The 56025-nt window shown below is 68.6% G+C and carries 52 protein-coding genes and 3 tRNA genes (1 of these 55 only partly in view); 16 read left to right on the top strand and 39 right to left on the bottom strand.

Features of this window, described 5'->3' with window-relative positions:
* Positions 1 to 141, bottom strand: the 5' portion of a protein-coding gene (locus Q1B08_RS03935; protein ID WP_299815080.1) for an ATP-binding protein. Its footprint begins 1152 nt before the window's first position; 141 of the gene's 1293 nt are visible here — the first part of the coding sequence; the start codon lies at positions 139 to 141; the stop codon falls past the left edge of the window.
* Here Q1B08_RS03935 and Q1B08_RS03930 point away from each other — a divergent pair.
* Positions 140 to 1066: an MBL fold metallo-hydrolase gene (locus Q1B08_RS03930; RefSeq protein WP_299815078.1), complete on the top strand. Its 927-nt coding sequence runs from the start codon at positions 140 to 142 to the stop codon at positions 1064 to 1066. The two genes, Q1B08_RS03935 and Q1B08_RS03930, sit on opposite strands and share 2 nt — an antisense overlap.
* Before the next feature lie 15 nt (positions 1067 to 1081).
* Positions 1082 to 1156, top strand: a tRNA-Asn gene (locus Q1B08_RS03925).
* Positions 1157 to 1701: 545 nt separating this feature from the next.
* Here the strand turns inward: Q1B08_RS03925 and Q1B08_RS21995 are convergent.
* The 8 genes from Q1B08_RS21995 to Q1B08_RS03895 all read right to left on the bottom strand — a co-directional run bounded on the left by Q1B08_RS21995 (position 1702) and on the right by Q1B08_RS03895 (position 12224).
* On the bottom strand, positions 1702 to 1947 hold the full coding sequence (locus tag Q1B08_RS21995) for a hypothetical protein (RefSeq protein ID WP_366139976.1): 246 nt from the start codon (positions 1945 to 1947) through the stop codon (positions 1702 to 1704).
* Positions 1944 to 2123, bottom strand: a complete 180-nt coding sequence (locus Q1B08_RS21990) for a hypothetical protein (RefSeq protein WP_366139966.1) — start codon at positions 2121 to 2123, stop codon at positions 1944 to 1946. The genes Q1B08_RS21995 and Q1B08_RS21990 overlap by 4 nt, the downstream gene beginning before the upstream one ends.
* Positions 2124 to 2314: 191 nt before the next feature.
* Positions 2315 to 3106, bottom strand: a complete 792-nt coding sequence (locus Q1B08_RS03920) for a crotonase/enoyl-CoA hydratase family protein (RefSeq protein ID WP_299815075.1) — start codon at positions 3104 to 3106, stop codon at positions 2315 to 2317.
* The gene (locus Q1B08_RS03915) at positions 3103 to 3972 is read right to left on the bottom strand and encodes a hydroxymethylglutaryl-CoA lyase (protein WP_299815072.1); all 870 of its coding nucleotides are present in this window, start codon (positions 3970 to 3972) and stop codon (positions 3103 to 3105) included. Before Q1B08_RS03915 ends, Q1B08_RS03920 begins: the two co-directional genes overlap by 4 nt.
* Positions 3965 to 5965 carry an acetyl/propionyl/methylcrotonyl-CoA carboxylase subunit alpha gene (locus tag Q1B08_RS03910; protein WP_299815069.1) on the bottom strand — a complete coding sequence of 667 codons (2001 nt, stop codon included), beginning with the start codon at positions 5963 to 5965 and terminating at the stop codon, positions 3965 to 3967. Before Q1B08_RS03910 ends, Q1B08_RS03915 begins: the two co-directional genes overlap by 8 nt.
* Positions 5966 to 5976: 11 nt before the next feature.
* Positions 5977 to 7584, bottom strand: coding sequence for a carboxyl transferase domain-containing protein (locus Q1B08_RS03905; RefSeq protein ID WP_299815066.1), 1608 nt, complete (start codon positions 7582 to 7584; stop codon positions 5977 to 5979).
* Positions 7584 to 8750 carry an acyl-CoA dehydrogenase family protein gene (locus Q1B08_RS03900; protein ID WP_299815063.1) on the bottom strand — a complete coding sequence of 389 codons (1167 nt, stop codon included), beginning with the start codon at positions 8748 to 8750 and terminating at the stop codon, positions 7584 to 7586. The genes Q1B08_RS03905 and Q1B08_RS03900 overlap by 1 nt, the downstream gene beginning before the upstream one ends.
* 12 nt (positions 8751 to 8762) lie before the next feature.
* Positions 8763 to 12224: an indolepyruvate ferredoxin oxidoreductase family protein gene (locus tag Q1B08_RS03895; RefSeq protein ID WP_299815060.1), complete on the bottom strand. Its 3462-nt coding sequence runs from the start codon at positions 12222 to 12224 to the stop codon at positions 8763 to 8765.
* A gap of 147 nt (positions 12225 to 12371) precedes the next feature.
* Between Q1B08_RS03895 and Q1B08_RS03890 the strand changes: the two genes are divergently transcribed.
* From Q1B08_RS03890 to Q1B08_RS03875, 4 genes are all read left to right on the top strand, one after another.
* Positions 12372 to 12851: an Lrp/AsnC family transcriptional regulator gene (locus Q1B08_RS03890; protein WP_299815057.1), complete on the top strand. Its 480-nt coding sequence runs from the start codon at positions 12372 to 12374 to the stop codon at positions 12849 to 12851.
* Positions 12852 to 13530: 679 nt separating this feature from the next.
* A complete protein-coding gene (locus Q1B08_RS03885; RefSeq protein WP_299815054.1) occupies positions 13531 to 13722 on the top strand; it encodes a hypothetical protein in 192 nt (63 codons plus the stop codon).
* A gap of 197 nt (positions 13723 to 13919) precedes the next feature.
* Positions 13920 to 13993: transfer RNA gene (locus tag Q1B08_RS03880), tRNA-Gly, on the top strand.
* A gap of 70 nt (positions 13994 to 14063) precedes the next feature.
* Positions 14064 to 14534, top strand: a complete 471-nt coding sequence (locus tag Q1B08_RS03875; protein WP_299815051.1) for a thioesterase family protein — start codon at positions 14064 to 14066, stop codon at positions 14532 to 14534.
* Positions 14535 to 14542: 8 nt separating this feature from the next.
* Here the strand turns inward: Q1B08_RS03875 and pgi are convergent, their stop codons facing one another.
* From pgi to Q1B08_RS03855, 4 genes are read right to left on the bottom strand one after another with little or no spacing between them, the layout of a single operon-like run.
* A complete protein-coding gene (pgi, locus tag Q1B08_RS03870; protein WP_299815048.1) occupies positions 14543 to 16132 on the bottom strand; it encodes a glucose-6-phosphate isomerase in 1590 nt (529 codons plus the stop codon).
* A 30-nt stretch (positions 16133 to 16162) separates the two neighbouring features.
* Positions 16163 to 16834 carry a 6-phosphogluconolactonase gene (pgl, locus tag Q1B08_RS03865; RefSeq protein WP_299815046.1) on the bottom strand — a complete coding sequence of 224 codons (672 nt, stop codon included), beginning with the start codon at positions 16832 to 16834 and terminating at the stop codon, positions 16163 to 16165.
* Positions 16835 to 18292: a glucose-6-phosphate dehydrogenase gene (gene zwf / locus Q1B08_RS03860; RefSeq protein WP_299815043.1), complete on the bottom strand. Its 1458-nt coding sequence runs from the start codon at positions 18290 to 18292 to the stop codon at positions 16835 to 16837.
* Between the two features lie 37 nt (positions 18293 to 18329).
* The gene (locus tag Q1B08_RS03855) at positions 18330 to 19478 is read right to left on the bottom strand and encodes an anhydro-N-acetylmuramic acid kinase (RefSeq protein WP_299815040.1); all 1149 of its coding nucleotides are present in this window, start codon (positions 19476 to 19478) and stop codon (positions 18330 to 18332) included.
* 63 nt (positions 19479 to 19541) lie between these two features.
* Here Q1B08_RS03855 and tyrS point away from each other — a divergent pair, with 63 nt between their 5' ends.
* Together tyrS and Q1B08_RS03845 are read left to right on the top strand one after the other, a co-directional pair.
* Positions 19542 to 20795 carry a tyrosine--tRNA ligase gene (gene tyrS, locus Q1B08_RS03850; RefSeq protein ID WP_299815037.1) on the top strand — a complete coding sequence of 418 codons (1254 nt, stop codon included), beginning with the start codon at positions 19542 to 19544 and terminating at the stop codon, positions 20793 to 20795.
* 69 nt (positions 20796 to 20864) lie between these two features.
* A complete protein-coding gene (locus Q1B08_RS03845) occupies positions 20865 to 21119 on the top strand; it encodes a hypothetical protein (RefSeq protein WP_299815034.1) in 255 nt (84 codons plus the stop codon).
* Positions 21120 to 21197: 78 nt separating this feature from the next.
* Here the strand turns inward: Q1B08_RS03845 and Q1B08_RS03840 are convergent, their stop codons facing one another.
* From Q1B08_RS03840 to Q1B08_RS03810, 7 genes are all read right to left on the bottom strand, one after another.
* Positions 21198 to 21749: a peptidylprolyl isomerase gene (locus Q1B08_RS03840; protein ID WP_299815031.1), complete on the bottom strand. Its 552-nt coding sequence runs from the start codon at positions 21747 to 21749 to the stop codon at positions 21198 to 21200.
* Positions 21742 to 22242 carry a peptidylprolyl isomerase gene (locus tag Q1B08_RS03835; protein ID WP_299815028.1) on the bottom strand — a complete coding sequence of 167 codons (501 nt, stop codon included), beginning with the start codon at positions 22240 to 22242 and terminating at the stop codon, positions 21742 to 21744. The genes Q1B08_RS03840 and Q1B08_RS03835 overlap by 8 nt, the downstream gene beginning before the upstream one ends.
* A 117-nt stretch (positions 22243 to 22359) precedes the next feature.
* Entirely contained in the window at positions 22360 to 23082 is a 723-nt protein-coding gene (locus Q1B08_RS03830; RefSeq protein ID WP_299815025.1) for a DUF533 domain-containing protein, read from the bottom strand.
* Positions 23083 to 23164: 82 nt separating this feature from the next.
* Positions 23165 to 25522 carry a TRAP transporter large permease subunit gene (locus Q1B08_RS03825; protein WP_299815022.1) on the bottom strand — a complete coding sequence of 786 codons (2358 nt, stop codon included), beginning with the start codon at positions 25520 to 25522 and terminating at the stop codon, positions 23165 to 23167.
* Positions 25523 to 25570: 48 nt separating this feature from the next.
* Positions 25571 to 26509 (bottom strand): TRAP transporter small permease subunit, encoded by a 939-nt coding sequence (locus tag Q1B08_RS03820; RefSeq protein WP_299815020.1) that lies wholly within the window; start codon positions 26507 to 26509, stop codon positions 25571 to 25573.
* 168 nt (positions 26510 to 26677) lie between these two features.
* Entirely contained in the window at positions 26678 to 27763 is a 1086-nt protein-coding gene (locus Q1B08_RS03815; RefSeq protein WP_299815017.1) for a TRAP transporter substrate-binding protein, read from the bottom strand.
* Positions 27764 to 28023: 260 nt separating this feature from the next.
* On the bottom strand, positions 28024 to 28614 hold the full coding sequence (locus tag Q1B08_RS03810; protein WP_299815014.1) for a lytic transglycosylase domain-containing protein: 591 nt from the start codon (positions 28612 to 28614) through the stop codon (positions 28024 to 28026).
* A 212-nt stretch (positions 28615 to 28826) separates the two neighbouring features.
* Between Q1B08_RS03810 and ssb the strand changes: the two genes are divergently transcribed.
* The 4 genes from ssb to trpE all read left to right on the top strand — a co-directional run bounded on the left by ssb (position 28827) and on the right by trpE (position 33972).
* Positions 28827 to 29327, top strand: coding sequence for a single-stranded DNA-binding protein (gene ssb, locus Q1B08_RS03805; RefSeq protein ID WP_299815008.1), 501 nt, complete (start codon positions 28827 to 28829; stop codon positions 29325 to 29327).
* A gap of 23 nt (positions 29328 to 29350) precedes the next feature.
* Entirely contained in the window at positions 29351 to 30550 is a 1200-nt protein-coding gene (locus Q1B08_RS03800) for an aminotransferase (protein ID WP_299815005.1), read from the top strand.
* Between the two features lie 67 nt (positions 30551 to 30617).
* Positions 30618 to 32468, top strand: coding sequence for a SurA N-terminal domain-containing protein (locus Q1B08_RS03795; protein ID WP_299815002.1), 1851 nt, complete (start codon positions 30618 to 30620; stop codon positions 32466 to 32468).
* A gap of 1 nt (position 32469) precedes the next feature.
* Positions 32470 to 33972, top strand: coding sequence for an anthranilate synthase component I (trpE, locus tag Q1B08_RS03790; RefSeq protein ID WP_299814999.1), 1503 nt, complete (start codon positions 32470 to 32472; stop codon positions 33970 to 33972).
* Positions 33973 to 34029: 57 nt separating this feature from the next.
* Here the strand turns inward: trpE and Q1B08_RS03785 are convergent, their stop codons facing one another.
* Genes Q1B08_RS03785 through Q1B08_RS03775 form a run of 3 tightly spaced genes read right to left on the bottom strand, consistent with a single transcriptional unit; the run spans position 34030 to position 36175 of the window.
* Positions 34030 to 34488, bottom strand: a complete 459-nt coding sequence (locus Q1B08_RS03785; RefSeq protein ID WP_299814996.1) for a YaiI/YqxD family protein — start codon at positions 34486 to 34488, stop codon at positions 34030 to 34032.
* A complete protein-coding gene (locus Q1B08_RS03780; protein ID WP_299814993.1) occupies positions 34485 to 35468 on the bottom strand; it encodes a hypothetical protein in 984 nt (327 codons plus the stop codon). The genes Q1B08_RS03785 and Q1B08_RS03780 overlap by 4 nt, the downstream gene beginning before the upstream one ends.
* The gene (locus Q1B08_RS03775) at positions 35465 to 36175 is read right to left on the bottom strand and encodes an aldolase/citrate lyase family protein (protein WP_299814989.1); all 711 of its coding nucleotides are present in this window, start codon (positions 36173 to 36175) and stop codon (positions 35465 to 35467) included. The genes Q1B08_RS03780 and Q1B08_RS03775 overlap by 4 nt, the downstream gene beginning before the upstream one ends.
* Before the next feature lie 298 nt (positions 36176 to 36473).
* Between Q1B08_RS03775 and Q1B08_RS03770 the strand changes: the two genes are divergently transcribed.
* Both Q1B08_RS03770 and ilvN read left to right on the top strand, forming a co-directional pair.
* Complete coding sequence (locus Q1B08_RS03770) at positions 36474 to 38243, top strand: acetolactate synthase 3 large subunit (protein ID WP_299814986.1); 1770 nt, start codon at positions 36474 to 36476, stop codon at positions 38241 to 38243.
* Between the two features lie 71 nt (positions 38244 to 38314).
* Positions 38315 to 38881, top strand: a complete 567-nt coding sequence (gene ilvN / locus Q1B08_RS03765) for an acetolactate synthase small subunit (RefSeq protein ID WP_299814984.1) — start codon at positions 38315 to 38317, stop codon at positions 38879 to 38881.
* A 91-nt stretch (positions 38882 to 38972) separates the two neighbouring features.
* Here ilvN and coaD read toward each other — a convergent pair whose 3' ends face one another.
* The 3 genes from coaD to Q1B08_RS03750 form a co-directional block, all read right to left on the bottom strand.
* On the bottom strand, positions 38973 to 39464 hold the full coding sequence (coaD, locus tag Q1B08_RS03760) for a pantetheine-phosphate adenylyltransferase (protein WP_299814982.1): 492 nt from the start codon (positions 39462 to 39464) through the stop codon (positions 38973 to 38975).
* 336 nt (positions 39465 to 39800) lie between these two features.
* The gene (locus Q1B08_RS03755; protein ID WP_299814980.1) at positions 39801 to 40235 is read right to left on the bottom strand and encodes a CBS domain-containing protein; all 435 of its coding nucleotides are present in this window, start codon (positions 40233 to 40235) and stop codon (positions 39801 to 39803) included.
* 73 nt (positions 40236 to 40308) lie between these two features.
* Complete coding sequence (locus Q1B08_RS03750; RefSeq protein WP_299814978.1) at positions 40309 to 40656, bottom strand: hypothetical protein; 348 nt, start codon at positions 40654 to 40656, stop codon at positions 40309 to 40311.
* Between the two features lie 245 nt (positions 40657 to 40901).
* Between Q1B08_RS03750 and Q1B08_RS03745 the strand changes: the two genes are divergently transcribed.
* Together Q1B08_RS03745 and Q1B08_RS03740 are read left to right on the top strand one after the other, a co-directional pair.
* Entirely contained in the window at positions 40902 to 42038 is a 1137-nt protein-coding gene (locus Q1B08_RS03745) for a glycosyltransferase family 1 protein (protein WP_299814976.1), read from the top strand.
* Positions 42039 to 42209: 171 nt separating this feature from the next.
* Positions 42210 to 42791, top strand: a complete 582-nt coding sequence (locus tag Q1B08_RS03740) for a L,D-transpeptidase (protein WP_299814974.1) — start codon at positions 42210 to 42212, stop codon at positions 42789 to 42791.
* A gap of 75 nt (positions 42792 to 42866) precedes the next feature.
* On the opposite strand, the gene Q1B08_RS03735 is transcribed toward Q1B08_RS03740, so the two are convergent.
* From Q1B08_RS03735 to frr, 13 genes are all read right to left on the bottom strand, one after another.
* A complete protein-coding gene (locus tag Q1B08_RS03735) occupies positions 42867 to 43505 on the bottom strand; it encodes a VPLPA-CTERM sorting domain-containing protein (RefSeq protein ID WP_299814972.1) in 639 nt (212 codons plus the stop codon).
* 295 nt (positions 43506 to 43800) lie between these two features.
* A tRNA-Arg gene (locus Q1B08_RS03730) sits at positions 43801 to 43877 on the bottom strand.
* Positions 43878 to 43917: 40 nt separating this feature from the next.
* Positions 43918 to 45048: a lipid-A-disaccharide synthase gene (lpxB, locus tag Q1B08_RS03725; RefSeq protein WP_299814970.1), complete on the bottom strand. Its 1131-nt coding sequence runs from the start codon at positions 45046 to 45048 to the stop codon at positions 43918 to 43920.
* Positions 45045 to 45824: a UDP-2,3-diacylglucosamine diphosphatase LpxI gene (lpxI, locus tag Q1B08_RS03720; protein ID WP_299814968.1), complete on the bottom strand. Its 780-nt coding sequence runs from the start codon at positions 45822 to 45824 to the stop codon at positions 45045 to 45047. Before lpxI ends, lpxB begins: the two co-directional genes overlap by 4 nt.
* Positions 45821 to 46618, bottom strand: coding sequence for an acyl-ACP--UDP-N-acetylglucosamine O-acyltransferase (gene lpxA, locus Q1B08_RS03715; RefSeq protein WP_299814966.1), 798 nt, complete (start codon positions 46616 to 46618; stop codon positions 45821 to 45823). The genes lpxI and lpxA overlap by 4 nt, the downstream gene beginning before the upstream one ends.
* Complete coding sequence (fabZ, locus tag Q1B08_RS03710) at positions 46615 to 47088, bottom strand: 3-hydroxyacyl-ACP dehydratase FabZ (protein ID WP_299814964.1); 474 nt, start codon at positions 47086 to 47088, stop codon at positions 46615 to 46617. Before fabZ ends, lpxA begins: the two co-directional genes overlap by 4 nt.
* Positions 47089 to 47116: 28 nt before the next feature.
* On the bottom strand, positions 47117 to 47749 hold the full coding sequence (locus Q1B08_RS03705; protein ID WP_299814962.1) for an OmpH family outer membrane protein: 633 nt from the start codon (positions 47747 to 47749) through the stop codon (positions 47117 to 47119).
* Positions 47749 to 50097 carry an outer membrane protein assembly factor BamA gene (gene bamA, locus Q1B08_RS03700; RefSeq protein WP_299814960.1) on the bottom strand — a complete coding sequence of 783 codons (2349 nt, stop codon included), beginning with the start codon at positions 50095 to 50097 and terminating at the stop codon, positions 47749 to 47751. The genes Q1B08_RS03705 and bamA overlap by 1 nt, the downstream gene beginning before the upstream one ends.
* 309 nt (positions 50098 to 50406) lie before the next feature.
* Entirely contained in the window at positions 50407 to 51750 is a 1344-nt protein-coding gene (gene rseP / locus Q1B08_RS03695; RefSeq protein WP_299814959.1) for an RIP metalloprotease RseP, read from the bottom strand.
* Positions 51747 to 52961, bottom strand: coding sequence for a 1-deoxy-D-xylulose-5-phosphate reductoisomerase (gene dxr / locus Q1B08_RS03690; RefSeq protein WP_299814958.1), 1215 nt, complete (start codon positions 52959 to 52961; stop codon positions 51747 to 51749). The genes rseP and dxr overlap by 4 nt, the downstream gene beginning before the upstream one ends.
* 2 nt (positions 52962 to 52963) lie before the next feature.
* A complete protein-coding gene (locus Q1B08_RS03685; protein ID WP_299814957.1) occupies positions 52964 to 53839 on the bottom strand; it encodes a phosphatidate cytidylyltransferase in 876 nt (291 codons plus the stop codon).
* A complete protein-coding gene (gene uppS / locus Q1B08_RS03680; protein WP_299814956.1) occupies positions 53836 to 54591 on the bottom strand; it encodes a polyprenyl diphosphate synthase in 756 nt (251 codons plus the stop codon). The genes Q1B08_RS03685 and uppS overlap by 4 nt, the downstream gene beginning before the upstream one ends.
* A 411-nt stretch (positions 54592 to 55002) precedes the next feature.
* On the bottom strand, positions 55003 to 55560 hold the full coding sequence (frr, locus tag Q1B08_RS03675; RefSeq protein ID WP_299814955.1) for a ribosome recycling factor: 558 nt from the start codon (positions 55558 to 55560) through the stop codon (positions 55003 to 55005).
* Positions 55561 to 56025: the final 465 nt, after the last annotated feature.

Raw genomic sequence — 56025 nt, 5'->3', positions numbered from 1 at the left:
CTGGATGGTGACGATCGGAACGATCAGGATCAGCGCCGCGCGCGCGTAGAAGCTGCGCGGCAACCACCGCAGGATCGCGGGGCGGCGGGACGGCTCGCTCGCACGAGGGGCACCGGTACCGGGGGACGAGGACGCGAACATGGCGGAAACCTATCCACCCGGACCGGCGATTGACAGCAGGCTACAGCGCCTCGTCGCACCGAACCCCTCGCCGATGACGGCGGAGGGCACCAATACCTACATTCTCGGGAAAAGCGAGGTCGCGATCATCGATCCCGGCCCGATGCTCGACAGCCATCTTGCCGCCATCGTGGACGCGGTTGCCGGACGGCGCGTGGTCGGCATTCTCGTCACTCACGCCCACCGCGACCATTCGCCCGCTGCCGCCCCCCTCGCTCGACGCGTCGGCGCACCCGTCATGGCCTTCGGGACGGCGGCAGCGGGACGCTCGGAGGCCATGCGCGCCCTGCCCGCGACGGGCGGCGAAGGGGTGGACACCACGTTCGCCCCCGATGTCGCGCTCCCCGACGGGGCGGAGGTAGCGGGCGACGGCTGGCGGCTCCGCGCGATCTGGACGCCCGGGCACATGGCGAACCACCTCAGCTTTCACTGGATCGAGGGCCGTGCGGTCTTCACCGGCGACACGGTGATGGGCTGGGCCAGCACGTTGATTTCGCCGCCGGACGGCGATGTCGGACAATACATGACGTCGCTCGACCGCCTGGAGGCCACCGACGCCCGACGCTTCCATCCCGGCCACGGCGACCCGGTCGCGGCACCGGCCGCCCGCTGCCGGGAGCTTCGGACGCATCGCCGAACCCGAGAGGCGGAAATCCTTGCCGCGCTCGACGAATCCGACCGCATCCCGGACATCGTCGCGCGCGTCTATGCCGACACGCCCCCCACGCTCCACGTGGCGGCGGCGCGCAACGTCCTAGCCCACCTCATCCATTTGGCGGAGCAGGGACGTGCCGCATCCGACGGACCGCCCGGTCCGGACGCCCTTTGGCGACGATTCCCAGAAAATCCTCAAGTTCCTCTTGCGCAGACCGGCCGCCTTGGCTAACTCCGCCCTCGTTGTTCCGGCGTAGCTCAGCGGTAGAGCAGTTGACTGTTAATCAATTGGTCGTAGGTTCGATCCCTACCGCCGGAGCCAACTATAACTTTAAGCCCTCGCCTTACTTGGCCTTTTCCTTTTAAGTTTATGTCGATCCACCTAAAAGCCCGGCCAAAAATTACTTTAGATTTATGGGCAAAAAGGCGCGGTCCCTTCTCCTTCTCCTTCTCCTTCTCCTTCTCCGCTTGAAGTGCTGACACTCATCACTCGATCCGAGTGTCCCATCCCTCGTTGAGCGCCATGACCGAGAGGCTGGTTTCGAGAACGCGCGCAACTTCGTCGTTATGGGAAAATTTCCCCAAGCGACTCTGCTATCTGCCTCTTTTCCCCGAATCCCGGCTTCATACACGCACGCCTTAGAATTTCCCAGAGACCGATGACTTGCCGTTGCTCGCAGGTAAGCCGGCACGGTGGTTCATCGTGAAATTCCCAGTCAGATGGCAATTTCCGATCAAGCTCGCGCGCACATGAGAAATAATAGAAAACAGGGCTTTAGATCAAGGGCAACAATCCGGAGAACATCCGCGTCGGTTCGACCCTCTCCACCGATGAACTCTCGGCCCATCGCTAAGATTTCATGCTGTCTAAGCCGCCATAAGGCAAGAATCGGAACAGCGAAGAATAGAGCAACCCAAGGTCAGGGACAATGAAGTGCCCACACCGTAGGATAGGCAGTCGGATATCCCAAAGAACTGGATCAACCAGAGAGCGCGCAGAAGCTGAAGAACGACCTCGCCGGCGAGCATCGCGACTCCGACGCGCAGTTGGTTGTCACACCGGCCCCGATCCGAAGCCCATCCAACAATCGCCGCGATGGCGACAAATCCTATGAGATAGCCGCCGATGCTCTAAACATGTAAGCAAGGCCAATCCCGCGCTCGGGCGTGTTTGAAAAACAGGCAGACCCAACTGCGCCCTTTGCAAAAAATAGGGCAATTGTAGCGAATCCGAGCCGGCGCCCGAAAGCTGCGAAAATTATGTGAGCCCCAATTGTCTGCAGTGACATGTCAACAGGTCCGACGGGCACGCGAACCTTTGCGGAGATCGCGGTCAACAAGCTGCCTAAAATCGCGAGTAACTAGAAACGCAGAACGCCGCGTCGCGACACATAATGCCAAGCGCGGCTTTTCAGTGAGAAGTCGGGCACCATCGTAGGACCGCCAAGAGCTTGGACGATCTTTTCCAAGATCTCGGACCTCAGGATGTGAGCGCCCACCGCGGCGTTGTCTTACCGAGGAAAGAGTCGATGCCATGCGCCGCCTCGTCGGTCTCCCAGGTGTCGGCGAGCCGCGCGATGGTGGCGTCGATCACGGCGGCATCGATGCGCGGCCCGAGGCTGCGGGCCAGCGCCTTGGCGCGCCCCACCGCGCCGGGCGCCACCGACAGGTAGGGCGCGACCTCGGCCTCGACCGCGGCGTCGAGGTCCGCCTCCGGCGCCGCGCGGGCGACGAGGCCCAGCTCCGCCGCCTCGGCGGCCTCGAAAAGCCGCGCCGACATGAAGACGCGCCGCGCCACGCCTTCGCCCATGCGGGCGATCACGTAGGGGCCGATGGTCGCCGGGATTAGCCCCAGCCGGGTTTCGGTCAGCCCAAACTTGGTGCCCTCCGCCGCCAGCGCCACGTCGCAGACGCAGGCTAGGCCGACGCCGCCACCGAAAGCGCCGCCGTGCAGTCGGCCGATCAGCGGCGTCGGCATCTCGTTCAACGCGTTCAGCATCATCGCGAGCTTGCGGGCCTCGCGCATCCGGGTCTCGCGGTCTGCCTCGATCTGCGCCTTCATCCATGTGAGGTCGCCGCCGGCACAGAAAACTTTCCCGGCGCCCGCGAGCACGATGGCGCGGGTGTGCTCTGCCGCGCCGAGCGTGCCGGCCATGTCGGTCAGCTCGGCGATCATCGTGGCGGAGAGCACGTTGCGCTTGTCCGGCACGTTCAACGTGACATAGGCCACGCCGCGATCATCGGTGCGGATGTCGAGGGTCTGATAGCTCATGCCGTGCTCCTGAGGCCTTGGGCGAACCACGCGGCCTCGGCCAGTTTCACGGCGTCGAGGCCGGTGGGATGCCCCAGTCGCGCCATCTCGGCCGCCACCTTCTCGGTCGCGACATTGCCCTTGGCCCCGGGCGCGTAGGGGCAGCCGCCGAGGCCGCCGACCGCGGCGTCGAAGGTCCGGAGACCTCGGGCGAGGCTTGCCGCGATATTGTCGAGAGCCCGCCCGCCGGTGTCGTGGAAATGCCCGGCAAGCCGCTCCGCCGGCAGGTGTTCCAGTACCGCCGCCAGCATCGCGTCGACCCGCTCTGGCACCGCGACGCCGATCGTGTCGGCGAGCGAGACCTCGTAGCAACCCATGTCCCACAGCCGCCGCGCCACCCGGACCACCGCCTCCGGCGCGATCTCGCCGTCATAGGGACAGTCGGTGACGCAGGAGACGTAGCCGCGCACCGGCATCCCGGACGCGCGGGCGGCCTCCATGATCGGCGCGAAGCGGTCGAGGCTCTCCTCCACCGAGCAGTTGATATTGGCGCGGCTGAACCCTTCCGAGGCCGAGGCGAAGACCGCGACCTCCGAGGCGCCCGCCGCCTGCGCCGCCTCGAAGCCCTTGAGGTTCGGCGTCAGCACCGCGTAGGCGATGCCGGGGCGGCGGTCGATGCCGGACATGACCTCCGCGGCATCGGACATCTGCGGCACCCATTTCGGGCTGACGAAGCTCGTCACCTCGATCTTGGCGAAGCCGCAGCCCGAGAGCATATCGACCAGCCGGATCTTGTCTGCCGTGGCGATCTGCGCCTTCTCGTTCTGCAACCCGTCGCGCGGACCCATCTCGAAGATGGTGACGGGATCGCGTGCCGGCTCAGGCATCCTCGGCCTCCAATTTCAGAAGTATCGTGCCATCACTGACCTGGTCGCCCTGCGTCGCCAAGACTTCAGCGACGATCCCGTCCCGCGGGGCACGGAGCGTGTGCTCCATCTTCATGGCTTCCAGCACCACCAGGGCGTCTCCTTTCGCGACACTCTGGCCCGCTGCCGCTATCATGATGACAAGACCCGGCATTGGCGCGACGAGGCTGTCGCTGCCCGCCTCGTCGCCCTCGACGTGGGCCAAAAGGTCGGGAAGCTCGAAGGACGCGCCAGTGCTTCCGTCGAAGACCGTGACGCGTGCGCCGTCCTGGACCACTTCCACCCGCGACCGGGTGTTGCCGATGTCGAGCGTGTAGACGGTGCCGCCGGCCGCGGCGATGGTGAAGGACAAGCTCCCCTTTGGCCCGTCGATCGTGAAGCGGCCGCGCCCGTGCTGGGTGACCGCGCGTTCGATGCGCGCACCATCGCGCTCCAGCAATGCGTGATGGGTGTCCTCGGTCCAGTGCCGCCATCCGGCCAGCCGCTCCCACGGATCGGCCGCGGTGCGCGGGCGCAGCAGCCCCAGCGCGGCCACCGCGGCGACGGCGGTCGACGTCTCCGGCACCGCGACGTCGGGCAGCAGCGTGCCGAGATCGCGGGCGATGAGGCCGGTATCCACCTCGCCGCGCCGGAACCCGTCGTGCCGCGACAGCGCGGCGAGAAATGCAGCGTTGGTCACAGATCCCGTAACGCGGCATGCCTCCAGCGCCGTGGTCAGCCGATTGAGCGCCGCCGACCGTGTCGGCCCGTGCACAATGACCTTGGCGATCATCGGGTCGTAGAACGGGCTGATCTCGTCGCCTTGCCGCACGCCGCTGTCGATGCGGACCGGACCGCGATCGAACTCCGTGCCTTCGGGAAAGGCGAGATAGTCGAGCCGTCCCGTGGCGGGCAGGAAGCCCTTGGCCACGTCCTCGGCATAAAGCCGCGCCTCGAAGGCCCAGCCGTCGATCTTCAGGTCGTCCTGTGCCACCGGCAGCGGCTCACCGGCCGCGACGCGCAGTTGCAGCTCGACGAAGTCGAGCCCGGTGATCGCCTCGGAAACAGGGTGTTCGACCTGCAACCGGGTGTTCATCTCCATGAACCAGAAGCCGTCGGTCCGAAGCGGGCCGGAGCCGTCGACGATGAACTCCACCGTGCCGGCGCCGCGGTAGCCGATGGCCCTCGCGGCATCGACCGCCGCCCGCCCCATCGCCGCGCGCACTTCTTCGGGCATGTCCGGAGCGGGCGCCTCCTCGATCACCTTCTGGTGACGGCGCTGGAGAGAGCAGTCGCGCTCGAAGAGATGGATGACGTTGCCGCAGGCGTCGCCGAAGACCTGGATCTCGATGTGTCGCGGCTGCGGCACGAACTTCTCGATCAGGCAGGCGGGGTCGCCGAAGGCGGTCTTCGCCTCGCGCTGCGCCGAAGCAAGCGCATCGGCGAATTCCCCTGCCCGCTCGACCAGCCGCATCCCCTTGCCGCCGCCGCCGGCGCGCGCCTTGATCAGAACCGGGTAGCCGATCTCCTCGGCCCGCTCGGCCAGGAACTCCGCCTCCTGCCGGCTGCCGTGATAGCCTGGCACCACGGGGACGCCGGCCTTGTCCATCAGCGCCTTGGCCGCGTCCTTGAGGCCCATGGCACGGATCGCCTGCGCCGACGGGCCGACGAAGACAAGGCCCGCCGCCTCGACGGCCGCGACGAAATCGGGGTTCTCGGACAGGAAACCGTATCCCGGGTGGATCGCCTCGGCCCCCGTTGCGCGGGCGGCATCGATGATGCGCCCGGCCTGCAGATAGCTTTCGGCCACCGGCGCGGGCCCCACATGCACCGCCTCGTCGGCCAGCGCGACGTGTTTGGCCGACGCGTCGGCGTCGGAATAGACCGCCACGGTCCGGATGCCGAGCCGGCGGGCGGTGGCGATCACCCGGCAGGCGATCTCGCCCCGGTTCGCGATAAGGATCTTCTGGAACATCGCGTCCCCCCTCACATCCGGAACACGCCGAAGCGCGTATCCTCGATCGGTGCGTTGAGCGCGGCGGCGAGGCTTAGCGCCAGCACCTCGCGGCTCTTGCGCGGGTCGACGATGCCGTCGTCCCAGAGCCGCGACGCGGCGTAGAGCGGGTGCGACTGGCGCTCGAACATCTCGATCGTCGGTCGCTTGAACTCGGTCTCCTCCTCGGCCGACCAACTGCCGCCCTTGCGCTCGACCGCGTCGCGGCGGACGGTGGCCAGCACGCCCGCCGCCTGCGCGCCGCCCATCACGGAGATGCGGCTGTTCGGCCAGGTCCAGAGAAAACGGGGCGAATAGGCCCGGCCGCACATGCCGTAATTGCCCGCGCCGAACGAACCGCCAACGAGCATCGTGATCTTCGGCACGGAGGTGGTCGCCACCGCGGTCACAAGCTTGGCGCCGTCCTTGGCGATCCCGGCGCTCTCGTAGGCGCGGCCGACCATGAAGCCGGTGATGTTCTGAAGGAACACCAGCGGGATTTTGCGCTGCGAACAGAGCTCGACGAAATGCGCGCCTTTCATCGCGGCTTCCGAGAACAGCACGCCGTTATTGGCGACGATGCCAACGGGCATGCCCATGACATGGGCAAAGCCGCAGACCAGCGTCGTGCCGTAGCGCGCCTTGAACTCGTCGAAGCGCGAGCCGTCGACCACGCGGGCAATGACCTCGCGGATGTCGTAGGGCGTCTTCAAGTCGGCCGGGACCACGCCGAGGATCTCGTCCGGATCGTAGGCCGGCGGCTCCGGTGTCCGGAGCTCCACCGTCGCGGGCTTCGTGAGGTTCAGGTTGGCCACCGCTTGCCGCGCCAGCGCCAGCGCGTGTGCGTCGTCGTTGGCGAGGTAATCGGCCACGCCCGAGAGACGCGTGTGCACGTCGCCGCCGCCGAGATCCTCGGCGGTCACCACCTCGCCTGTCGCGGCCTTCACTAAGGGCGGGCCGGCGAGGAATATGGTGCCCTGCTCGCGCACGATGATGGTGACGTCCGACATCGCCGGCACGTAGGCCCCGCCCGCGGTGCAGGAGCCCATGACGACAGCGATCTGCGGAATCCCCTTGGCCGACATGTTGGCCTGGTTGAAGAAAATCCGTCCGAAATGGTCGCGGTCGGGAAAGACCTCGTCTTGGTTCCGCAGGTTGGCGCCCCCGGAATCCACAAGGTAGACGCAGGGCAGCCGGTTGGTCTCGGCGATCTCCTGCGCGCGCAGATGTTTCTTGACCGTCATCGGGTAGTAGGTGCCGCCCTTCACGGTAGCGTCGTTGCAGACGACCATGACCTCGCGGCCCGAGACTCGGCCGATACCGGTTACGACGCCGGCCGAGGGGCTGGCGCCCTCGTAGAGTCCGTGCGCGGCGAACATGCCGACCTCGAGGAACGGCGAGCCGGGATCAAGCAGCCGCGCCACCCGCTCGCGCGGCAGGATCTTGCCGCGGCCCACGTGTCGTTCGCGCGCCGCCGGACCGCCGCCGGCAAGCGCGACCTCGGCAGCCGCACGCACTGGGGCGAGCGCCGCTTCGTGCGCCACCCGGTTTGCAGCAAAGACCTCGGACCGCGGCGACAGGGAGGACTGGAGAACGGCCATCAGGACATCGTCCCCATCAGTTCGCGGCCGATCAGCATGCGCCGGATCTCCGAGGTGCCGGCGCCGATTTCCATCAGCTTGGCATCACGGAAGATGCGGCTGACAGGCGTCTCGTTCATGAAGCCCGCGCCGCCTATCGCCTGCACCGCCTGATGCGCGACGACCATCGCCTCCTCGGAGGCGTAGAGCACGCAGGCCGCGGCGTCCTGCCGGGTCACCCGACCGCCATCGCACGCCTTCGCCACCTCGTAGACGTAGGCGCGGGCCGAGTTCATCTTGGTGTAGATGTCGGCGATCTTGCCCTGCATCAGCTGGAACGAACCGATCGGCTGGCCAAACTGCTTGCGCTCGAGAAGATACGGCATGATCTCGTCCATGCAGGCCGCCATGATGCCGAGGCCGATGCCCGAGAGCACCACTCGCTCGTAATCGAGACCCGACATCAGGACGCGCGTGCCGCGGCCCTCCTGCCCGAGGATGTTCTCGGCCGGCACATCGACGTCCTCGAACACCAGTTCCACGGTGTTCGACCCGCGCATCCCGAGCTTGTCGAAATGCGGCGACTGCGAGAAGCCGGGCATCGTCTTTTCGATCAGGAAGGCCGTGATGCCTTTCGACCCCGCGCTTGGGTCGGTCTTGGCGTAGACCACCAGGGTCGAGGCCTCGCCACCATTGGTGATCCAGAACTTGCTGCCGTTCAGAACGTAGGAGGAATTGCCCGTCTTCTCGGCCCGAAGCGACATCGACACCACGTCCGAGCCGGCGCCGGCCTCGGACATCGCCAGCGCGCCGACGGCGCGGCCGGAGATCAGGTCGGGCAGGTATTTCGCCTTCTGCTCGGCCGTGCCGTTCAGCTTGATCTGGTTTACGCAGAGGTTGGAATGCGCGCCGTAGCTCTGCGACACGCTGGCCGAGGCGCGGGCGATCTCTTCTACCGCAACCACGTGGGCAAGATATCCCATGCCCGTGCCGCCATCCTCATCGGGCACAGTGATGCCGAGCAAGCCGAGATCGCCCATCTCTTCCCAAAGCTCTTCCGGGAACTCGTTTGTCTGGTCGATCCGGCCGGCAAGCGGCTTGACCCGCTCCTGCGCCCAGCGGTGCACCGTGTCTCGCAAGGCGTTAACCTCGTCGCCGAGGTCGAAGGTCATGGATGCGTTAAACATTTCTATCCTTCCTCACTCCGCCGCGATGGCGGCGGTCGTCTTCTTCCGTAGCGCGGCGCGCAGCGCGTCCCGGCGCGCGAGCTGTGTCTGCATGGCGGCTTCCTTGACCGGGCCGAAACCGCGGATCTCGCCCGGCAGGGCCAGAAGCGACCGCACCTGCGGCAGGGCCTCGGAACACAAGACCTCCTCGGCAAAGTCGAGATCGGCTTCGACAAGGCGGATCAGCGCGCGTTCGCTCCGCCGTTCCGCGGTCCGGCCGAACGGGTCGGCCCAAGTGCCACGCAGCCCCTTCATCCGGGCCAGGACTCCGAAGAGCGGAAGAATCCACAACCCGAAGGCGCGTTTCTTCGGTCGGCCGGAAGAATCCGTCCCGGACAGCATCGGCGGCGCGAGATTGAAGGAGATCTTGAGGTCGCCGTCGAAACTCGCGGCCAGCCCGCGCCGGAAGGCGGGATCGGCATAGAGCCGGGCGACCTCGTATTCGTCCTTGTAGGCCAGAACGCGGGCATAGGAGATCGCCGCCAGCCGCAGCAACCCGCTGTCAGCCAGCCCCTTCGCCTCGAGTGCCTCGGCGAAGCGGTCAAGCCGCGCGCCGTAGTGCTCCGCCAACCGAGCGTTCTGGTAGGCGCGCAGGTGGTCCTTGCGGTGGGCGATGATCTCCTCGGTCGACATCTCGGCCAGCGGCGTCGCGCCCTTCCGGTCCGGTCCCGCCGCCCGTGCCACCGCGTCCGCGTCATGCGCCAGAAGCCGGCCCCAGTCGAAGGCCGCGAGGTTCGCGGCCACAGCCACGCCGTTCAGCTCCACGGCCCGGGCAATGGCGTCGCGCCCCAGCGGGATCAGCCCGCGCTGCCAGGCATAGCCCAGCATCATCATGTTGGCGCCGATCTCGTCGCCGGTCAGCGCCACCGCGAAGTCGGAGAAGTTGTGGAAGTGGTCGCGCGAGCGCACCGCCTTCTCCACGGTGCGTTCGACCGATGCCGCACGGAAGTCGAAGTCGCGCAGGCGCACGAAGTCGGACGTCGGCGTCACCCGCACGTTCAGCACGGCCGCGGTGCGCGCCGGATCGCAAAGCAGGATCGCCTCTTTCGACGCCGCGACGACCGCATCGGCGGCAAGCAGCAGATCCGCTCCGCCCGCAGCGATGCGCGGTGCGGCGGTCGGCCGGTCGGGGCGCGAGATCCGGACATGGCTCAGCACCGCGCCGCCCTTCTGCGCCAGCCCCGCCATGTCGAGGATCATCGGCACCTTGCCCTCGACATGCGCCGCCATCCCCAGAAGCGCGCCGATGGTCAGCACGCCGGTGCCGCCCACTCCGGTCACCGCGAGGTTCCAGGCCCGGTCGATCTCGGGCAACGTCGGCTCGGGCAGCGCGCCGACGTCCGGCCCGTCCTGCGCCACGGCCTTCTTCGGCATGGCGCCCCGGACGCTGACGAAGGAGGGGCAGAAGCCCTTCAGGCAGGAATAATCCTTGTTGCACATCGACTGGTTGATACGCCGCTTGCGGCCCATCTCGGTCTCTTCCGGCTCCACCGCGATGCAGTTCGACTTTTCCGAACAATCGCCGCAGCCCTCGCAGACCGCCGGGTTGATCCAGAGCCGCAGGTCCGGCTCCTCCATGAGCCCGCGCTTGCGGCGACGGCGCTTTTCTGCCGCGCAGGTTTGCTCGAAGACGATTACGGTCGTGCCGGGCACCTCGCGCAGCGCCAGCATTACCGCGTCGATGTCGTCGCGGTGGCGGATCTCGGTGCCGGGGGCGAGGTCGGCCGCGCTGTAGAGGTCGGGACGGTCCGACATCAGCACGATTCGGGCGACGCCCTCGTGGAACATCTGGTGGGTGATCTGCTGCGGAGTCAGCACGCCGTCGACCGGCTGGCCGCCGGTCATCGCTACGGCGTCGTTGTAGAGGATCTTGTAGGTGATGTCGGCACCCGCTGCGACCGACTGGCGGATCGCGAGATGGCCGGAATGGAAATAGGTGCCGTCGCCGAGGTTGACGAAGCGGTGCGCCTCGTCGGTGAAGTGCGAGATTGCGGTCCAGGGCACCCCTTCGGCTCCCATATGGGTGAAGGTCTCGGTGTTGCGATCCATCCACTGCGCCATGAAGTGGCAACCGATGCCGGCCATCGCCTTCGACCCTTCGGGCACGCGGGTCGAGGTGTTGTGCGGGCAGCCGGCGCAGTAATGCGGCAGACGAGTGATCGGCGCGGCATGGTCGGCGACCCGCGCCTCCGCGGCCTTCAGAACCCCGGCGCGGCGGGCGACATGCGCGGCCAGCCCCTCGGGCAGGTCGAGCTTCAGCAGACGCTCGGCCAGCGCCTCCGCGACGCGAGCCACGGTCAGCCCGGCCGAGAGCGAGAGGACCGGCCGGTCTGCCTCGTCGAACTTGCCGACGATGCGCGGCCGCACGTCGGCGCGCCAGTTGAAGAGCTGCTGCTTGATCTGGTTCTCGATGATCTCGCGCCGTTCCTCGACCACCAGCACCTCATCGAGCCCTTCCGAGAAGGCGCGGATGCCCTGCGGCTCCAGCGGCCACGGCATCCGCACCTTGTAGAGGCGGAGGCCGATGATGCGCTGTTCCTCGGGGCCCAGCTCCAGCTCGGCCAGCGCCTGCCGCACATCCTCGAAGGCCTTGCCGGAGGCGACGATGCCGAAACGCGCGCGATCGTTGGGGATCGCCGCGAAATCGACGCCGTTGGCGCGGGCGAAGGCGATGGCCGCGTAGCCCTTGATCTCCTGCAGGCGCGCGTCCTGCGCCAGCGGCGCGTCGGGCCAGCGAAGGTTCAGCCCGCCCTCGGGCAGAGCGATGTCCTCGGGCAGGACGAAGCGGCGCGCTTCCTGCGCGAGGTCGACCACGGTCGTCGTCTCGACGGTCTCGGAGATCACCTTGTAGCCGACCCAGCAGCCCGAGAACCGCGACATCGCCACGCCAAGCAGCCCCATCTCGAGGAACTCGTGCACCGAGGACGGATAGAGCATCGGCATCAGCGCCGACATGAAGGCGTGGTCGGACTGGTGCGGGATCGACGACGACTTGCAGGTGTGATCGTCCCCGGCGATCGCCAACACGCCACCATGGGCCGCGCTGCCGGCGGCATTGCCGTGCTTGAAGACGTCGCCGGACCGGTCGACACCCGGCCCCTTGCCATACCAGATGCCCAGCACGCCGTCCTTGCGCGCGCCCTCCGACAGGTGCAGCTGCTGGCTGCCCCAGACCGCGGTGGCCGCGAGGTCCTCGTTCAGCCCCGGCTGGAACACCACGTCGTGCCGGTCGAGATGCTTGCGCGCCTTCATCAGCTGCTGGTCGTAGCTGCCCAGCGGCGATCCGCGGTAGCCCGAGATGAACGTGCCGGTGTTCAGCCCCGCCGCGCGGTCGCGCCGCATCTGCGTCATCGGCAGCCGGACCAGCGCCTGCGTTCCGGTCATGAAGACCGGCCCGGTCTCGGCAGTGTATTTGTCGTCGAGCGAAATCGTCACTGGGCACCTCCTGACGCGAAGCATGCACCGGCAGACGGGAAACAAGGTCTCTAATTGTGACCGTTTCACAGTTCCGGGTGCAACAGGAGCCTTGCAATCGCCCTGCTCAGGTTACACCGTCCCTCGGCATCTATTCAAGATACGACCATGTCCCGCGACGACGATTCCCTGACCCTCGACGCCGCCGACCGGCGCATCCTGCGCATCATCCAGGACGAGCCCGACATCACGATGCGTGATCTCGGCGAGCGCACCGGGCTCAGCCACTCGCCGTGCTGGCGGCGGCTCGGCCGGCTGCGCGAAGCCGGAGTCGTCAGCGACCGGCGCTACATCGTCGACGCGGAGACGGTCGGCTTCGACATCCTCGTGCTGTGCTTCGTCAAGAATGCGGAACACAAACGCGAGCGACTGCGCGCCTTCGAGGAGGCGGTACAGAACGTGCCGGAAATCATGCAATGTTACTCGCTCAGCGGCGATCATGACTATGTTCTACAGGTGATCGCGAAAAGCGTGCGCGACTACGAGGGAACGGTGAAGAACGCCATCGTCGAGTTGCCGAACGTTCAGTCGATCAGCACCTCTTTCACCTTGAAACGCGTGAAGCACTCTTTGATCGTGCCAGTCTGATCCGACGCCGCGACGCAACTCCATCCCGCTATAGCATGTGTCGCTCGGACATATTTCCCGCAGCATAATATGCCGCACCGTGCATCGCGCGACGCGTGTTCTGCCGCGACGAAGCTTCGTTTCACCGCAATATGTCGGATACACGGCCTCACCATATTACAGACCGTCCGGAGTGTTTATAGGGACGCAAGATTGTAGACGATTACCGATCCAGATTCATCGCGTTGCAGTCGGCGCCCGACGCCAGCGGTGGCGATGGACCCGAAGCTCATGGCGATCTCGAATGGGGTCTTGCCTGATCGGTCTTCTAAATAGCAGTCCCGGCGCTTGTCTTCCGGTTAGACATGAAAAAGTCGCCCTACCCGCGTCCCCCTTCAGCGGCGATCACGGCAAAGCGCCGGATGGCACCCGCGTCGGCGTCGGTATCGTCTTCCCGTTCTGACAGGCGCATGTCGCACAACGCCGTCGGGGGGCGGGGCAATCATGCCGAACGTCAGAGGTCTGCAACGCCGCCTCGCTCAAGGGGTCGCTTGGAACCCCTGATGGACCTCGGCCCATTCCTCGTCAAGAAATGGCCCGACGGTTCCGACAGTTCGTTGACCCGCGCCGAACACTGAACGGACGGGCAAGTCCATCCTTCGGTTTTCTTCTCCAGAGCCTGATACAGCGAAAGCGGCTCATGACATCCCAGGCCCTCTGGCCGATGGGCGACACACGCGAAGACCTCGCAGGTCTCAGGAAGGAACTCGGATCGAAGCAGAGCCAGGAGCCGGGCGAGGACATCCTTGGGGCGACAAAGCGAGCGCTCTTCGATCGGGACGGGCCGCCCTCGGCAGCATTCGAAGCACCCGGCGCGATCGGGATCGACTGATGCGATCCCGGATCGCGACGAGGACTTGTGTCGTGGCACAGGGTATGGCACTTCTGCTGGCACATCGCGGCGTCGGACAGGAGTCGATCCCGGAAAGGTTAGTCGTTACAGTATCTTGAGGTCTACGCTCCGGTCGCGACCGCCGGAGCCAATCTTCCCCAACATTCGCATCGTCAAGGGATGTTCGGGGCGACGCGGCGGGTATGGTGAAAAGGTATCACGAAAGCTTCCCAAGCTTCAGTTACGGGTTCGATTCCCGTTACCCGCTCCAATGATCTGCACGGCCCAGACGACGAGGTTCGCCCGCTTGCATGGACCGGTCGTCGCGCTAGAAGGCGGTCATGACCCTGCCCTTTCTCGTTCCGCTCGACCGCGCCACGCTGCGCGCGGAGGGTGTTCCGGAGCGCTTCGTTTTCGGTCAGGCCGACCGCGTGCGCTTTCAGGAGCTCGACGTGCATGACCACGTCAACAATGCCCGCTACCTGAGCTGGTTCGAAACGTGCCGCACGGCCTGGCTGGGTGCCCACGGGCTTGACCGGGGGGGCCGGCCGACGCTGGTCCTGAAGGCCGTCTCCGTTGACTACCGCGCGCCGTTGCACCTTGATGAGACCTATATCGTCGCGGGTCGGGCCAAGGCCTATCGCCGGACGTCGTGGACGATGGAATATGCGGTCGTCGCGCGCGGTCGCGTCTGCGCCGCCAGCGAGGCGGTCATTGTCCTGATGGAGCGGGATCGCACGACCCGCCGCCCCCTGCCCGATCATTTCCTTGACGTGTTCCGGACCCGCGACGGCGCCACGCCGGAGACGTGACCGGCGGCTCAGTGCCGCCAGTCGAGGAGCTGCGCCAGAAGCGCCCGGGTGGACGCGTCCTTGCCCGACGGATCCCCGCCATCGACCAGCGGTCCGAGCGAGGTCGCGAGTTCCTTGCCAAGCTCGACGCCCCATTGGTCGAAGCTGTTGATGCCGAGCAGCACGCCTTCGACGAAAACCCGGTGCTCATAGAGCGCGACGATGCCGCCCAGCACGGCCGGAGTGAGCTGCGGGTAAAGCAACGTGGTGGACGGGCGATTGCCCTCGAACACGCGATGCGCCGCCTGCCGCTCGAGCTCGTCTCCATCGTACTTGCCCTCCACCTTGGTGCGCGCCTCGGCGTGGCTGCGCCCCTTCAGGAGCGCCTCGGATTGCGCGAGGCAGTTCGCGATCAACAGGCGGTGGTGATGGTCGAGCGCGGGCTCGTGCCCCTGTGCGGCGACCATGAACTCGCAGGGGACCGGCGTGCGCCCCTGATGGATCAGCTGATAAAAGGCATGCTGGCCGTTCGTGCCGGGCTCCCCCCAGACGACCGGGCCGGCCGGGCCGGGTAGCGGGTCGCCGCCCATGGTCACGCCCTTGCCGTTCGATTCCATCTCCAGCTGCTGGAGGTAGGCCGGCAGGCGGGCGAGCCGGTTGTCGTAGGGCAGCACCGCGCGCGTGGGATAGCCGCAGACCTGATGGTTCCAGAGCCCCACGAGCGCCAGCAGAACCGGCAGGTTGTCGGCGAGATCGGCCTCGCGGAAATGGTCGTCCATCTCCCGCGCGCCGCGCAGGAAGGCGTCGAAATTGCCCGAGCCGATCGCGATCATCAGCGACAGGCCGATCGGCCCCCACATCGAATAGCGCCCGCCGACCCAATCCGCGAAACCGAAGACGCGAGAGGGGTCGATCCCGAACTCCGAGGTCTTGTCGAGCGCCGACGACAGGGCTGCGAATTGCGCGGCGGGCTCGGACACCTCCTCGCCCATCCAGTCGCGCACGGTCCTGGCGTTGGTCAGTGTCTCGATCGTGGTGAATGTCTTGGAGGCCACGACCACGAGCGTGGTGCCGGGATCGAGGTCCTTGACGGTCTCGGCCCAGTCGGCGCCGTCCACGTTCGACACGAAATGGCAGCGCGGCCCGTCGTGGTAGGGCGCGAGCGCCAGCGTCGCCATCGCGGGGCCGAGATCAGAGCCGCCGATGCCGATGTTCACCACGTCGGTGATGCGCCCGCCCTGCCCCTGGAACGTGCCGTCGCGCACGTCGCCGGCGAAGTCGCGCATCCGGGCCAGCGTGCCGTGGACCTCGCCCAGGACGTTGACGCCGTCGACGGTGACAGGACGCCCGCCGCGCAGCGCCGTGTGAAGGACGGCGCGGCCCTCGGTCTCGTTGATGCGCGCGCCCTCGAACATCGCGTCCCGGCGCGCGGGCACGTCCGCGGCCGCCGCGAGCAGGCGGTCGAGCGCCGGGCCGGTGATCGCGGTCTTCGAGAAGTCGAACAGGAACGGCCCGGTGCGGCGGATCATCCGTCCGGTCCGGGCCTCGTCGGCCAGAAGGTCGGTGATGCGCGCGCCGCTCATGGCACGAAGGTCGTCGAGGGCGGTCCAGATGCTCATGTCGATCTCGCTCGTTGTCGTCGGGGGCCGTCAGGGGGCCCAGTGCACGCAGGCTTCGCGCAGGAACGCGGCCACGGGGGCCTCCATCGGATCGAGGCCCTGCGCCCGCTCCAGCGCCGCGCGTTTGGCGTCGCCCATGATCAGGATATGCGTCTCCATCGCGTCGGCCAGCACGCGGCGGGACAGCGTCACGCGCGGCTCCTCCGCGCCCTCGGCCCGCATCGGCACAAGGATCGGCGCGTCCTCGGCCATCGCCTCGGTCAGCCGGTCGGCCCCGGGGAACAAGCTCGCCGTGTGCATGTCCTCGCCCATGCCGAGCAGCAGCACGGAGATCGGCAGAGCGTCCCCGAGCGCGGGGACGAGATCGGGGATGCCGTCCTCGGGCACGGCGGCGGCGTTGACCATCGGCACGAGCCGCGCCGCGGCGGCCCGGTCGGTCAGCAGCGTGCGCTTCAGGAGGCCGGTATTCGAGCGTTCGCTGTCCTCGCGCACCCAGCGTTCGTCGCCCAGAAAAACGTCCACCGACTTCCAGTCGAGCGCCACGCCCGACAGGGTACGGAACGTCTCGTCCGGCGACGTGCCGCCCGGCACGCAAAAGCTCGCCCGGTCGTTGGCGCGCAGCGCCGTGCGCAGGCAGGAGGCCAAGCGGTCGGCGAGCCCTATCGCCAGCATCTCGCGGTCCGGATAGGTGATCATCTCCATCTATTCCTCCTCGAGGTCACGCCAGCGACGATTGTCGCGGTGCATCAGGGCCAGCGCCTCCTCCGGACCGCTCGTCCCCTGACCGTAGGGGGCCGGCCGGTCGCCGCGCTTCTCCCAGCCCTCGATGATCGGATCGGTCCAGGCCCAGGCGGCCTCCACCTCGTCGCCGCGCATGAAGAGCGTCTGGTTGCCCCGGATCACGTCCATGATCAGCCGTTCGTAGGCATCGGGGATATCCTCCCCGTCGGGGCCGAGCGCGTCCGCGAAGGTCATGTCGAGCGGCACGTTGACGAGGCGCATGCCGCCGGGCCCCGGCTCCTTGATGGTGACCGAAAGGTCCATGCCCTCGTCGGGCTGGAGCCGGATCGTCAGCGCGTTGGCCTTGCTCAGCCCGTCGCGCTCGAAGATGGAATGCGACGTCTCCTTGAACTGGATGACGATCTCCGAGAGGCGCCGCGACATCCGCTTGCCGGTCCGAAGGTAGAAGGGGACATGCTTCCAGCGCCAGTTCGAGATTCCGACCTTGAGGGCGACGAAGCTCTCGGTGCGCGAATCCGGGTTCTCCGCGTCCTCCACATAGGAGGGCCGGTCGCCGCTGGCCTTGTACTGGCCGCGCACGACGTCCTCCTTGGCCACGGGATCGAGCGCGCGGATCACCTTCCGCTTCTCGTCGCGCAGCATGTCCGGGTCGTAGTGGTTCGGCGGCTCCATCGCGGTCAGGCAGAGAAGCTGCATCAGGTGGTTCTGCACCATGTCCCGCATCGCTCCGGACCGGTCGTAATAGGCGCCCCGCCCGCCGACGCCCATCGTCTCGGAGACGGTGATTTGCACGTGGTCGATATAGCGCTCGTTCCACAGCGGCTCGAACAGGACATTGGCGAAGCGCACCGCCATCAGGTTCTGCACCGTCTCCTTCCCGAGGAAGTGGTCGATGCGGTAGATCTGCGCCTCGTCGAAGCTCGCGGCAAGGTCCTCGTTGAGCTTGCGCGCGGTTTCGAGATCCGTGCCGAAGGGCTTCTCGACGACCAGCCGGCATTTCGGCCCGGCGATGCCGTGCGCACGAAGGCGCTCCGCCAGCGCCCCGAAAAGGCTGGGTCCGACCGAGAAGTAGAACGCCTTGATCGCGTCGTCGCGGATCATTTCCTTCAGCGCGTCCCAGCCGTCGTCCTCCTTGGCGTCGATCGGGATGTAGCTGCATTGCGCGACGAAGGCGTCGATCGTGTCGGCGTCGCGCTTGCCCTTGCTCACGAACTCGTCGAGCGCCGCGCGCACGGTGTCACGGAACCCTTCATCGTCGAGCTCGGACCGGGCGGCGCCGATCACACGGGCGTCGGGCGGCATCTGGCCAGCCAGGAAGCGGCGATAGAGCGACGGCAGGATCTTGCGGGCGGCGAGGTCGCCCGTGGCGCCGAAAAGGACGAGGTCGAAGGTATCGACGGGGATCGTGCGGGAGACCATTCGGCTGCTCCTGTTGTTGCTGCGCGGGTCCGCGGCGTTATCGCGAGCCTTCGCCGGCTATGCGTCGTTCGCCGCCTTGTCTAGCACCCGGACCCGGATCGTAAAGCACCCCGGCCCCGCCCGAGACCCGGCCGCCGCAAAGGGGCATCGCCACCCCGGTCGTGCCGGGAAAGCTCGTCGGCAGGCGGCGCAGGACGCGCACGGCAAGGAACGCGAAGGCCTGCGCCTCCAGCATGTCGCCGTCGAGGCCCGCCGCCTCCACCGACGCGACGGCCAGCGGGAGCGCGTCGAGCGCCGCCATGATCGCCGGGTTCCGCCGCCCGCCGCCGGCGATCAGGAGCCGCTCCGGCGGCGCGGGACATCGCGCGAGCGCCCGCTCCACCGTGGCGGCGATCACCGCGACCCAGGTGGCCGCCGCGTCGGCGGGCGGCAGCGCGTCGATCGGCGTTCCCGCCCAGGCGTCGCGGTCGAGCGACTTGGGCGGCGGGCGCTCGAAATACGGATGTCGCAGCAGCGTGTCCACGAGGTCCGTCCGCGCCGTTCCCTCCCGCGCCAACGCGCCGTCGCGGTCGAAGCGCCCCCCCGTGTGACGCTGGCAAAGATCGTCGATCGGCGCGTTCGCGGGCCCGGTGTCGAAGGCAAGAAGCGCGCCCGCCGCCATCATCGGCCGGGCGGGATCGATCCAGGTAAGGTTGCCGACCCCGCCGAGATTGAGGAACGCCACCGGACGCTCGGCGCCCACATGACGCGCGCAGGCGTGGTGAAAGGCCGGGGCGAGCGGCGCCCCCTCGCCGCCCGCGGCGACATCGGCGCTGCGGAAGTCCCAGACCACGGGCGCGCCGAGCGCCTGCGCCAGCCGCGCGCCGTCGCCGGCCTGATGCGTCCGGCCGCCCGCGGGATCGTGCGCCAGCGTCTGCCCGTGGAAGCCGACCGCGCCGGGTCGCGCGAAGCCGTCAAGCAGACGCAGATGCACGTCCTCGACCACGCGCGCGGCCTCCGCCACGCCGTCCTCCCCGGGCCAGTGCCCGAGGGCGGCGCGAAGGACGTCCCGCTCCGCGCTCGTATATTCGACGTAACCCGTGTCCCCGAAGGCCACGATCGTCTCGCCGTCCGTGACGAGCTCTGCCGCGTCCACCCCGTCGAGCGAGGTGCCGGACATCGCGCCGAGCGCACGGATCGCGTCCATCGGCTTTTCCTCCCGTCGTCCCCGCGCTAGAGCGGGCCTGCCTCCAGCGATAGCGGAACGATCATGACCTACCACCCCAAATCGGATTTCATGCGCGTGATGATGGAGCGCGGCTTCCTGGCCGACTGCACCGATTATCAGGGGCTCGACGAGGCGTTCGTCGCCGGGACCGTGCCGGGCTATATCGGCTTCGACGCCACGGCCCGGTCGCTGCATGTCGGCTCTCTGATCCAGATCATGATGCTGCGCTGGCTCCAGAAGACCGGCGGCAAGCCGATCGTGCTGATGGGCGGCGGCACGACCAAGGTGGGCGATCCGAGCTTCCGCGCCGACGAGCGTCCGCTGCTCGGCCCCGAGCAGATCGACGCGAACATCGCCGGCATCCGCGAGGCGTTCGCGCATTACGTGACCTTCGGGGACGGGCCGACGGACGCGATCATGGCGAACAACGCCGACTGGCTCGACGGGCTGAACTACCTCGATTTCCTGCGCGACGTCGGCCGGCACTTCTCGGTCAACCGGATGCTGGCCTTCGAGAGCGTGAAGTCGCGGCTCGACCGGGAGCAGTCGCTCTCCTTTCTCGAGTTCAACTACATGATCCTGCAGGCCTACGACTTCCTCGAGCTGCACCGCCGCCATGGCTGCCTGCTGCAGATGGGCGGGTCGGACCAGTGGGGCAACATCGTGGGCGGCATCGACCTGACGCGCCGCATGCTCGACGATCAGGTGTTCGGCCTGACCTCGCCGCTCCTGACGACGTCGGACGGACGCAAGATGGGCAAGTCGCAGGGGGGCGCGATCTGGCTCAACGCCGAGCTGCTCTCGCCCTACGAGTTCTGGCAATTCTGGCGCAACACGACGGATGCCGATGTGGGGCGGTTCCTGAAGCTCTACACCGAGCTGCCGGTCGAGGAATGCGACCGGCTGGGCGCGCTCGAAGGGTCGGAGATCAACGCGGCCAAGATCAGTCTCGCGAACGAGGTCACCGCCCTCCTCCACGGTTCCGACGCCGCCGCCGCGGCCGAGGCCACCGCCCGCGAGGTGTTCGAGCGCGGCGGCACGGGCGAGGATCTGCCGACGGTCGAGCTCGGCGCGCACGAGGTCGTGGACGGCATCTCCGTCGTGCAGCTCATCGTCCGCACGGGCCTGGCGAAGTCGGGCAAGGAGGCCAAGCGTCTGATCGCGGACGGCGGCGCGCGTATGAACGACGCGGCGCTGACCGATCCGGGGCTGGTGCTCGACGCCGGTGCGCTGGCCGTGCCGCTCAAGCTTTCGGCCGGGCGCAAACGGCATGCGCTGGTCCGCCTCGGCGATTGATGCGAAGGGAACCGGCCCCGCGCCGGGGGGTTGGTCAAGACAACCGCCGCAACCGCAACGAGGTCCGCCATGAGCGCCCCGAACACCAATGTCGAAAAGCAGTCCCGCCGTCATGCCGGTCCGATCATCGGCATGGCCGCGGGACTGGCCTTTGTCGCGATCATCCTGGTCGGGTATTTCTTCTGGGTCGCCAGTCCGAGCACCGAGGAAGCGGACACGATCGACGGCAACGACGCGCAGATCGTCGATCCGCAAACGGTCGGAGACGAGCCCACCGTCGATCCGACCGCGCCCGTCTCGACCGAAACCGTCGACGGCAACTGATCGGCGCTTCGCCGGACCGGACGAAGAAAGGGCCGCCCATCTGGGCGGCCCTTCGCGTTCAGGCGTCGCGCGGTCGGGTCACTCGGTGACGCGCACCGCTTCCATGATGTCGGGGCTGTCGGACACGGCGCCGCTTCCCCCCTCGCCCCGCTTGATCGCGTCGATCACGTCCATGCCATCGGTCACCTCGCCGATCACGGTGTATTGCCCGTCCAGATGCGGCGCGGGGGCGAACATGATGAAGAACTGGCTGTTGGCAGAGTTCGGATCGGCGGCGCGCGCCATGCCGACGGTGCCACGCCCGAACGGGCGGTCGGAGAACTCCGCCGGCAGGTCCGCGCGATCGCTGCCCCCGGTCCCGGCGAGGCTCAGGTCGCCGCCCGCGCGCCCGTACTGGACGTCGCCGGTCTGCGCCATGAAGCCGTCGATCACGCGGTGGAACACGACGCCGTTATAGGCGCCGGATTCGGCCAGCGCCGCGACCTGTTCCACATGCTCGGGCGCGGCATCCTCGAACAGGTCGATGACGACCGTGCCGGACGCCCCTCCCGCCACGTCGATCTCCAGCCCGGTCGCGAGCGCCGGGCCCGCGCCGGCGATCAGGGCGAGACCACAGATCAGATTACGCATCGGCGGCCACCTTCACGCTGATCATCTTGTCGGGATCCGCGGGCGGCTCGCCACGAGTGATCTTGTCGACATGCTCCATCCCCGCGATCACGCGGCCGTAAACCGTGTATTGCCGGTTCAGGAAATGATTGTCGGCGAAGTTGATGAAGAACTGGCTGTTGGCGGAATCCGGGTTCTGGCTGCGCGCCGCGCCCAGCGTGCCGCGGTCATGCGGGATGCCGGAGAACTCCGCCTTCAGGTCGGGCTTGTCGCTGCCGCCGGTGCCGGCGCGGGCGGCGTTGCCGCCCTCCTTCCCGTGCTCCACGTCGCCCGTCTGGGCCATGAAGCCCTCGATCACGCGGTGGAACAGGACGCCGTCATAAGCGCCTTCGCGGGCCAGTTCCTTCATCCGGGCGACATGGCCCGGCGCCACGTCGGGGAGAAGCTCCACATGCACCGGCCCGTCCTTGAGCTCGATGACGATGGTGTTCTCGGGGTCCTTGATCTCGGCCATTGGGGCCTCCTCTCTGGGTCGTTCGCAGCAGCTAGGGCATCGGGCCGGCGAGGGAAAGGCGCCGCGGCCCGAGGGCGGCGCCTGGCCGGTTTCGGGCCCCGACGGGTCGGTCAATCCTCAGACGGGCTTGCCGGCCGCCTGATGGAGCGAGGCGACCTCGTTCGCGTCGAGCGACAGGGCGGTCGCGAAGCGCTGCAGGAAGTCGCGCTCCGAAGGCCGGTCCGGGTCGATGGCCGTGAGGGCCGCCGAATAGACCTGCGCCTCGCCGCCATGGGGCACGTCGCGGGCCAACCGCTCCGGGTCGACCGGTTCGCTCAGGGCGGCGTTGAGCGCGGCGCGGTCGGCCTCCGTCTCCGCATCGCCCAGGATGTCGTCGAGCACCCTGCGCTCCTCCGGGTCGATCTCCCCGTCGGCGCGTACCGCCTGGCCGATGGCGCGGACCATCGCCGCCGCGGTCGCCTCGTCCTCGGGCCCCTCTTCGACGCGGCGCATCGTGTCGGCCTCGCTCTCGCCCTGCCCCATCGCGGCACCGCCGCCCGCCATCGCGGCCAACCCGCCGAGCAGGCCACCGAGCCCGCCGGACGTGCCCGACATGCCGGCCCCGCCGGTCGTCGCGGAGGTGCCCATGCCGCCGGAGCCGCCGAGCATTCCCAGAATCCCGCCGAGACCGCCGGTCCCGCCGGAACTTGCCGGGCGCTGCATCGTGCCGGCCTGCCCGGTCTGCCCGCCGGACAGCATGTCGCGTATTCCATTCATTCCGCCGCGCGACCGGAAGGTCTGATAGCCCTTTGCCGCGGCGAAGGCGACGGCCATCCTCATGGCGGTTCTCTTCAGTGACATGACGCAAGTCTCCCTCTCGTTCGTCAGACCGGAGAGTAGTGCGGCGAAGCCGCGGACCAAGGCGGCTCCGTCGCTCGCGGCGTCAGCCCGCCGGCAGCAGATTCGGCACGATCGTCACGATGCTCGGGAACAGCCACAGAACCAGCAGGCCCACGACTTGGATCAGCACGAAGGGGATGACGCCCCGGTAGATGTGGCCCGTCGAGACGCTCGGCGGCGCCACGCCGCGCAGGTAGAACAGCGCGAAGCCGAAGGGCGGCGTCAGGAACGAGGTCTGGAGGTTCACGGCGATCATGATCGTGACCCATTTCGGGTCGAACGTGCCGCCGTAGATCACCGGACCGACAATCGGGATCACGATGTAGATGATCTCCAGGAAGTCCAGGACGAAGCCCAGCACGAACAGCACCAGCATCACGACGAGAAACACCCGCAGCTCGCTGTCGAAGGAGCGCAGGAAATCCTGAACGTAATGCTCGCCCCCGAAGGAGATCAGCACGAGATTGAGCAGTTGCGAGCCGATCAGGATGGTGAACACCATCGAGGTCACCTTCGCCGTTTCCCGCACCACCGGGCCGAGCACGCCGGAGCGCAGCAGGACCCAGCAGGCGTAGAGCAGTCCCAGGAAAGCGGCATGATAGGCCACCTGCGCAACGACCATGGCGACCGCGTCGCCGAAGGTCGTGGAATCGATGCCGGTCCGCAGGTCGAAGTTGATCCCGAACAGGAGCATGACCACGACGGCGAGCGAGGCGAGCAGGATCGGCGCGGCGGACGAGCCCTCCTCCCGCAGCTTGCGGTAACCGGCCAGCATGATCGCCCCGGCCGCGCCGAGCGCCGCGGCGGGCGTCGGATTGGTGATGCCGCCGAGGATCGAGCCCAGCACGGCGACGATCAGGACGAGCGGCGGGAACACCACCTGCAGCAGGTCGTTCCGCGCCAGCCGCCCGACGGCGGGGATCATTCCGACCATCGTCACGGCGAACGGAACGGCTATGAGCGCGAAGGTCGCGCCGGGCGACGTGGTGGGTCCGACGAGGAGGATGTCGAGCGCAAGGGCGAACGCGACCCCCGCCGCGCCGATCAGCAGCGGGCGGCCGTCGGCCAGCGGGTCCACCCCCCGCGCCACCGCGAGAACGAGGCCGAGGCTGAGGAAGATCACCGCGATGCCGGTGCCGATCGGGGCGGCGTTCCGGATGGCGGCGGCGCGCACCTCGACGAGCTGTTCCTCGGTCAGGCGTTCCGCCTGCTGCACGCCCCCGGCCGCGTCGATCGCCGTCTGCTCCTCCGTCGCGCGATCCCAGGCGGCCTGTCCGTGCAGGTCGATCATCGCGGCCCGGCATTCGGGCGAGACGTTGGTGCGCAGGGAGGCGGTCGCGCCGGTTTCGGAAAAGCTGCCGACCGTGACGTCCTGCGAGCCGATCACACCCGTCGCGCCGAGCGCCACCGCACCGAGGATCAGCGCGGCCGGCACGCCCAGATACCAGGTCAGCGCCTCGTTCCGCGTGGTCAGGGAAGGCCGGCCGCCGCCGAAGGTGACGGGCGGCGCCTTCGCCGGATTGAGGAGCGCGTAGCCGAACGCATAGGCGGCGTAGAGCCCCGCGAGCAGGATGCCCGGCAGGAGCGCGGCCTGAAACAGGGTACCGACCGAGACCACGGCCGGCTCGCCCAGATAGGTGAGCGCGTCGGTGCAGCCGGCGGAGGCGGCCCGGGCCTCCTGCGCGGTGGAATAGATGTCGCCCGCGAGCGTTCCGAGCAGGACGATGACGATGGAGGGCGGAATGATCTGCCCCAGCGTTCCGGAAGCGGCGATGACCCCGGTGGCGAACTCCGGCGAATAGCCGTTGCGGAGCATGGTGGGCAGCGCGAGGAGGCCCATCGTCACGACGGTCGCGCCGACGATCCCCGTCGAGGCGGCGAGGAACGCACCGACGATCACGATCGACACGGCAAGCCCCCCGGGCAACGGCCCGAACACCCGCGCCATCGTGGTCAGGAGGTCGTTGGCGATCTTGGATCGCTCCAGAGTGATGCCCATCATCACGAACATCAGCACCGCGAGCAACGTCTCGATGGAGGCGCCCGCGATCACGCGCTCGTTCATGCGGTTGACGATGAAGCCGATATTGCGGTCGAGCGCACTCTCCCATCCCTCGGGAAAGAGCGGCACTTCGATGCGCGGAAGCTCCGGATAGCGGAAGACCGAGACCGCGTCGCGCACGACCCCTTCGGCAAGCAGCGCGGAATATTCCGGGGTGCTCGTATCGATCGCCTGGTGGAGGAGGATGCCCGCGCTGTCGAGCGCGGCGATGATGGCGAAGCTGATCGTGCCCGCGCCGGCGATGGCGAAAGCCACGGGGAAGCCCGACATGATCCCGCCGAAAAGGCAAAGGAACACGATGATTAGGCCGATCTCCACGCCGTCCAGTCCGAATAGCATCTTTCGTCCCTCCGGGCGTTTCTCCGCCCTTCACGTCTCCGGGTGTCGTCAGTGGGTCTCGGCGACCCGCGCGGCGGTCTCGTCGCCGAGCACGTCGCGGTCGAGGAAGCGTCCGGCGCTGGTCTCCCCCTCGCGGTATTCGAGCCAGCTGCGCCAGAAGAACACGCAGGCCTGCGCGAAGGCGGTGGCGACGAATGCGAGGATCAGGACCTTGAACAGGAAATAGGCGTCGAAGCCGTTCGGGCTGAACCCGATCGTCTCGACGTTCCAGCGCACGGCGCGTGCCTTCATCAGCATCCGGTCGAGCGGATCGGAGGCGGAGGTCGCCGGCGTGATCATGCTGCGCCAGAAAAAGAACCAGCTGTAGAGCCAGATCAGCACCAGCGCCGGCATCATGAAGACGATGGCGCCGAACATGTCGACCGCCCGCTTGGCGCGGTGGCCCACGGCGGAATAGACGAGATCGACGCGCACGTGCCCGCCCTGGATGAAGGTCCAGGCGACGCAAAGACAGACGATCATCGCGTTGTAGAGCTTCAGCTCCTCCGAGAACCACGACAGGTCGCGCGTGAAGCTCGTCCCGAGGGGTCCGATGCTGATCTCGGAGACGCGGAAGATACGCTGCAGGAAGACGATCATCACCTGCTGCAGGACCATCAGCAGCCCCGCCCAGGCCGCGATCCGGCCCAGCCAGTTCAGCGCGAATTCCAACCCGCGCACGAGGCGCCAGCCGAAGCGGCGGGAGAACCCGACGCCGATCGTGAGCAACGCGAAGGCGGCGAGGACGATGAAGAGCAACTCGACGCTGGCGCCATAATAGATCAGGCGCAGCAGCGATTCCTTGTCCTCCGGCGTCTCGAAGGACCGGGTCCAGGCGAGCCAGCTCGCCGGATGCGTGACCGCATAGCCGAGGTTGTAGAACGCCAGCGCGAATTGCATGGCGATCCGGGCGATGCCGCCCCCGACGGCGGTGAGGATGTCGAGCATGTCGCCCCCAGACTACAACTTGCGGGGCGACGCGGTCCCGCCATCACGGCCGATCGGCCAGTCTTCCGCCCCGCTGCCGCGATGCCCTTCCACGCGCCGGCCCTGACCGTATCGGCCATGCCGCACGGGGCGGGCGGCCGCGAACGGCCGCCCGCCTCGGATCCGTCTTCAGATGTCCAGTATCCGGTCGCGCTGCCTGGTATAGGCGCCTTCGGACGTTTCGATCCACTGGGCGCTCTTGCGCATCGAAGCCTGATAGCTGTCGAAGATCTTCTTGTAGAGATCGTCGCCCATGTATTGCTGATACACTTCCTGCGAGGCGGCCCCGAGCGCATCCCAGACGGCGTCGGGGAAAGTCAGCGTCCGGACGCCGGCCTGTTGAAGCCTCTGCAACGCGGCCGCGTTGTTCGCCACGAAGAGCGACAGCGTCCAGCTATTGGCGGCGCGGGCCGTCTGCTCGATGATCTGCTGATGCGCGGTCGGAAGCTCCTCGAAAACGTCGCGGTTGACCGCGAGGCTGATGCCCGGACCGGGCTCGCCGGAGCTCGCGGTGTAATAGATCTTGGTGATTTCCTGGAAACCCGCCGTCTCGTCGGCCCAGGGCCCGATCCAGTCCACCGCGTCGAGGGCGCCGGAACTCAGGGCCTGATAGACTTCGGCCCCCGGAATGTTCTGAACGGACGCGCCCAGCTTGGCGAACACTTCCCCGCTCTGCCCGGGGGCCCGCATCTTGAGGCCCTGGAAATCCTCGGGGGCGTTGATCTCCTGCCGGAACCAGCCGCCCGCTTGCGCGCCGGTGTTGCCCGCGAGGAAAGACTTGAGACCGAATATCTGGCCGAGCTCGTCATGCAGCTCCTGTCCGCCATCCTGATAATACCAGTTGTGCAGCTCCTGCGGCGTCATCCCGAAGGGCAGCGACGTGAAGAACTGGAAGGCCGGATGCTGGCCGGTGAAGTAGTAGTCGGCGGCATGATACATGTCGGCCTGACCGGACGTGACCGCATCGAAGGACTCGAACGCGCCGACGAGCTCGCCCGCCGCCTTCAGATCGACCGTCAGAGCTCCGTCCGTCATCGCGGTGATCTTGTCGGCGCAGTATTGCGCGCTGTCGTGGACGCCGGCGAGGCCGCGACCCCAGGTGGTGACGAGCGTGAGCGTCCGGTTGCCCTGCGCGTAGGCGGGGGCGGCCAGCGCGGCGGTCCCGGCGGTTCCGGCGCCGATGGTCGAGTTCTTCAGGAATGAACGACGGTCCATGATCCCTCCCTTTGTTTCGCCTGGCCGCTCTGCCCCTTCGGCGGACCGGCCGCCCCCTTGACGGAGCGTGGCGGGACACTAGTGAACTCGTCGGACGAGGCAAGGACCGAAATCGGCGGTCGTCGTCCCGCACACGGCCGCACGGGCGGCACTCCGTTTCGCGGATCGCATGGATCCGCCTTCGGCCCCGCATCGTCGCGCCATGGGAAACGCCATGTCTCGTTGTCGCGGGGCGGCGTCGTCCGCCCCCCGGCACGGGCCTAGCCCTGCCCCAGAATGATCCGCACATAGTTCCGCGTTTCCCGGTAGGGCGGCACGCCGCCATGCCGTTCCACCGCGCCGGGGCCTGCATTGTAGGCGGCGAGCGCCAGCCGCCAGGAGCCGAACTCGCGGTATTGCAGCGCGAGATAGCGCGCACCGCCTTCCAGGTTCTGCTCCGGATCCATCGGATCGACGCCCAGCGTCGCCGCCGTCGCGGGCAGAAGCTGCGCGAGGCCCAGGGCCCCCTTGTGGGACCGCGCGGACGGGTTCCAGGCCGATTCCTGCTGTACGAGCCGCAGGAACAGATCCTCGGGGATCCCGTGCCGCCGCGCGACCGATCGGGCCGTGCCGACATAGGCCGAGCGCTGATTGCCGTTGTAGCGGGGAATGTTCTCGCCGCCGCCGGGAAGCTCGGGCCGCCTGGGGGCGAGTCGGTCGGAATGCGCGTATTGCGACGACAGCCGGCGATCCATCAGCGCGGTCTGGCTTTCGAACAGGGTGCCGCGGGAACGGGAGGAGAAGGTCTGCGCCTCCGCCGCGCCGGTCGCGAAAACGGCGGCGCAAAGCGCCGCGAGGCACGTCGTTCGCATCTGTATCGCTCCCCCGCCGCCGGTCCCCGTCCCGGCGCCGTCCCTTTGCCGGGACGTGCGCCCGTCCGAGGCCTAGCCGATTCCCGGCCATCCGCCAAGCCTCGGCCCCGCGACCTGCCTCCACGTCCCGCCCGCCCACGCGATCCCGTGGACAGCCGGCAGCGGGGATGGTCAAAGGGCCGGCAAGGGAATCGAAGCAAAGCGAGGACACGATGGCCGGCAGCGTGAACAAGGTAATCCTGATCGGCAATCTGGGCCGCGACCCGGAAACGCGGACGTTCGGAAACGGAGGCAAGGTCTGCAACCTGCGCATCGCCACCTCCGAGACGTGGCGCGACAAGAATTCGGGCGAGCGGCGGGAAAAGACCGAATGGCATTCGGTCGCGATCTTCAACGAAGGGCTTGTGCGGATCGCCGAGCAGTACCTCAAGAAGGGCTCCAAGGTCTATCTCGAAGGCCAGCTGCAGACCCGCAAATGGCAGGACCAGTCCGGCGCCGACCGCTACTCGACCGAGGTCGTGCTGCAGGGCTTCAACGCCACGCTCACCATGCTCGACGGTCGGGACGGACCCCAGGGCGGCGGCGGAAGCGGCGGCGGCGGTGGCTACAGTGGCGGTTACGACGACCGCGACGGCGGCCCATCCGGCGGCGGTGGAGGTGGCGGTGGCGGCTACGGTGGCGGGTCCGACCTCGACGACGAGATCCCGTTCTGAGGCACCCGGCGGAGGTCGTCCCGATGCTGCGCAACCTGAACCCCTATCTCGCGGCAACGTCGGGCCCCCCGGTCATGGAGGCGCGCCGCTGGATCGAGGGCGCGACCTTTCCCGAGGATCGCCCCCTCCTCAATCTGAGTCAGGCCGCGCCCGCCGATCCCCCGCCCGAGCCGATGCGCCGGGCCATGGCGGAACTGGTCATGGCCGACCCGTCCGTGCATCTCTACGGTGCCGTGCTGGGCCTGCCCGAGTTGCGCGCGCGCATCGCCGGTGACTGGTCGCGGGGCTACGGCGGAACGGTGCGACCGGATCAGGTCGCGATCACCTCCGGTTGCAATCAGGCTTTCACCGCCGTGCTCGCGACGCTGGCGCGGGCGGGCGACAACGTGGTGCTGCCGGTGCCGTGGTACTTCAACCACAAGATGTGGCTCGACATGGGCGGCATCGACGCGCGCCTGCTGGAGACCGACCCGGACCTGCTGCCCGACCCCGAGCGCGCCGCGGCGCTCATCGACGACCGCACCCGCGCCATCGTCCTCGTCACGCCGAACAATCCCGGCGGCGCGGAATATCCGGCCGAAACGCTCGACGCGTTCCGCGACCTCGCCCGCGCGCGGGGCATCGCGCTGATCGTCGACGAGACCTACCGCGACTTCGATGCGCGCGAAGGGGCGCCGCACGGCCTGTTCGCGGACCCTGACTGGGACGACACACTGATCCAGCTTTATTCCTTCTCCAAGGCCTACCGCCTGACCGGGCACCGGGTCGGCGCCGTCTGCGCGGCACCGGCGCGGCTGACGGAGGTGGAGAAATGGCTGGATACCGTGGCCATCTGTCCGAACGGCCTGGGCCAGCGGGCGGCGCTCTGGGGGATGGAGAACCTCGGCGACTGGCTTGCCGGCGAACGCGCGGAGATCCTCGCGCGACGGGCGGCGATGGAGGCGGGCTTCGACACCCTGCCCGACTGGCGCCTGATGGGCTGCGGCGCGTATTTCGCCTACGTCGCCCATCCGTTCGCGGACGCGTCCGACCGCGTGGCGCGACGATTGGTGGAGACGTCGGCGCTGCTCACCCTGCCCGGCACGATGTTCGGCCCGCGTCGCGAAGCGGGTGGGACCGGGCGGGCCGAAGCCACGCTGCGCATCGCCTTCGCGAATGCCGACCGCGCGGGGATCGCCACGCTGTTCGCACGTCTCGCGGAACTCGATCCGACGGGGCCCTGACCCCCTCCCGGCTTGTCACCGCCCGGCCCGCCCTTTATCACCGCGCGGACGCGACGGAGGGCGGACCATGGCCGAAGAACCGAGGAAGAAACGCAAGAAGTCGAACTTCGCCGTCTGGGCGGTGCTGGCGCTTCTGATCCTCGCGCTCGGCGGGTTCGGGATCGGCGGGTTCGGCGGCTCGGCCCAGAACGTGGCCGAGGTCGGCGACCGCGAGATCACCGTGCAGGACTACGCCAACGCGATACAGGCCGAGCAGGCGCGGCTGGAGCAGCAGACGGGCCAGCGGCTGTCCATGCAGCAGATGCAGGCCTTGGGGCTCGACCGGCAGATCATGGAGCGGCTTCTGGCGCGCGCGGCGCTCGGGCACGAGGCCGACCGGCTCGGCGTGTCCGTGACCGACGCGGTGGTCGCGCGTCGCATTCGCGCCACCCCGGCCTTCCAGGGCGTCGACGGTGGCTTCGACCGCGAGGGCTACCGCTTCGCGCTGCGGAACGCCGGCTTCGACGAGCGCGGCTACGAGCAGCAGATCCGCGACGACGCCGCCCGCGAGATCCTGCAGGCGGCCATCGTCGGCGGGACCGAGGCGCCCGACGCCTATACCGACCGGCTTGCCGCGTGGATCGCGGAAACGCGGGACGTCACGCTTGCCACGGTCACGGAGGCGGACCTGCCCGGCGGGCTGGGCGGTCCGACCGGGGCCGATCTCGAAGCGTTCTACGACGCCAATCCCGAGAGGTTCGAGACGCCGGAACGCCGTGCGATCACCTATGCCTGGGTCACGCCCGACCTCCTCGCGACCGAGATCGAGCCGGACGAGGAGACGTTGCGGCAGCTCTACGAGGATCGCGCGGACGAGTTCCGCCAGCCGCCGCGCGTGTTGGCCGAGCGACTGGCCTTTCCCGACGCGGCAACCGCGCAGACGGCGCGGGATGCGATCGCGGCGGGCGAGACCGACTTCGACACGCTCGTCGCCGAGCGCGGGCTCACGCTCGAGGACGTCGATCAGGGAGAGCTCGCCCGGGGCGACCTTGCCCCGGAGGTCGCCGAGGCGCTGTTCGGGGTCGAGGAGCCGGGCGTGGTCGGTCCGGTCGAGACGCCGCTCGGCCCCGCGCTCTACCGCGTGAACGCCCTGCTCGACGCGACCGAGGTTCCGTTCGAGGACGTGCGGGACGACCTCGCCTATTCCTTCGGAATGGATTCCGCCGGGCGCCGGATCGACGCGGCACGCGAGGATATCGAGGATCGGCTCGCCGGCGGCGCGACGCTGGAGGAGCTCGGCGCGGAAACCGACATGGTGACCGGCGCGCTGGAATGGGACCCCTCCGTCTCCGAGGCCATCGCGGGCTACGAGGAGTTCCGCGAGACCGCCGCAGAGGCGCAGGTGGACGACTTCCCGGAGCTCCTGCCGCTTTCGGACGGCGGCCTTTTCGCGCTGCGCCTCGACGCGGTGATTCCGCCGGCCGTGCCGCCGCTCGAGGACATCCGCGAGGAGGTCGCGGAGGCGTGGCGGACGGACACCCTGCGCCTCCGTCTCGCGGAACGCGCGGAAACGCTGGCCGGGGACCCGACCCCCGACGTCGCCACCGTGCCCGAGAGCCTGACGGGCATCGCCCGCGACGCGACGGTCGAGGGCCTGCCCCCCGCGTTGATCGACCGGATCTTCACCGCCGAGCCGGGCGACATCTTCGCCTTCGAGGGCGACGACGAGCGGGCCTTCGTCGTGCGCCTCGACGCGGTGAACGACGCCGATCTCGCGGAGGGCGAGGCCGCGGAACTGCGCCAGGCGGTGCGCCAGCAGACCGAGAGCGAGATTCAGAGCGACCTGTTCGGCGCCTATGCCCGCGCGATCGAACTCGAGGCCGGGTTCAGCATCGACGCCCAGGCGATCGCGGCGGTCCAGTCGCAGCTCGGCGGCTGAGATGATCGCCCCCGAATTCGCGCGGTTCGAGGCCGCCCATGCGCGGGGCGAGAACCAGGTCCTGTGGCTGCGCCTGCCGGCCGATCTCGACACGCCGGTCTCGCTGATGCTCAAGCTCGCCGAGGCGCAGCCCCATTCCTTCGTCCTCGAATCCGTCACCGGGGGCGAGGTCAGGGGGCGCTACTCCATCGTCGGCATGCGGCCCGACCTGATCTGGGAATGCCGCGGGCGGACCAGCCGGGTGAACCGCGCCGCCCGCGACGACGGCGAGGCCTGGGAGGATGCGGGCGAACCGCTCGCCGCGATCCGTTCACTACTCGAGGAAAGCCGCATCGACCTGCCCGAAGGCCTGCCTGCCGCCTCGGCCGGCCTCTTCGGCTTTCTCGGCTACGACATGATCCGTCTGGTGGAGCATCTGCCCGACATGCCCCCCGATGCGCTCGACCTGCCCGACGCGATGCTGATGCGGCCGTCGGTCGTGGCCGTGCTCGACGGGGTGAAGGGCGAGGTGACGCTGGTCGCGCCCGTCTGGCAGGATGGCGAGACGGCGGCGCAGCCCGCCTATGCCCGTGCGGCGGAACGGCTGCAGGACGCGCTCGCCGCTCTGGGCCGCGCCGTGCCCGAGGCGCGCGACATGGCCGAGCCGTTCGACCTGCCCGAGCCGTCCTGCAACTTCACCAAGGCTGCCTACGAGGCCGCGGTCGAGCGGGCGCGGGACTACATCGCCGCCGGCGACATCTTCCAGGTCGTGCCGTCGCAGCGCTGGACCTTCGACTTCCCGCTGCCGCCCTTCGCGCTCTACCGCGCGCTCCGGCGCACCAATCCCTCGCCCTTCATGTTCCACTTCGACATGGGCGGCTTCCAGATCGTCGGCGCCTCGCCGGAGATCCTCGTGCGCGTCTTCGGCTCCGAGGTGACGATCCGCCCGATCGCCGGCACCCGCCCCCGTGGGGCCACGGCCGAGGCGGATCGCGCGCTGGAGGCGGAGCTTCTCGCCGACCCGAAGGAGCTGGCGGAGCATCTGATGCTGCTGGATCTGGGCCGCAACGATGTGGGCCGGGTCGCGAAGATCGGGACCGTCCGGCCCACGGAGCGGTTCGTGATCGAACGCTACAGCCACGTCATGCACATCGTCTCCAACGTGGTGGGGGAGCTCTCCGCGGAGCACGACGCGCTTTCGGCCCTGCTCGCCGGTCTGCCGGCGGGGACGGTATCGGGGGCGCCGAAGGTTCGCGCGATGGAGATCATCGACGAGCTCGAGCCTGAAAAACGCGGCGTCTACGGCGGCGGCGTCGGGTACTTCTCCGCGGGCGGCGACATGGACATGTGCATCGCGCTCAGGACCGGGGTGGTGAAGGACGGCAAGCTCTACGTGCAGGCGGGCGGCGGCGTGGTCCACGACAGCGATCCGGAAGCCGAATGGCAGGAAAGCGTCAACAAGTCGCGCGCGCTCAGGATGGCGGCGGCGGAGGCTGGGCGCTTCGTGCCGCGCCGCAATCGCTGACGGGATCGCCCGGAACTCGCCCGCGCCTCCGGCGGGGATATTTACGAAGCAAAGACATCAGGGACGCGAGAGCCGGGTCAGGATGCGGTCGAGCGCGTTCTTGAAGGCGGCGCGGTCGCGCGGGCCGAACGGCCGCTGGCCGCCGCCCTGCCCGCCGGTCATGCCCTCCATGCCGGGACGCAGCTCGTGCATGAGGTCGCGGGAGGCCAGGGTCTCGCCGATGCTTTCGGGTGTGAACTCCCGCCCCCGCGGGTCGAGCGCCGCGCCGCCGGCCTTCAACACCCGGTCCGCGAGAGGGATGTCCGCGGTGATCGTGACGGTGCCCGGCCGGGCGACCGCGGCGATGGCGTCGTCGGCGGCGTCGAATCCCTCCCCCGCGACGAAGAGCCGGACGAGCGGATGGTCCGCAAGCCGCAGATAGGTGCCGGCCACGAAGATCGCCTGGACGTTGCGACGCAGCGCGGTTTCGGTGATCTCGCGCTTGACGGGGCAGGCATCGGCGTCAACCAGGATCATGCGAAATGGCCGCCGTCGAACGGCACGCGGCGCGTGCCGGATCGAAGCCCGATGGCGAGCGTGTCGCCGTCGGGCCGCAGGTCCGTGACCTCGTGGCATCCGTCGAGGCGAAGAAGCGCGTGCCGGATCACGTGGCGGCCCGGCGGCAGGCAGGTCGGCACGCCCTCGGCCGCAACGCGGGACGTGCCGTCGCGGGCGGCGGCGAACCCTTCGGCGCCCGCGCAGATCGCGTCCTCGATGCCGACGAGGCCGCGCTGGCGGTGCCACGGCGCATGGGCGCGGGCTCCGTTCGACATCCAGACATTCGTCACCGGAAGCTGCTCCGCGCGGCGCAGCGACAGGATCGTGTCGCCTTCCGCGTGACGGGCGAGCGCCGTCCAGGCGAGGCCGGGGTTCGCGACGATCGTGGCGAAGTCCTCGCAGGTTTCGCGCGGGAGGTCGCGCAGGTCGCGCCCGTCGATCTCCCATCCGCCCGCCCGGGCGTTTCGCGCGAAGACGGGCGCCTCCGCGTCGAAGGTCAGGACCGCGCGCGGTGGCGGCGCGGACAGACGGCCACCCTCGGCACAATGGAGGACCGGATGGTGAGCGAACGTCGCGGGCGCGGCGAGGTCGAGGATGTGGGTCTGGTACAAGACCGGATGGTCGTCGCGGACGGCGATCCCCGCGGCCACGCGGCCATAGGGCGTCGCGCAGGTGGCGGTGAGCGCGGACGTACCGGCGCGCGCGATGCGCCAGGGGCCGTTCGCGGCCGCTCCGTGGATGGCGCCGCCGCCGAAATCGTCGTGTCCGAAGGGGAGACAGACGAACGTGCCGCCCAGCCGCCGCTCGACCACGGGAATCGCGGGGTCGGACTGGATCGCGGCGTCGTCCCGCCACGGCGCCGACCAGAGCACGGGGGCCCCGTCGATCTCCAGCTCGGGCAGGTGGCCGCAGCCCGGCTCCCAGACCGCGCGGATACCGCGGGCCGAAAGCGTCCTCACAGCAGCGCGCGCAGACCCTGCGCCAGCACCATCGCGTCGCTGCCCATGGTGACCGCCCGCGCGCCCTGGCGCACCCAATGTTCGGGGTCGGCGGCGAAGATGCCCGCCGGTGTGCCGACCGCGATGAGCCGGGCGATGGCGTCCTCCAGCGCGGCGATGACCTCCGGGGCGGTCGGCGTCGTTCCCATGTCGGCCGACAGGTCGCCCGGGCCCAGGAAGACGCAATCGACCCCCTCCACCGCCGCGATGGCCTCGAGCTCGCTCAGCGCGGCGCGGCTTTCCGCCTGTACCCAGACCGAGATTTCCGCGTTGGCCCGGCCCTCGTAATCGGCGTCGAGCGAATACATGCCGGCCCGCGCGACGGCGGCGCCCTTGCCGCGGATGCCGTCGGGCGGATAGCGACAGGCGGCCACGGCGTCGCGGGCCTCCGCCGCGCTGTGGACCATCGGGACGAGAACGGTGCGCGCGCCGAGATCGAGGGCCTGTTTCAGGAGCCACGCCTCGTTCGCGGGCACGCGCACGATGGCGTCGGGCGCGGCGATCAGGCGGCGGCGGATGTCGCCCGTGTCCCAGGCACCGTGCTCGCCGTCGATGACGATCCAGTCGAAACCCGCCCGCGCGACGAGTTCCGCCATCTCGGGGCCGGGAAGGTTCTGCCAAAGGCCGCGGGTGACGCCCCGGGCGAGCTTGTCTCGTGTCGTGTTCATGGCAAAGGCCGTGGCATGGCCCCCGCCCGTCCGCAAGCCCGGTCGTGGCCGCGCGGGTCGATCGGCGCAACAATCGAACCCGCTTCGCGCCGGTGCGGCAATTTTCTCCGTGCTTCGCGGTTGACGCTCCCGCCCGCGCGGGTATGGTCCCGCCACTGGAGATGACGATGACACGACTTCTCGTAATCATTGGAACAGGGTGCATGGGTCGCGGATAGCGACAGCCATATCGGTAACCATGTGCCCCCGGAGCTGACCCCTCCGGGGGTTTTTCATGGGATCGCAGAGGACGAAGGCTATGACCAAGAACATGGGTGGACGGCAGCTGACCGGCGCGCAGATGGTCGTGAAGGCGCTCAAGGATCAGGGGGTCGACGCGGTGTTCGGCTATCCCGGCGGTGCCGTGCTGCCGATCTACGACGAGATTTTCCAGCAGAACGAGATCCGCCATTTCCTCGTGCGCCACGAACAGGCCGCGGTCCATGCCGCCGAGGGCTATGCGCGCTCCACCGGCAAGGTCGGGGTCGCGCTCGTGACCTCCGGCCCGGGCGCGACGAACGCGGTCACGGGGCTGACCGACGCGCTGATGGATTCGATCCCGATCCTCGTGATCTCGGGACAGGTGCCGACTTTCATGATCGGCTCGGACGCGTTTCAGGAGGCCGACACGGTCGGCATCACGCGGCCCTGCACCAAGCACAACTGGCTCGTGAAGGACACGGCCGCGCTGTCGGGCGTGCTGCACGAGGCGTTCCACGTCGCGCGGTCCGGCCGGCCGGGCCCGGTCCTCGTGGACATCCCGAAGGACGTGCAGTTCGCCTCCGCCGAATACCTGCCGCCGACCAAGGTCTCGACGTCGCATTACCGGCCGAAGCTGCAAGGCGATCCGGCCGAGATCGAGCGTCTGGTCGCGCTGATGGAGGGCGCGGAGCGGCCGGTCTTCTATACCGGCGGCGGCGTGATCAATTCCGGCCCCGAAGCGAGCCGTCTCCTGCGCGGGCTGGTGGAGGCGACGGGGTTCCCGATCACCTCGACCCTGATGGGCCTCGGCGCCTATCCGGCCTCTGGCGACAAATGGCTGGGCATGCTGGGCATGCACGGCACCTACGAGGCCAACATGGCGATGCATGGCTGCGACCTGCTGATCAACGTGGGCGCGCGGTTCGACGACCGGATCACCGGGCGCATCGACGCCTTCTCGCCCAACTCGCGCAAGGTCCACATCGACATCGACGCGTCCTCCATCAACAAGGTGATCAAGGCCGACGTCCCGATCCTGGGCGACGTCGCGCACGTGCTGGAGGACGCGCTCGCGCTCTGGAAGGCCCGGGGCAGCCGGACCAATGCCGGTAAGCTCGGCACCTGGCGGAAGCGCGTGCAGGAGTGGCGCGCGGTCCGATGCCTCGACTTCAAGCAGGAGGGCGCGGTCATCAAGCCGCAATACGCCGTCTCCCGTCTGGAAGCGCTGACCAAGGATCGCGACCGCTACATCTGCACCGAGGTCGGCCAGCACCAGATGTGGGCCGCGCAATACATGGGGTTCGAGGCGCCCAACCGCTGGATGACCTCCGGCGGGCTCGGCACGATGGGCTACGGCCAGCCGGCCTCGATGGGCGTGCAGGTCGCGCACCCCGAAAGCCTCGTCATCAACGTGGCCGGCGAGGCGTCGTGGCTGATGAACATGCAGGAGATGGGGACGATGGTGCAATATCGCCTGCCCGTGAAGCAGTTCATCCTGAACAACGAGCGGCTGGGCATGGTCCGCCAGTGGCAGGAGCTCCTGCACGGCGAGCGCTATTCGCAGAGCTGGTCGGAGGCGCTGCCCGACTTCGTGAAGCTCGCGGAGGCGTTCGGGGCGAAGGGCATCCGCTGCCAGGATCCCGCCGATCTCGACGACGCGATCGTGGAAATGCTGGACCACGACGGGCCGGTCATCTTCGACTGCCTCGTGGAGAAGCACGAGAACTGTTTCCCGATGATTCCCTCGGGAAAGGCGCACAACGAAATGCTGATGACCAACGCCAGGATGCAGGGCGCGATCAACGCGACGGGGGCGGTGCTGGTGTGAACGACGCGCGGCGGGCTTTCCCTGCCGCGCGAAACGTTCCAGAACCCCGCCACGCCACAGGGAGAGAGTACATGCCGCCGCTCAAGCTTAAGAAGGGCTCCACCAGCCATTCCGCCTACAACCTCCGCCCGACCTTCTCGGACGTGCAGGAGCGGCATACGCTGGCGGTGCTGGTGGACAACGAGGTGGGCGTGCTCGCGCGGGTGATCGGTCTCTTCTCCGGGCGCGGCTACAATATCGAGAGCCTCACCGTGGCCGAGGTCGATCACGAGGGGCACACGTCGCGGATCACCGTGGTGACGACCGGCACGCCGCAGGTGATCGAACAGATCAAGGCGCAGCTCGGCCGGATCGTGCCGGTCCACGACGTCCACGACCTGACCGTCGAGGGCCAGGTGGTGGAACGGGAGCTCGCGCTCTTCAAGGTTCAGGGGACGGGCGACAAGCGGATCGAGGCGCTGCGTCTCGCGGAGATCTTCCGGGCCAACGTGGTGGATTCGACGCTCGACAGCTTCGTGTTCGAGATCACCGGGGATGTCGGCAAGATCGATGCCTTCGCGGACCTGATGCGTCCGATCGGCCTCGTCGAGATGGGCCGCACCGGCGTCGCGGCCCTGTCCCGCGGAGCGCGCGCCTAGCGTCGAATCGCGGGGCATCGAAGGTTGCCCATCCGACCGGCCCCGGTGTCGGCCCGACCGGATGGCGCCCCGTGGGTATCTCCGGCCCCTGCTACCCGAACTTGGTCCCGAGCGCCCGCTCTACTTCGGGCGTCACAAAGGCCGCGACGTCGCCGCCGAGCCGGGCGATCTCCTTGACGAGTTTGGATGCGATGGCCTGGTGCTGCGCCTCGGCCATGAGGAACACGGTCTCGATCCGGTCGTTCAGCTGCCGGTTCATACCCACCATCTGATACTCGTACTCGAAATCGGCCACGGCGCGCAGGCCCCGGACGATCATCTGCGCGCCCACGTCCGCCGCGCAATCGATCAGGAGGTTCTCGAACGGATGCGTCACGATCTCGGTGCCTGTTTCCGACGACCAGCGCGCGGCCTCCGCTTCCACCATCGCCACACGCTCGTCGAGGGTGAAAAGCGGACCCTTGTCGCGATTGATGGCCACGCCGATCACCAGTCTGTCGACCAGCGTGCAGGCGCGCCGAATGATGTCGAGATGCCCCAGCGTGATCGGGTCGAACGTGCCGGGGTAAAGTCCGGTGCGCATGGGGTTACTCCCGCACGAAAGTTGCGCGATGCCTGCCATGTCGGTCGGGGGAGCGCAAGCATGGCCGGCTCGCGGGCGGGCCTTGCGGCGCCGGCGGGGTTTCGCGTTCGGCGCGGCGAGGTCCGCGCGACCCGACGGCGCCGTGCCCCGGCTCGACGGCCCGTTCGAGCACGTCACCGGACGCATGGGCAAGAGCCGGCCGCCCGGCGACGCGCGCACCGGACCCCGTGGTCGAGATGCGCGGGCCGGTCCACCCCGCGATTGCGGGTAGGCGCATCCGGGTGCGGTCGCGCCGATGCGCGTCGGGCCCTGCGCGGTCAGAGGGCGCGTCTAGGCTCAGGACCCCGCGATCATCGATTCGAGCGCATCCTTCTCCATCGACACCTCGCTCAGCCGTGCCTTCACCACGTCGCCGAGGCTGATCAGCCCCACGAGGATGTCGCCCTCCTCCACCGGCATGTGCCGGAACCGCCCCTCGGTCATCGCGGTGAGGATCGCCCGGGCGTCATCGCCGGGCGCGCAGGTCTGGAGTTCCTTTGTCATCAGGTCGCTGACTTTGCGCTTGAGGATGCTGCCGCCGTCGCGGCCCAGCTCGCGGACGATGTCGCGCTCCGACAGGATACCCTGCGCGCGCCGTCCGTCTTCGCTCACGACCAGCGCGCCGATCCGCCGCGCGGCCAGTTCGGTCACGGCATCGGCGACGCTGGCCGAAGGGTCGATGGTGAGGACGCCCTTGTGCGCCTTCGAATTGAGAATCTGGGTGACGAACATGCTTGAGCTCCTCCGCAACGCCGTTTGGAAACGTCGCGCCGGCACCCCCGTCCTGTCAAGCACCGCGACCGGCCTAGCGCAGCCGCAGGCCCTGCAGCGTCAGCACGGGACGATTGATGCAGTTCTCGTGCGCGGCACCCACCGCCATCTCGCGGAGCCGGAGCCAGTCCGCCGAATTGGTCGGTCGGGGCCAGTCGTAGACGCTCTCGATCTGGCCCTCGTGGATCGAGATGAGCGGCGAGCCGCGTTCGACAAGCTGCCGCTGCTCGAAGCGCGACTGCCCCCGCATCCGGCCCAGCACGATGACGTCGGCCAGCGCGGCCACGTCGTCGCAGGTCGGGACGTGGGGCTCCGTATCGCGTCGGGGCCCGATCAGGCCGCATCCGCCGAGGACGATCAGGGAGAGAAGAAGGAACCGCACCGCGCCCTTGTGGCCGCCATTCGTTAGAAAAGCGTCAATCGCCGCGCCGATCCCGCGCGGCGACCGAAGCGCCTTGCTCCGGGATGTCGTTCCCTGCAGCGGAGACGATCAGGACTTGATAGGGTCGAGGCCCGGCGAACGGGAAGGACAGGCAGACAATGCGCGAAAAGATCAGTGACTGGATATGGAACCGCGTCGGCTCGGTCCTGAAGGGGCCGCCGGACGGCATCGCCCAAGGCACGGGCATGCTGCGCGGCGGCGATTTCGACGTCGATGTCTGCATCGTCACGAACTGCGCCTTTCCCGGAGGCAATGCCGCCACGACGCTGACCGAGCTCGAAACCTTCGAGACGGCGGGTCTCAAGGTTCTGATCGTCCATTGCAGTCTGAAAAAATCGCGGTGGAAATGGCGCTGGCTCGCGGAGCGCTACCTGCCCTATCAAGATCGCATCGTGTCCGGGGACGAAGTCGAGGCGGTCAGATGCCGAACGGTCATCGTCCGGGGCCCGCGCATGATCATGACGCGTGCCTTCACGAGGCTCGTCGCCAAGATCACGCCGGAGCATGCGATCTTCGTCATCAACAATTCCGCTTGGAACGAAGACAGGCGCCCGATCTTCTCTTGGCCGGAACTGCACCGGAAAGTCGCAACGACAGGATGGCGGTCGAAGGAGGTTTGCCCCACAGGTCCGCTCGTTCGCGCTGAATCGGCACGCGATACGCAGATGTCCGACGTTGCCGAGACGTTGTCGCACCGCGACTGGCCGCCGGTTCTCGACGAGACCGCCTTCGAGTTTGCGCCACGCCCCGAAATGCGGACACCCGTCGTCATCGGGCGCCATGCCAGGGACCATCCCGGCAAATGGCTCGAAGACGGCACCGCCCTTCTCGAGGTATATCCGGATGGCGATCCTGACATCGAAGTTTGCATCCTCGGCGGCGCCCAGACCGTGGAGGCGATCCTGGGCACGGTTCCGTCCGGGTGGACCGTACTGCCGTTCGGGCTCCGTGACGTGCAGGAATACCTCACGAGCCTCGACGTATTCGTGTATTTTCCGTCTTCCGAACGGCAGGAGGCGTTCGGCCGTACGATCGTCGAGGCGATCCTTTCCGGATTGCCCGTGATCCTTCCCCGGCGGTTCGAAGCGACGTTCGGGGATCTCGCGCTTTATTCCACGCCGTCTCGGGTTCGATTGTTGATAGCCAGGCTGGCTGCGGACGACGGGGGGCGCCTGGCATATGTCACCGCGTGCCGGGATCTCGCGGTTTCGCTTTATGCGAGGCCGTCCCTGCTGCATCGCCTCCGGGAAGGAGGGAACATACCCAAACCCGCGCTGAACGAGGATCTTGCAGCCTGGCGTGAAGGTGTCATGAAACCTTGATCCCCGACGCCGTGTCTGCGTCGCTCACGGGGTACACGGCACCCGGCCGTGAGACACCGACCGGCACCTTGCGGCACAAAAGCCATGCCCCCGCAAACGTGATCGCAACGGAACTTAAACTCCCGGTCCGGCATTGCTACCGTCTCTGCGGAGATTGAAGGAGCGATACGTATGACCACCCGTCGCAATCTGATCCTGTCCGCCACGGCCGCACTCGCTGCGCCGACCCTCGCGCGGGCGCAGTACATGGCGGAGGATTTCGGCGGCGTCACCGCGCCGACGAGCACCCGTCGCAACGCTTCCAGCTTCCGGGTGATCGACTGGCGGGACCATTTCGACACGCTCGGATCCGCCACGATCATCGCCGACACGACATCCCGTGCGCTGCATTTCTGGTCCGGCGACGGCTCGATCTACCGGCTCTACCCGACCTCCGTTCCGATGACGGACGAGCTTACGCGGCGCGGCTATTCCAAGATCGTTCGCAAGGCCGTCGCGCCGAGCTGGACGCCGACCGCCAACATGCGCGAGCGCAATCCCGATCTACCGATCAGGGTCGAAGGCGGGGCGTCGGACAATCCGCTCGGCACGCATGCGATGTATCTCGACTGGCCGGCCTACCTGATCCACGGCACGCACGACACGCGCAAGATCGGCCGGCGCTCCTCGTCGGGCTGCATCGGGCTCTACAACGAGAAGGTCGCGGAGCTCTACACGCTGACCCCGATCGGGGCGCAGGTCCGCTTGATCTGAGAATCGTCTGCCATATCGAAGCATCACGGGCGGCCCATCGAGCCGCCCGTTCGCGTTTCCGGAACCCGGGCCGGTTCAGCCCTTGCGGCGCGCCGCGGCGGCCAGTCCGCCGATCCCGGCGACGAGCATCCAGGCCGCGGCAGGAAGCGGCACCGGCGACGGGGGCGGCGTATCGTCGTAGGAAACGGTGAGCTTCTTCACCTTGTACTCGTCGTTCTTCTCGAACGCGCCGAGCGCGAAGATGTCGCTCGTGTAGTCCTTCGAGAAGCCCTCGGTGTGATAGAAGCTGGAGCCGGAGCCGGAGATGCCCTTGAAGTCGACATTCGCGCCGGTCGCGAGGGCGAAGTGATCGTTGCCGTCCCAGTAGCTGAACGAGATATTGTCGAGGCGGACTTCCCTGTTGAAGGTGAAGACAAGCGCTTCCTGCTTGCCGGAGCCGTCGACGAGATGGGTGTTGTCCAGAAGGCTGTTCTGGATGCCGATGCCCTTGTCGTGGCTCTGCGTCGCGATCGGCGTGAAGGCCGCCTTGCCGGTCTTGGCGTCGTAGCCGAAGATCGCGCCTGTCACCGTCAGGCTCAGATCGCCGTAGGTGAACGTGCGCTCGACTTGCGACGTCGAGCCGTCATCGGCCAGCGAGAAGGTATGCGTCGCGGCGTCGGCCGCGCCGGCGAGTCCGAGCGATGCGGTGGTGGCGAAGAGAATGGAACGCAACATGGGAAATTCCTCGTTTGAAAATGGTCGTGTCTGCCCGGCACGAAATGGTGCCACCCTGTCCGGTCGACCCGTTCCGTCCGGCGCTGGCGAGTAGGTCTCTTGTATTGACCGAAACGAATAAAATCATCCGCAGATCAAGGCATTGGTTAACGTTCGCCGATAGGGCCCGCCGGCATGAGGGGCGGCAAAGCCCTGACGGGACGGTCGAGCCTTCGCCACGACACGCCCAGACGATCATGACGCACCCCGAGAACGGGCCGGCTACAGGATCCGGCGATAGCGACACGAGGGAGAATGGCGCACCCATCAGGATTCGAACCTGAGACCTCTGCCTTCGGAGGGCAGCGCTCTATCCAGCTGAGCTATGGGTGCTCCGAAAGGCGGGATAGACGCGATGGGCGTTCCCCGCAAGTCACTTCCGCAGATGCGCCATCACGGATCGCGCGGCGCGCAGGCCCGGCGCCTCGCCGCCGCGACCGAGCGCCGCCATCGCCCCGTCCAGCGCCGCCGTCTGCGCCTCCCGCTCGGATGGTGCGGACAGGAGGCGCGCGAAGGCCTCGCCGATCGGGCCCGGCCGGCAGGCGGGACCGAGGAACTCCGGCACGACCGTTCGGCCGGCGATCAGGTTCACAAGCGTCACCGTATCGACCTTCAGCAGGCGGCTGACGATCTGCCGGCTGATCCAGTTCATGTCGTAGGCGATCACCATCGGGGTCCGGGACGCCGCGAGTTCGAGGCTGACCGTGCCGGAGGCCGCGAGCGCCGCGCGCGCCGCGCCGAAGGCCGCACGCTTCTCGCTTGGTTCCGTCACCAGCATCGGGTCACCGGGCCACCTGCGGATCAGGTCGCGAACACTCTCCGCCAGGTGCGGGACGGTGGGCACGACGACACGCGTGTCCCGGGGCAGGCGTTCCAGTGCCGCACCGAAGACCGGCGCCAGCCGGGTCACCTCGCCCCGCCGCGAGCCCGGCAGGACGAGCGCCACCTCGCCGCCCGCGCGGCCCCGAAACGCCGCGCATTCATCGGCGCTCGCCTGACGCTCCGCCACGACGGGATGGCCCACAAAATCGCAGCTCATGCCGGCGGCCTTCATGAAGGGCGGCTCGAACGGCAGGAGCGCCAGGACGTGGTCGACGACGCGCGCCATCCGCGCCGCCCGCCCGGCCCGCCACGCCCAGACGGACGGGGCGACGTAGTGGATCGTCGCCAGGCCGGGCCGCGCCGCGCGCGCCTTCCCCGCGACGCGGAGACAGAAATCCGGGCTGTCGATCGTGACCAGTGCGTCGGGGCGCAGCTCGGCGATGGCGGCCGCCGCGGCGTCGCGGCGGCGGAACAGGTCGGGCAGACGCGGCAGCACCTCCGCCAGCCCCATTACCGAAAGCGTCTCCATCGGGAACAGGCTCACGAACCCTTCGGCGATCATCTCCGGCCCGCCGACGCCATGCAGCTCGATCCCCGGCTCGAGCGTCCGCAACCCCCGGATCAGCGCGGCGCCGAGCCGGTCGCCCGATGGCTCGCCGGCGATCAGGAAGAGCCGCGTCATGCCGGGGCGAGGAACAGGCCGGTCGTCGCGAGCCGGATGCGAAGCGCGTCCGGGTCGAGGACAAGCACGTCGCCCGCCGCCACGGCGATCCCCGCGAGTCCCGCCGCGGCCGCGCGGGTCACGGTGTCCGGCCCGACCGTCGCCATGTCGATCCGCCGGTCCTGCCCGGCCTTGGCCGCCTTGTAGAGCACGCCGCCCCCGGGCCGGCTTTCGACGCGCGCGAGGCTTTCGAGCATCCAGTCCGTCCCCGGCATCGCCTCCACCGCCAGCACCTGCCCGCCCGCGACGACGCAGCCCTGCCCGACGTCGAGGGGGGCGAGCGCGCGATGGACGGCAACGGCGCGGGCGATGTCGGCGCGGTCCCGGTCCGTCGGCGCGCCGACCGCCGGCACGTCGAGCAGGCCGGGGGCAAGATCCTGCGGTGCGACGATCTCGATCCCCGCCTCCTCGAAGAAGGCGATCACGATGCGAAGCGCGGCGTCGTCCCCCTGCCCGAGCGCCTGCATCATCCGCGGCACGAGCGGCACCGTCGCCGTGTCGAGCGCGGCCAGGTCGAGCTTCGGCCGGGCGATGCGGCCTGCGAAGCAGATTTCGGTCACGCCCCCGGCGCGGAGCGTCTCGATCAGGCTGCCCAGCGTCTCGACGCGGAACGACTCGGAGGCGAGGCCGTCGGGCGCGAAGCCCTCGAGATGCCAGGCGCACCAGTCCCGTCCCTCCAGCGCCGCGGCAAGCGTCGCGGGCAGGCGGCCCGCCCCCGCGATCAGGGCGAGGCTCACTTCGGGACCAGAAAGCTGCGATCCGAGGCGCCGGTGATGAAGGCGACCATGCGCCGGACGTAGTCGCTCTGCGTCTCGTCCCCGAGGCGGCGGGCACGCTCGATAAAGGTCCCCTCGCCCTGCTTCAGGGTGAGGAGCGCGACGCGCAGCGCCTGGATGTCCTCGCGCGCGACGCCGCGGCGCTTCAGTCCGACGAGGTTCAGCCCGTCGAGCTCCGCCCGCGGCCCCGCGACGAGGCCGTAGGGCACAACGTCGTTCGTCACCATGCTGAGCGCGCCGATGATCGCGCCCTGCCCGATCCGCACCCATTGATGGATGCCCGACAGGCCGCCGATGATCACGTCGTCCTCCACCACGCAATGTCCGGCGACCGCGCTCTGGTTCACGACGATGACGCGGTCGCCGATCCGGCAATCATGCGCGACGTGGCAACCCGCCATGAAGAGCCCGTCGTCGCCCACCACGGTCTCGCCGCCGCCGCCCGCCGTGCCGGGATTCATCGTCACGTGCTCGCGAATGCGGTTGCGCGCGCCGATGACGAGCCGGGTGCGCTCCCCGGAGAACTTCAGATCCTGCGGCACCTCGCCGATCGAGGCGAAGGGGAAGATCACGCTGCCGGCCCCCACGTCGGTCCAGCCGGAAACGACGACGTGGCTGCGCAGCTCGACATCCGCGCCGAGCGTCACATCCGCGCCGACGACGCAGAACGGCCCGACGACCGCACCGGCGGCGATGGTCGCGCCGTCCTCGACGATGGCGGAGGGATGGACTCGCGCGGCGGGGTCGACGCTCACGCTCCGGCCTTCGCGGCGTCCTTCGCAAGGTCGATCATCGCGGTGAATTCGGCTTCGGCCGCGACCTCGCCCGCCACGCGCGCGGTGCCGTGGAAGCGCCAGACCTTGCCGCCGGCCTTGCCCCGCGTCACCTCGACCTGCATCTCCAGCACGTCTCCGGGGACGACCTTGCGACGGAACTTGGCCTTCTCGATGGACATGAAGTAGATCAGGGCCTCCCGGTCGATCAGGTCGTTGCTGATCCCCACGAGGACGCCCGTCGTCTGGGCCATCGCCTCGATGATGGCGACGCCCGGCATGATCGGGGTGCCGGGAAAATGACCCTGAAAATACGGCTCGTTGGCGGTGACGTTCTTGATGCCCGTGGCGGATGTGTTCGCCACGATGTCCCGCACCCTGTCGACCAGAAGAAACGGATACCGGTGCGGGATGATCCGCTGGATCAGCTGAATATCGGCTTCGGTCGTCATCGGGCCCCCTCGTCTTGTGCCGCCGGTCCTAGCCGGGGTCCGGTCGCGGGGCAACAGGTTCGGGCTCCGTGGCCGGGGCCGGCGGGGCCTCGCCCGTCTCGGGGCGAGGCCGCGGCGCCATCGGACGCAGGCCCGCGCCGTCGCCCAGGGCCGCGTCGATGCGCTTCTGCGCGAGCGGCGTGATGTCGATCTCGTCGGCCGAGGCGATGGCGAACCGCTTGTCGAGGATCACCAGCGCATCGGCCTCGCGCGCGAGTTCGACGAGGATCGGGTTGGCCTGTTCGAGAAACAGGGCCTGCGCGCGCTCGGTCTGCTGCGCGATGGCGCGGGCCTTGGCGTCCTGCGCCTGCCGGATGGCGGTCACGCGGGTGTCGAACGCGGCGGCGAGCTCGCGGAAACCGTCGGGGTCCATCGTCGCACGGCGCTCGGTCAAGGCTCGCTCCTCCGTCTCGAGCTCGGCCTCGAGGCGCCGGTTCTCCGCCGCAAGCTCGTTGGAGGCCGCCTCGATATCGGCGGCGACGCGGCGGCCGAACGCGCTCTGGGCATAAAGGGCGTCACGGTCGAGCACGACGATCGGCGATTGCCGCAGGCCGGCGGGCGGCGCCTCCTGCGCGGCGGCCGGCCCGGCCGCGATCAGCGCGGCGAGCAGCACGCCCCGCATCAGAAGCGCGTCTGGATCGTCAGGTCGAAGTTCTGATCCAGGTCGTAGTCCCGCTTGCGGATCGCGCGGGTGAAATTGAAGCGCAGCGGTCCGATCGCCGTGTCCCACAGGATGCCGACGCCCACGGCCGAGTTCAGGTAGAAGTCGTCGTCGATCGGAATCGGCCCGGAGGCGGACACCTCGTCGAGCCCCCAGACGGACCCGGCATCCAGGAAGGTCGCGCCGGCAACGCCGTATTCCTCGGGGATGAGCCCGATGGGGAACTGCGCCTCGAGCCGCGCGGCGACGAAGGTGTTGCCGCCGAGCGCATCGTCCGAGAAGTTGAGGTCGCGCGGCCCGATACCGCCGGCCTCGAACCCGCGGATGATGGACTGGTTGTTGAAGAAGCGGTTCGCCTCGCGGGAGTTCCCGTCGCGCAGGTTGACGAGCGTGCCGCCCTCGAACGTCGCGTTCAGGATCACCTCCTCGTTGCGGACGGTGCGTTGCGCGGTGGCCGCGAAGGTCGTCTGGACGTATTCCTCGTCGCCGCCCACGCCGGCGAATTCCTGGCCGAAGCGCAGGCGGTAGCCGCGTGTCGGGTCGAGGCCGCGCCCGATCGTGCTGTAGGTCCAGCTGTAGCCGACGAAGGAGGTGGTCGCCTCGCCCTCGTCCTCGAGCAGGATCGGCGAAAGCTCGACGCCCTCCCGCGCGTCGAGCTCGTCGCGCTTGATGCCGTAGTAGAGGCCGAGCCGGCTGAACTCGCCCGACGGAAAATCGATGCCCGTGCGGAACCCGGCGATGCGGCTGTCGAAGGTCAGGTTGTCCTGCGAGTTGCGGATGTAGAAGAGCGAGAAGTTGAGCGCGAGGTCGCGGTTCAGGAAGAAGGGCTCGGTGAAGCTGAGCTGCGAGCTCGAATTGTCCGACGCGGTGTCGATGTCGAAGTTCACCGTCTGGCCGCGGCCGAGAAAGTTCGACTCCGAGAAGTTGAACGCCACGCCCGCGCCCCGCTGGACGGAATAGTTCACCCCGAAGCCGAGCGCGCCGGTCGGCTGCTCCTCCACGTCGACGTCGACGATGACCTGCTCGTCGGTGGATCCCTCGCGCGCCGTCACGTCGGCCTGCGCGAAATAGCCGAGCGCGCGGATGCGGTCGGCGGCGGCGCGGATCTCGCGCGGGTTGAACGGGTCACCCTCCACCGTGGCGAATTCCCGCCGGATCACCCGGTCGAGCGTGGTGGCGTTGCCCTCGATGTCGATGCGCTCGACGAAGACGCGGGGGCCGCGCTCGATCACGAAGGTCGTGTCGATGGTCTGGTCGCTCGGGTTGCGGCTGAACTGCGGGCGCACGCGGATAAAGGTCCGGCCCTGCTGCGTGGCCAGAAGCTCCAGCCGCTGCACGGTCTGGTCGATCGCCTGCGGCGTGAACAGGTCGTCCGGACCCACGCGAATCTCGGACTGGTACTGGGCGAGGTCGATCTCGGGCAAAGCGGAGGAGACGCCAACGCGTCCGAAGCCGAACTGCTGCCCCTCCCGGATGCGGAACGTCAGGAAGTAGGCGTCGCGATCGGGCGAAAGCTCCGGCGTGGCCGACAGGATCTCCGCGTCGGCATAGCCGCGCGACAGGTAGAAATCCTGCAGAAGCTGCCGGTCCACGGCGACGCGCTCGGCGACGAAGGTGTCGGACCGGATGATCGACCGGAACAACCCGGCCTGCGTCGTTTCCAGCACGCGCCGCAGGCGGCGGCCGGAGAAATCGCGGTTGCCGACGAAGCTGATCCGCTCGATTTCCGAAACCCGGCCCTCGGCCACCTCGAAGACGAGATCGACGCGGTTCTCGCTGCGCTCGATGATCCGGGGCTGCACCGTCGCCGCAATCCGCCCGCCCTGCGTATAGGCCTCGGTGATGGCGGCGGCGTCCTGTTCGGCCAGCGCGGGGTTGTAGACGCGCCGCTCCTGGCTTCCGATCACGGACAGGAGCGCGTCGTCGGGGATGCGCGCGTTGCCCTCGATAGAAACGCGGTTGATGGTGGGGAACTCCTGCACCATCACCACCAGGCGATTGCCCTCGGGCATCAGATCGACCGACCGGAACAGGCCCGAGGCCTGCAGCCGCTGATAGCCCGCGTTGAGCGCGCCCGCGCTGATCGGCTGCCCCGGCGTGACACCGAGACTGGACAGGATCGACGCGGCCTCGATGCGGGTGTTGCCCTGCACGTCGAAGCTGTTGAACGTATAGGTTTGCGCAAGGACCTCACCGGACAGGACCACGGCGGCGACCATTGCGGACACCGTCAGTCGAATGCCACCGCGCCGCGAACGCGTCGCAGCCTCCCGACCGGCCCCCTTGAAGGCCCTGCCCCGTCCGCTCATGTCCGTCTGCCCCGATCTCGGTATTATTACCGACGGTCCTACTGGCCATCCCCGATCATGTCAAAGCTGGCGGGCCTCCGGGGGAACGCGCTGTGGCCTTCGGGTCAGCCCAACCGGACCCGGGCGGCGAGGCAGGCCGTCCGCGGGATCGCGGCGCCCACGAGGGCGCGATCGCCCACCACGCCGAGAAGGGCCGTCATCGCCGGACACCCGCTCCGCATCCGTTCCATTCCGTTCCCTCCGCGCATCGTGCGGGCGGGATCGCAGGACTTCGCAGCCTCCTTGCGGCCCCCCCGGCGATCGCGGGGCCTAGCAGAAGATGTCGTTCCAGAGCGCGAAGACCATCAACATGCCCATCATGGCGATCCCCGCCGTCATCAGCACGCGCACCGCCCCGTCCGAGGGCGGCCGCCCGCGCACCGCCTCGTAGGCGTGGAACACCAGATGCCCGCCGTCCAGGACGGGGATCGGAAAGAGATTGAGCATTCCCACCGCGGCCGAAAGCCCGGCGATGAACCACACGAAGGTCTCGAAGCCCTGGCTCGCCGCCGCGCCGGAGGTCTCGGCGATGCCGATGGGTCCCGACAGGTTGCAGGTGCTGATCTGCCCGGTGACGATGTGCCCGAGCGCCGAGATCGAGGAGGACAGGATGTACCAGGTCTGGCCAACGCCGTAGGCCAGCGCCTCCAGCGGCCCGGCCCGCTCGGTCACCGGCTCGAAGAACAGCCCGCCGCTGATGCCGATCAGGTAGCGCGTCTCGAACCCGCCATCCGCGAGCGGGATCGCCATGCTGCGCGGGGTGACGGTGAAACGCAGCGTCTCGCCGCCGGCTTCGCCCGGCCGCCAGACATCCACGGTTATCGGGGCGCCGTCCGCCGCGCGGGTCGCTTCCTGCAATCCCTGGAACGAATGGACTGGCGTGCCGTCCACCGCGACGATCACGTCGCCGGTGCGAATGCCCACATCCCAGGCGGCCGAGCGCGGCTGGACCTGTGCCGCGCGGGCGGGCATCGGCGGGGCGGCCTCCACCTCGATCCGCGCCCCGTCGCGGCGCACGTCGTAGGGCAGCGTCGCGCCGTCCGGCGCCGTCGCGCCCGCCCCCGCCAGATCGCCGATCGCCTCGATCGGGACGTCGCCGATGGCCAGCACCTCGTCGCCCGGCGCCAGCGTCTCCACCCCCGGCGGCAGCGCCACGAGCTCGCCCACGACGGGCCGATCCACCGCGCGGCCGAGCACGAGGACGAAGCCCGCGAAAATCAGGATCGACAGGACGAAGTTGAAGACCGGCCCCGCCGCCACGGTGGCCGCCCGCCGCCACAAGGCCGCGCCGGTCATGGTCTGCGCCCGCTCCTCGGCGGAAAGCGACAGCATCTCCACGTCCGAGCCCATCGACGCAGCGTCCGAGTCGCCCCGGAACTTGACGTAGCCGCCCAAAGGCAGGGCCGCGACCTGCCACTGCGTCCCGTGCCGGTCCATCTTCGACCAGATCACCGGACCGAAGCCCACGGAAAACACGTCCGCCTTGATGCCGCACCAGCGGCCGACGATGTAATGGCCGTATTCGTGGATTGCCACGATCACCGACAGCGCCACGACGAAGGCCAGCACCGTCCAGATCGCGCCGCCGAATTCGGGAAGGAAGGAGGCGATCATGGCATCTGTCCTGCGCGTCTGGGCGTTCCGGTCGAGCCTGCCAGCTCCGCCGCGCGGTCGCGGGCGAGCCGGTCGGCCTCCATCACCATATCGAGCGTCGCCGCCCGGGCTTCAAGGCAACCCTCGGCCTCCATCCGGTCGAGCACCCGTTCCACCAGCGGCGCCATCTCCGTGAACGACAGCGCGCCCGCGATGAACAGGTCGAGCGCCGCCTCCTTCGCGGCGTTGAACGCGGCCCCGGCAAGGCCGCCCGTGGCCATGACCCGTTCCGCCAGCGCGAGCGCCGGATAGCGGGCGGGGTCGGGGGCCGCGAAATCGAGCCGCGCGACCGCGGCGAGGTCGAGCCGCGCGACCGGCACCTCGCGCCGGTCCGGCCAGTTGAGCGCGTGACCGATGGCGTGGCGCATGTCGGGCGCGCCCAGATGCGCCATCATCGCCCCGTCGTTGAACTGCACCAGCGCGTGGACGAGGCTCTGGGGATGGACGATCGCCTCGATCCGCTCGGGAGCCAGGCCGAAGAACTCGTGCGTCTCGATCAGCTCCATCGCCTTGTTGAACATGGACGCGGAATCGATCGTGATCCGCTGCCCCATCTCCCAGTTCGGATGCGCCCCGGCTTCCGCCGGCGTGGCGTGGGGCAGCCGCGCCAGCGGCCAGTCGCGCAGCCCCCCGCCCGAAGCGGTAATGACGACCTTCTCGACCGTGGCGATATCCTCGCCGCGCAGGGCCTGGAACACGGCGGAATGCTCGCTGTCCACCGGCAGGATCGTGGCGCCGTGCCGCGCGGCCTCGGCCATCAGGATCGGCCCGGCGCAGACGAGGCTTTCCTTGTTGGCGAGCGCCAGCACCGTTCCATGACGCAGCGCGCGCAGCCCTGGCGGCAGGCCCGCCGCACCGACGATGGCCGACATGATCCAGTCCGCCGGACGGTCCGCCGCCTCCAGAAGCGCGGTCGCGCCCGCCGTCGCCGCGACGCCGCTGCCCGACAGGCGCGCGCGCAGTTCCGGCAGGCGATTCTCGTGCGCGGTGACCGCCACCTCCGCGTGCAGACGGATCGCGTCGACGGCCAGCCGTTCGACATTCGCCCCGCCGGTCAGGGCGACCACGTCGTATGCCTGCGGCGCGCGCGCGATCAGGTCGAGCGTGCTCTGCCCGATGCTGCCCGTGGCCCCGAAGACCGAGATCCGGCGCCGTCCTCCCCCCCCGGTCACCGTCATCCGACGCCGGGCACCGGCGGGAATTCGGAAAGCGCGTCGATCACCAGAAGCATCAGCGCCGCGCCCAGCATCGCGTCGAACCGGTCGAAAAGGCCCCCGTGTCCGGGCAGGAGCTGCGAGCTATCCTTGACGCCCATCTTCCGCTTCACCGCGGATTCCGCGATGTCGCCCATCTGCGCCATCATCGCGAGCGCGACGGAAATGCCGATCACCTCGTAGCCCGAATCCTGCCAGACGAGCCAGATCACGCCGACCAGCGCCGCCCCGATCCAGCCCGCGATGGTCCCCGACCACGTCTTCTTCGGGCTGACCTTGGGCCAGAACTTCGGCCCGCCCAGCATCCGGCCCGCGAAGTAGCCCGCCACGTCGGACACCACCACGACCGAGATCAGCCACAGCATCCAGGGCAGGCCGAACGTCGTGAGAAGCTGCGTCAGCGACAGGCCCGACAGCACGATCGCCGCCGAAAAGGCGACCATGATGCGGCGGTGATTGTGCAGGAACGCGATCCCCGCCATCGGCACCAGCATCAGAAGCGGCAGCCCGAAGCCCACCGGCACGAGGTTCGCGAGAAACAGCGCGCCGCCGCCCACGCCCGCCATCAGCTTGGCGCGCTTGGGCCCGCACCGAAGCATCGTCGCAAGCTCCCACAGCATCAGCCCGACGCAGACCGCGATCAGCACCACGAAGATCAGCCCGCCGATCCAGATGGCCGCCCCGCCGATGACGAAAAGGAACCCCGCCGTCGCCAGACGCGGCACCAGATCCTGGAACCGTCCGGCGAGCCGGGGCTCGAGCGGCGGCTCCATGGCGAAGTCGAAGAGCGGCGGCTCCTCCTCCGGGTCCTGCGTCGCGGGGTCGCGATCGCTCACGCGAGAACACCTCCGAAGCGCCGCTCCCGCGTGCCGAACCGGGCGAGGATCGTCTCGAAACACTCGCGCGTGAAATCCGGCCAGAGCGTGTCGACGAACTCGTATTCCGCATAGGCCGACTGCCAGAGCAGGAAATTGGAGATCCGCGCCTCGCCGCTCGTGCGGATCACGAGGTCGGGGTCGGGCAGCACATGCGTGTCGAGATAGCGCGGCAGCGTCTCGGCCGTGATGCTTTCGGGGTCGAGCCGCCCGGAGGCCACGTCGCGGGCAAGCCGCTTGGTCGCCCGCGCCACCTCGTCCCGGCCGCCGTAATTGAGCGCGACCGTCAGGTTCACCCGCGTGTTGTGCGCCGTCAGCGCCTCGATCATGTCCATCAGCCCCCGCAGCTTCGCGTCGAGCTGCAGACGGTCGCCGATGAAGCGGACGCGCGTGCCCTGCTGCAGGAGCGAATGGGCCTCCGTCTGGATGTAGCGGCGGAACAGCGACATCAGGCCCGACACCTCGTCCTGCGTGCGCTTCCAGTTCTCGGTCGAGAAGGCGAAGACGGTGACGTATTCGACGCCCAGATCCGGACAGGCCGCCACGATCTCCCGTACCCGCCGCGCGCCCGCGCGGTGGCCGAGCAGGCGCGGCCGGCCCCGGCGCTGCGCCCAGCGGCCGTTGCCGTCCATGATGATCGCGACGTGACGGGGGCCGCCGTCGAATAACGGGGCGGCCGGCGTCCTGCCGACGGTCTGCGTCGAACTGACCATGTGTCGGGTCTCTCCTTGCCGTCTGATCGGCGGGGGTCCGGTCGGTCTAGCACGCGTGGCGCGCAATGTCCCGAACGAGGATCGTCCGCGTCCGGGGCTACCGCGGAAATTGTTTCCGAAGTGTTACGCGGGATCGCCCCGAAGCGGAATCCCTGCGCCCGGATCGGCCGAAGAACGCGCAGAACGGACCCTGCCCCTCCCGCCTCGTCGCGGCGGCGCCATGCGACACTCGGTTGGTCTCCACGCTTGTCTCTCTGCCGCACCCGGTCCGCCGATTGTCGTCGTCCCCGACGCGACCGCCCGTCCGGGTTTCTTGCCGTCTCCGGGCTTCCCGGGCGCATCCGGGGCTCCGCCCTTTGCCGCCCCGCGCAGTCCGCAGGACTTCCCGCCGCCCTTCGGGCGGTTCGGGCGTCAAACCTGCATGATCTCGGCCTGTTTCTCCTCCAGCGCGCGGTCGATCTTCTTGATATAGGTGTCGGTTATCTCCTGAACCTCGCCTTCCCACATCTTGGCCTCGTCCTCGGCCAGCCCGTCGGCCCGCTTGATCTTGTCCATCCCGTCGCGGCGGATGTTGCGGATGCTGACGCGCGCGTGCTCGGCATATTGGCCGGCCACCTTGGTCAGGTCGCGCCGCCGCTCCTCGTTGAGCTCGGGAATCGGCAGCATGATGATCGTGCCGTTGAGCTGCGGGTTGATGCCCAGCCCGCTCTCGCGGATCGCCTTCTCAACCTTGCCCACGAGGCTCTTGTCCCAGACGTTGATCGTCACCATCCGCGGCTCGGGCACGTTCACGGTGCCGACCTGGTTGATCGGGGTCGGGCTGCCATAGGCGTCGACCATCACGGGCTCCAGCATCGAAGCCGAGGCCCGGCCGGTCCGCAAGGAGGCGAACTCCGTGCGCAGGCTGTTCATCGCGCCGTCCATGCGCCGCTTCATGTCGTCGGTGTCGAGCTCGAAATCGTCGGCCATTCTGTTTCCTGCCCTTCTGTTCGGGGGCGCTATACCGGCCTTTTCGCCGCCATGCCAGTTCCCCGGAACGGTGGCCACGGCCGTTCCCGTGACCGGGAGGCGGCGCCGACATCCTCGTCATCGAGACATGCGACGGCCACGACCGCATCCGCGACCACGAGGACGACCGCGACACGACCGGGATCTCCGCCGACCCGATTCCACGCGACGACAATGCGGGCAACCTGCTCGACCGCTGCGACGCGGATCTCGGCCGGAACGGGCGGAGTGGGATCGAGGACTTGCGCGTGGACGCCCCGCCGGGCGCACCTCCCTACGGGCCGGGGACGAACTCGCGTTCGTCCCGTTCGGCGCTGAGGGCCGTCCACTGGACGCCCCTCCGGGCGCGCCTCCCTACGGGCCGGGGACGAACTCGCGTTCGTCCCGTTCGGCGCTGAGGGCCGTCCACTGGACGCCCCTCCGGGC

It is taken from the genome of uncultured Jannaschia sp. (assembly GCF_947494025.1).
Taxonomy (GTDB): Bacteria; Pseudomonadota; Alphaproteobacteria; order Rhodobacterales; family Rhodobacteraceae; genus Jannaschia.
The sequence above is the reverse complement of the archived record's forward strand: the minus strand, read 5'-3'. Positions and strand labels throughout refer to the sequence as shown.

What these genes read in the sequence shown, in the direction of transcription:
- Q1B08_RS03930 (WP_299815078.1), top strand. Translation starts at nt 140, where the DNA reads ATGGCGGAAACCTATCCACCCGGACCGGCGATTGACAGCAGGCTACAG.
- Q1B08_RS21990 (WP_366139966.1), bottom strand. Translation starts at nt 2,123, where the DNA reads ATGTCACTGCAGACAATTGGGGCTCACATAATTTTCGCAGCTTTCGGG.
- Q1B08_RS03920 (WP_299815075.1), bottom strand. Translation starts at nt 3,106, where the DNA reads ATGAGCTATCAGACCCTCGACATCCGCACCGATGATCGCGGCGTGGCC.
- Q1B08_RS03915 (WP_299815072.1), bottom strand. Translation starts at nt 3,972, where the DNA reads ATGCCTGAGCCGGCACGCGATCCCGTCACCATCTTCGAGATGGGTCCG.
- Q1B08_RS03910 (WP_299815069.1), bottom strand. Translation starts at nt 5,965, where the DNA reads ATGTTCCAGAAGATCCTTATCGCGAACCGGGGCGAGATCGCCTGCCGG.
- Q1B08_RS03905 (WP_299815066.1), bottom strand. Translation starts at nt 7,584, where the DNA reads ATGGCCGTTCTCCAGTCCTCCCTGTCGCCGCGGTCCGAGGTCTTTGCT.
- Q1B08_RS03900 (WP_299815063.1), bottom strand. Translation starts at nt 8,750, where the DNA reads ATGTTTAACGCATCCATGACCTTCGACCTCGGCGACGAGGTTAACGCC.
- Q1B08_RS03890 (WP_299815057.1), top strand. Translation starts at nt 12,372, where the DNA reads ATGTCCCGCGACGACGATTCCCTGACCCTCGACGCCGCCGACCGGCGC.
- Q1B08_RS03885 (WP_299815054.1), top strand. Translation starts at nt 13,531, where the DNA reads ATGACATCCCAGGCCCTCTGGCCGATGGGCGACACACGCGAAGACCTC.
- Q1B08_RS03875 (WP_299815051.1), top strand. Translation starts at nt 14,064, where the DNA reads ATGACCCTGCCCTTTCTCGTTCCGCTCGACCGCGCCACGCTGCGCGCG.
- pgi (WP_299815048.1), bottom strand. Translation starts at nt 16,132, where the DNA reads ATGAGCATCTGGACCGCCCTCGACGACCTTCGTGCCATGAGCGGCGCG.
- pgl (WP_299815046.1), bottom strand. Translation starts at nt 16,834, where the DNA reads ATGGAGATGATCACCTATCCGGACCGCGAGATGCTGGCGATAGGGCTC.
- zwf (WP_299815043.1), bottom strand. Translation starts at nt 18,292, where the DNA reads ATGGTCTCCCGCACGATCCCCGTCGATACCTTCGACCTCGTCCTTTTC.
- Q1B08_RS03855 (WP_299815040.1), bottom strand. Translation starts at nt 19,478, where the DNA reads ATGGACGCGATCCGTGCGCTCGGCGCGATGTCCGGCACCTCGCTCGAC.
- tyrS (WP_299815037.1), top strand. Translation starts at nt 19,542, where the DNA reads ATGACCTACCACCCCAAATCGGATTTCATGCGCGTGATGATGGAGCGC.
- Q1B08_RS03845 (WP_299815034.1), top strand. Translation starts at nt 20,865, where the DNA reads ATGAGCGCCCCGAACACCAATGTCGAAAAGCAGTCCCGCCGTCATGCC.
- Q1B08_RS03840 (WP_299815031.1), bottom strand. Translation starts at nt 21,749, where the DNA reads ATGCGTAATCTGATCTGTGGTCTCGCCCTGATCGCCGGCGCGGGCCCG.
- Q1B08_RS03835 (WP_299815028.1), bottom strand. Translation starts at nt 22,242, where the DNA reads ATGGCCGAGATCAAGGACCCCGAGAACACCATCGTCATCGAGCTCAAG.
- Q1B08_RS03830 (WP_299815025.1), bottom strand. Translation starts at nt 23,082, where the DNA reads ATGTCACTGAAGAGAACCGCCATGAGGATGGCCGTCGCCTTCGCCGCG.
- Q1B08_RS03825 (WP_299815022.1), bottom strand. Translation starts at nt 25,522, where the DNA reads ATGCTATTCGGACTGGACGGCGTGGAGATCGGCCTAATCATCGTGTTC.
- Q1B08_RS03820 (WP_299815020.1), bottom strand. Translation starts at nt 26,509, where the DNA reads ATGCTCGACATCCTCACCGCCGTCGGGGGCGGCATCGCCCGGATCGCC.
- Q1B08_RS03815 (WP_299815017.1), bottom strand. Translation starts at nt 27,763, where the DNA reads ATGGACCGTCGTTCATTCCTGAAGAACTCGACCATCGGCGCCGGAACC.
- Q1B08_RS03810 (WP_299815014.1), bottom strand. Translation starts at nt 28,614, where the DNA reads ATGCGAACGACGTGCCTCGCGGCGCTTTGCGCCGCCGTTTTCGCGACC.
- ssb (WP_299815008.1), top strand. Translation starts at nt 28,827, where the DNA reads ATGGCCGGCAGCGTGAACAAGGTAATCCTGATCGGCAATCTGGGCCGC.
- Q1B08_RS03800 (WP_299815005.1), top strand. Translation starts at nt 29,351, where the DNA reads ATGCTGCGCAACCTGAACCCCTATCTCGCGGCAACGTCGGGCCCCCCG.
- Q1B08_RS03795 (WP_299815002.1), top strand. Translation starts at nt 30,618, where the DNA reads ATGGCCGAAGAACCGAGGAAGAAACGCAAGAAGTCGAACTTCGCCGTC.
- trpE (WP_299814999.1), top strand. Translation starts at nt 32,470, where the DNA reads ATGATCGCCCCCGAATTCGCGCGGTTCGAGGCCGCCCATGCGCGGGGC.
- Q1B08_RS03785 (WP_299814996.1), bottom strand. Translation starts at nt 34,488, where the DNA reads ATGATCCTGGTTGACGCCGATGCCTGCCCCGTCAAGCGCGAGATCACC.
- Q1B08_RS03775 (WP_299814989.1), bottom strand. Translation starts at nt 36,175, where the DNA reads ATGAACACGACACGAGACAAGCTCGCCCGGGGCGTCACCCGCGGCCTT.
- Q1B08_RS03770 (WP_299814986.1), top strand. Translation starts at nt 36,474, where the DNA reads ATGACCAAGAACATGGGTGGACGGCAGCTGACCGGCGCGCAGATGGTC.
- ilvN (WP_299814984.1), top strand. Translation starts at nt 38,315, where the DNA reads ATGCCGCCGCTCAAGCTTAAGAAGGGCTCCACCAGCCATTCCGCCTAC.
- coaD (WP_299814982.1), bottom strand. Translation starts at nt 39,464, where the DNA reads ATGCGCACCGGACTTTACCCCGGCACGTTCGACCCGATCACGCTGGGG.
- Q1B08_RS03755 (WP_299814980.1), bottom strand. Translation starts at nt 40,235, where the DNA reads ATGTTCGTCACCCAGATTCTCAATTCGAAGGCGCACAAGGGCGTCCTC.
- Q1B08_RS03745 (WP_299814976.1), top strand. Translation starts at nt 40,902, where the DNA reads ATGCTGCGCGGCGGCGATTTCGACGTCGATGTCTGCATCGTCACGAAC.
- Q1B08_RS03740 (WP_299814974.1), top strand. Translation starts at nt 42,210, where the DNA reads ATGACCACCCGTCGCAATCTGATCCTGTCCGCCACGGCCGCACTCGCT.
- Q1B08_RS03735 (WP_299814972.1), bottom strand. Translation starts at nt 43,505, where the DNA reads ATGTTGCGTTCCATTCTCTTCGCCACCACCGCATCGCTCGGACTCGCC.
- lpxB (WP_299814970.1), bottom strand. Translation starts at nt 45,048, where the DNA reads ATGACGCGGCTCTTCCTGATCGCCGGCGAGCCATCGGGCGACCGGCTC.
- fabZ (WP_299814964.1), bottom strand. Translation starts at nt 47,088, where the DNA reads ATGACGACCGAAGCCGATATTCAGCTGATCCAGCGGATCATCCCGCAC.
- Q1B08_RS03705 (WP_299814962.1), bottom strand. Translation starts at nt 47,749, where the DNA reads ATGCGGGGCGTGCTGCTCGCCGCGCTGATCGCGGCCGGGCCGGCCGCC.
- bamA (WP_299814960.1), bottom strand. Translation starts at nt 50,097, where the DNA reads ATGAGCGGACGGGGCAGGGCCTTCAAGGGGGCCGGTCGGGAGGCTGCG.
- rseP (WP_299814959.1), bottom strand. Translation starts at nt 51,750, where the DNA reads ATGATCGCCTCCTTCCTTCCCGAATTCGGCGGCGCGATCTGGACGGTG.
- uppS (WP_299814956.1), bottom strand. Translation starts at nt 54,591, where the DNA reads ATGGTCAGTTCGACGCAGACCGTCGGCAGGACGCCGGCCGCCCCGTTA.
- frr (WP_299814955.1), bottom strand. Translation starts at nt 55,560, where the DNA reads ATGGCCGACGATTTCGAGCTCGACACCGACGACATGAAGCGGCGCATG.